Below are 56883 nucleotides of genomic sequence, written 5' to 3'. Positions count from 1 at the left end.
CCCCGATCGCGGCGGGCACGGTGACGCGGGACTCCAGCACCGCGAGCACCCGGGCGGTCAACTCCGCGCGCTGCTCCGCACTGCGGCCGGCCAGGATCTTGATCTCCACCAGTACCACCGCCTCCCCCGTCGTGCCGTCGCCCACCACGTACCGCTCGGCCGGGCGGAAGACGGTCTTGCAGTCCGGCACGGAGGTGTCGATCACCTCGGTGATCGCCCGGTGCACCTCCTCGGCGAGAGCGGCACGGTCGAAGTCGAGACCGGCCGAGTGGTCGACCAGGATCTGCGGCAAGGAAACCTCCGGAGACAGGGCCCGCCGGGACCCGGCGGGCGGTGTCCGCGACGCTACCGCTCCACTCCCGACACCCCTGCGGCGACCACCCCCGGCCGGTGTGACGACGGGTGCCGTCCACCGTCGCGCGGGAATTTCCGCCATCAGCGATCAGCGGACCGCAAGCCCGCCCCGCCCCGCCCCGGGGTGGCAGGGTGTCGGCCATGACTCGGGAATTCAGTGGTGACGTCGCCGGCTACTACGCGAAGTACCGCCGCGGCTACCCGCCGCGGGCCGTCGACGCACTGCAGGAGACCTTCGGACTCGCCACGGACGACGTGGTCCTGGACCTCGGCTGCGGCACCGGCCAGCTCGCCCTGCCCCTGGCCGACAGGGTCCGGTCCGTCATCGGCATGGACCCGGAACCCGACATGCTCCGCCTCGCGGGCGACGCGGCGGCCGAGCAGGGCATCGGCAACGCCACCTGGATACTCGGCGGCGACCGGGACGTCCCCGCCCTCCAGTCCCTGCTCGGCCGGGGCTCGTTGGCGATGGCCGTGATCGGCAACGCGATCCACTGGATGCGGCACGAGGAGCTGTTCGCCGCACTCGTCCCGCTCCTGCGGCCCGGCGGCGGGATCGCCGTCGTGGCCAACGGCACCCCGCTCTGGCTCCAGGAGAACAACTGGTCACCAGCTCTCCGGACAGGTCTGGAACGCTACTTCGGCATCAGCCTGGCGACATCGTGCGGCACCCTGTCCCGGGACCGCGACCAGTACCGGCGGGCCTTGCGCGCGGCCGGTCTCACCGAGGTCCGGGAGACCGCCGTCGACTACACCGACGAACTCACGCTGGAGCAACTCGTCGGCGGCGTCTGCTCCGCCGTCCCCGCCGACCGACTGCCCGCACCCGCGGACCGCCCCGCGTTCACGGAGTACATCCGGCAGTGCCTGCCCGCCGGTCAGGACACGTTCACCGAGGAGGTGCGGGTCGCGATCCTCACCGGCCGCGCCTGACGGGCCGGGCGGCGCACGGCACCGGCCGCCCGGCCCCGGGGAGGGGTCGGGCGGCCGGTGGTGTCCCGGGGCCCGTTCCCCGGCCGCCTGCCGGGGAAAGGGTGGACCCGCGCGGCCCGGGTCACGGGGCCGCCGTCGGGGGGCCGGGGGTCAGTAGCGGGAAGTGACGGTCACTCCGCTGAAGCCCTCCTCCGCGAGGAGGCTGAAGTAGACGTAGCCGGTCGGGGGGTTGGTGATGGTCAGGCTCTCGGTGTTGCCCGCCTTGGCCGAGCGGGTGACGTAGCTGTTCCTGGTCGCCCAGCTGCCCCAGTCGTAGTAGAGGTCGGCGTTGCCGGTGCCGCCGCTGGTGCTGACGGTGATGTTCTGCGTGCCGGCCGGCACGTAGAGGTAGAAGTGGGCGTAGTTCCCGGTGGTCGCGGAGACGTTGCCGCGCGCGCAGTCGCGGCCGAGGACGCGGACGTCGGGGTCGGCGCACTCGCTCGCGGTGGTGATCACCAGGCTGCGGCTCGTGGTGGCCTTGGCACCCTTGTCGTCGACGACGGTCAGGGTGACGGTGTAGGTACCCGGGCTCTGGTAGCTCTTGTAGGGGTTGGCGGCGGTGGAACCGGTGCCGTCGCCGAAGCTCCAGGTCCGGCTCACGACGGTGCCGTCCGGGTCGGTGGACAGGTCGGTCAGGTTGACGCCGCGTCCGTTGACCGAGGCGGTGAAGGCCGCGGTGGGGGCCCGGTTGCCGGGCGGGGTGGTGCCGGCGCAGGCGCCGGCGGCGCAGGCGGTGAGCCAGGTGTCGAAGTCGGCGTCGTAGCGGGTGCCGACGGTGGTCTTGAGGACGGTGCGGGCGCCGTTCCAGTCACCGGTGCGGTACTTGGCGAGCACGGCGTCGACGTCGGTGCGGTGCTGCTCCAGCATGTAGCGCACGGCGAGGTAGCCCCAGCGGTAGGTGCGCTCGGTGTTGGTGTTCTCGTAGGTGGTGTCGAACAGGGTGGAGAGCTTGTAGGTGTGCAGGCCCGCCGCGGTGATCGCCGCGGCGTAGTCGACCTTGCGGTAGGAGTAGGAGACGTACTCGGCGAAGCCCTCGATCCACCAGATGGTGGGGGTGGTCACGCCGGCGTCGAAGTCGCCGTACATGTCGAAGCGGCCGTCGAGGTAGTGGGTGTACTCGTGGTTGAGGTTCCACACCTCGAACGCGGGCTTGGCGCCGGGCGCCTCGTAGGCGAGGAAGCGCGGCTGGTTGCCGGCCGTGCCGGGCTTGCCCTCGAGGTACATGCCGCCGTTGTCGGTGCTGATGCCGTAGATGGAGGCGGCGAACACCTGGTAGTCGAAGGGGCTGTCGAAGACGACGACCTCGATGGTGGTGTTCCGGTCGTCCGCGACCGGGCCGCCGTCCTTGGCGACCGTGTGGAAGTAGGCGTCCTGGGAGGTGAGGCTGCGGCAGGCGGCGTCGAGGTTGTCGGAGGTCGCCTGCTGGGCGATGATCCGGATGCTCGACGAGCAGGTGTACGTGGTGGCCAGGAGGCCGGAGCGCAGGCGCGCGGCCGCGTCGGTGGTTCCGTAGTAGGCGCTGTTCGCGGCGTCGTACTCGGTGGCCATCTCCGCGACGGCGGCCCACTGGTAGGCCGTCCGTCCGCTCGGGGAGCTCTGCTGGGCCAGGCCCTTGAGCAGCGGGCGGACCTTGGGCTGCAGCGCGGTGTACTGGACGAAGCGGCCGAGTTCACGGGCCGCGTTGTAGGGCAGGTAGCCGAAGTCGGTGCCGTAGAGGGAACCGTTGGCGGCGGCGAAGTTGTAGAGGGTGTCGAGCAGCGACGGGTCGGCGGCGACGGCGGCCTGGAAGTTCGCCAGCTGGTGGCCGCGGAACAGCACGCTGAAGACGTTGTTCACCGCTCCGGCCATGCCCTTGACGCCGTTGTGGGTGGCGGGGCTGTAGTCGGCCAGCAGCCGCTTCACCACCGGCAGGTAGCGGCTGTTCTCCTGCGCGCTGTCGATCAGGGTGACCGTCTCGCCGAGGATCGCGGCGTTGGCGGCGGTCAGGTCGCGCGAACGGGCGCTGTTGAAGAAGGAGTCCAGCGCGCCGCGGATCGAGGTCTGCAGGGCGGTGCCGTAGGTGCCGACGTCGGACGCGTGGTACCACTGCACGAAGTAGCCGGCCCGCAGGAAGAGCACCAACTGCGCGACGGAGGTGCTGTTGTCGCCCGGGTAGACGGACGCCGAGGAGCGCAGCGCGTCGGCGACGCTCACCATCTGGGCCTCGCGGAACGCCCAGTGGGCGTCGTTGCCGGTGAGGTTGAACAGCTGGTTGACGCAGTCGCCGGTGGCGGCCTTGACCTGCTGGACCAGGGCGTCACCGGTGCGGGAGGTGAAGTCCGAGACGTTGCAGGCGGCTTCGGCGGCTCCGGTGGTCGAGGGCGCGGCGCTGCCGAGGGACTTCGCGGCGGTCCCGGCGGACGGGGCCCGGCCGGTGGTGCTGGTGTTCAGGCCGAGGGACTGGGCGGAAGCCACCGCGTCCAGCGGAGCGTTGAAGGGTGCCCGGTTCCTGGCCGGGACGGGCGTGCCCCGGTCGGCCTCCCCGGTGTAGGGGGAGGTTCCGGCGGCGGGCTGCGGGGCCTGGGTGCCGGTGCCGACCGGGGCCGTGGGGGTGGCCGACGGGGCGGCGTGGCTGCCGGGGGCGAATACGGCGAGCACGGTGCACAGCGCCAGAACGAGGGTCAAAAGCCTTGCCAGTTGCGGCAGGCCGGGTATGCGGGCGGATCTCAAGTGGGGGCCTCCGAGCTGTACCCGGGCGTCGTGGGGTCACGACCGGGCATGGGTGGGGGACCGTCGAAGGGCAGGCCGCGGGGATCGGCACACCATCGGTGCGGTGAAGTGTGGCATGTACAATTGCATACTTCACATTGCGGTGGAAGGCGTTGAACGGAACCAAGTCCGCGATTTCCGGCGCACCGTGACGCCGGGCCGGGCCCGTCTCCGCGAGCGCCACCGCTGGGCACTCGAAGGCATGTGTACGGCTTTCCCGAGTGCGACCGACGGACCACGAAAAGTACTCGCGCCCCGTCCCGGCCCGTGGACGCTCCCCCGCTGCCAGCCTGTCCGCACCCCACCGCCCGGCGGGCCGACGGGCCGACGGGCCGACGGGAGGAAACGGAACGAGAATGGGGCAAGGCCGCTGATTCCCCGGGAGCGGGAGGCACCCGTGAAGGATCTCGAGTTCACCCAGAAGCGCACCCTGTCGCGGGCCGAGGCCGCCGATCAGCTGGAGGCACTCGCGGCCGCGCTCAGGCGCGGCGGCCAGGCCGAGCTGGAACTCGGACCGGGAAGGCTGACCCTGCGGATCCCCGACGAACTCTCCACCGAGATCGAGGTCGAGCTGGAGGACGGCAAGGTCGAGCTGGAGATCGAACTCGCCTGGCACACCGGATCGCCCGGCCACTGACGAGGAGGCCCGGCCGCAGGGGGCGTTCACCGAGGGGGGTGAGCACCCGGCCCTCGGGGAGAGCGGGGCCGGCCGGAACGACCGGCCCCGCGGGGACGGGCGTCAGTAGACCAGGATGTCCCAGTGGCTGCCCTCGTTGCAGTAGAGGTTGCCGGAGGCGGCCTTCCACTGCGGGTAGCCGTCGCCGCGCAGGCCGATGTAGGTGAAGCTGTTCTGGATGTAGCCGTCGATGCAGGAGTTGCGGGAGATGTCGACCTTGTAGCCGTTGTAGTGGCTGTAGGTACCGGAGGCGTGGCCCACCTCGGTACCGCCGGTGATGTTGATGGCGCAACCGCTGGACTGCTTGAGGGTGATGATCGTGCTCACCGTGCCCGAGTTGATCTGCTCGAACGAGGTGCAGGTGGGGTCGGAGCGGGTGGTGCAGCCGCCACTGGAGCTCCAGGTGATGCCGGCGCTCCGGAACTGACTGGCCGCCGTCGCCTGCGACAGCTTGGTACCGCTGGCGCCGGCCGTGGGCGCCGAGACGGCGAGGCCGGCCAGGGCCAGGGCGACGACGGTGGCTGCGGCGCCTGCCTTGATCGGCTTGAGCGGATTGATCAGCTTGACCGGATCGATCGACTTGATCAGCTTCATCGGCTTCTCCAGGTGAGGATGTGGTGGACCTCGGACTCGCCCGTGAACGCCGCACCAGGATGGCCCACCGTCGGTCTATGCGGGTAGATGTCGGTTTGTGAATTTCGCGTGACGGCCGTACGTCGTACCGGCCCGGCGCGGGTTCCGGACCAGGTCGGCCACCCGGACAGGGGCGGGCCTTGGACGAGGGCGGGCCCCGGACAGGCACGGGCCCCCCGGACAGGCGCGGGACCGGCGGCGCGGATAATGGCCGGGTCGCGGGCCCGCCGGGCCGGCGGCGGCACCGGAACGACGGAAAGGCGGCGGACGGATGACCCTGGAGGAAGGCCGGCGGGTCCGGTTGGCGGCGGACCTCGGGATCGGCGAGGCGTTCGCCGGGGAGCCCGGGGCCGCGGTCGGGTTCCTCGCGCTGGGCGCCGGTATCGAGGGCACCGTCGAGCGGGTGGACGGGGAACTCCCGGAGAGCCACGAAGTCCGCGAGTACCAGCGGCTGAAGGCGCTGTTCGACGACTACGGGCACACCATGCCGACGGGCAGCCGGGAGCGGCTGGAGGCGGAGATCGCCGCGCTGGAACCGGAGTGGACCGCCCACCGCGAGCGGGGGAAGCGGGTGACGGTCCGGGTCCGCTGGGACAACGGCCTCGTCCTCGACGGAGCGCACCAGGAGGTGCTCACGCTCCTGTGAGGCGGTCGGCCGGTGAGCCGGTCGGCCGGTCAGCCCGCGAGGGTCGCCCGCAGCCGCTTCTTGTCCGGCTTGCCCGCGGAGGTGAGCGGGATCTCGGGCACCAGGTGCAGCGCGTCCGGCGCGTAGACACGGCCCTTGCCGGTGGTGACGAAGGCGCGGACGTCCTCCAGTTCCGGTTGCCGCCCGGGCGCGGGGACCACCACGGCGTGGACGTGCTCGGTCTGCTGCGCGTCGCGCACGCCGAGGACGGCGCACTGGGCCACCGCCGGGTGGGTGAGCAGCAGTTCCTCCACCTCGGACGGGTAGACGTGGCCGCCGACCACGATGATCCGGTCCGTGCGCCGGTCGGCCAGGTAGAGGTAGCCGTCCTGGTCGAGGTGGCCGATGTCGCCGGTGTTCAGCCAGCCGTCGCGCAGCACCTCCGCGGTGAGGTCGGGGCGCTTCCAGTACCCCGCCATGAGGGAGTGCGAGCGGACGTGGATCTCGCCCTGCTCCCCGGCCGGGAGCCGGGCGCCGTCGGCGGACCGGATCACCACCTCGACGCCCGGGAGGGGGAGGCCGACGGCGAGCTGTCCGTCGGGCCCGGTCCGGTCGTGGTCGTGCGGGGCGAGGACGGCGATGTTCTGCGCCTCCGACATCCCGTAGCCGCCGGTCAGGATCGGCCCGAACACCTCGATGGCCTCGCGGACGCGGGTCGGGGAGGCGACACAGCCCCCGTAGCTCACGCGGTGCAGGCTGGAGAGGTCGGTGCCGGTGATCGACGGGTGGTCCAGCAGCCGGTGGAGCAGCGGCGGCAGGACCCACAGGTCGGTGATGCGCTCGCGTTCGACGGCGGCCAGCACCTCGCCGGGGTCGAAGGAACGCTGGAGGAACACCGATCCGCCATGATGGAGCGTCAGATCGCTCAGTACGCCCGCGAGATGGGCCAGCGAGGTGGACGCGAGGAAGCGGGGCGCCTTCCCGTCCGGGCCGAAGGGGACGTCGAACGCCCGGCGGTAGGGGCCGTGCAGGCTGAGGATGCCCTTGGGAATGCCGGTGGTGCCGCCGGTGTGGCGGATGCCCAGGTGGTCCTGCGGGCCGATCCGCACGGCCGGGGGCTCGGCCGGACGGTGGGCGGAGGCCGCGATCGCGTCCTCGCCGACCGCGGCGGGGCCCGGGCCCAGGGCGAGCACCGTCGGCACGTCGACCAGGGCGGTCAACTCCGGTGCCTCCGCGTACCGTTCGGCGTCGACGAGGAGGACGACGGTGTCGACACTGGCCACGATTCCGGCGAGCACGGCGGTGCTCATCCCGTCGTAGAGGTTGACCACCCGGGCGCCCGCTACGCCGACGGCGTAGCGGGCGGCGAGCGCCTCGGGGGTGTTCCCGGTGAGCAGGGCGACGGTGTCGCCCCTGGTGACGCCGCGGGCGACGAGCTCGTGGGCGAGGCGGTAGGCGGTGGCGGCGAACTCGCCGGCGGTGAGGGTGGCGCCGTCGGCGGCGGTGACGGCCGGCCGGTCGGGGTCCCGGGCGAGGGACCGCAGGACGAGGGCGGGGGCACTGATGAACTCCGCGTCGCTCATGGCCACTTCTTCCTGGTAGGCAGCAACCATGGGCCCAGGCTAGCCGGGCGCCGGGCGGAACGCCGGAGCGACGCTCGCTCGGTTCCGGTGACCGGGCAGCAGGGCGGGAGGCCGGGGCCGGCCTCGCCCCCCCGGCCCGCGTCAGCCCTTGTCAGCCCTTGTCAGCCCTTGTCAGCCCTTGTCAGCCAGTGTCGGCCGATGCCCCCGCGCCCGGCCGTGCCGTTCCGCTTCCGGGCGGCCCGGCACCGTAAGGTCGGCTCCGAGGAGACCTGGCCGACCGGTCGTCCGGACCGGGGCGCCGGAGGGCGCCGGGCCACGGAAGGAACAACAACACGAAGGGCCGGCACGCCATATGCGACAGCGCAGTCTGCGGGACCTCCAGGTATCGGCCATCGGCCTCGGGTGCATGGGGATGTCCGCCTTCTACGGCACGGCCGACCAGGACGAGGGCGTCGCGACAGTCCGGCGCGCGCTGGACCTCGGCATCACCTTCCTCGACACGGCGCAGGTCTACGGACCGCTCACCAACGAGTCCCTGGTCGGCGAGGCCGTCCGGGGACACCGTGACGAGTACGTGATCGCCACCAAGTTCAACTACCGCATGGACAAGGCCGTTCCGGGCGACATGTCGACCGTGGGCCGCCAGGACGGCTCGGCCGAGCACGTCCGCGCTTCCGTCCACGGTTCACTCGCACGGCTCGGCACCGACCGTATCGACCTGTACTACCAGCACCGGGTCGACCCGACCGTACCCATCGAGGAGACCGTCGGCGCGCTCGGCGAACTGGTCGCCGAGGGGAAGGTGCGGTACATCGGGCTGAGCGAGGCGAGCGGCGAGACCATCCGCCGCGCCCACGCCGTCCACCCGGTCACCGCCGTCCAGAGCGAGTACTCGCTCTGGACGCGGGACGTGGAAGCCGAGGTACTCCCCACGTGCCGGGAGCTCGGAATCGGCTTCGTGCCGTACTCCCCGCTCGGCCGCGGCTTCCTCGCGGGCCGCTTCAGCTCCCCCGACGAGCTCGACAAGGACGACTTCCGCCGCACCAACCCCCGCTTCGCCGAGGCCAATCTGGCCGCCAACCTCCGGCTCGCCGAGAAGGTGAAGGAGATCGCCGCGGAGAAGGACGTCACCCCGGCCCAACTGGCCATCGCCTGGGTCCTGGCCCGCGGCGAGGACCTCGTCCCCATCCCGGGCACCAAGCGCCGCAGCTACCTGGAACAGAACGCGGGCGCGGTCGACGTCGTGCTGACCGCCGCCGACCTGGCCCGCATCGACGCCGAGCTGCCCGAGGTCGAGGGCGAGCGCTACGACGAGGACGGCATGCGCACCGTGAACCGCTGAACGACCGCCACCGACTCGGAACCGCTCAAGAGCCGCGTCCGCCGCGAGGGACGGCAGGCGCACCGCCGGCCTCCGGCCGGGCCGACGCCCACGGTCCGGTCTCCCCCGCGCGGGGGAGACCGGATGATCCGTGGGACGGATGTGATCGGTACCGGTGACCGGAAGTCTTGGTGTGTCGGAAGTCCGGACATACGGGGGTCACGGTGGATGTTCCTGCGCACTCGGGGGCGGGCGGCGTTCCCGGGCCACCGAACGCAAGCCCGGGGCGGATGTCGTGGTGGCGGCGGTGGCCCGTGTGGATGCCCGTGGCCGCCGCGTCGTGGGGCTTGTTGTACGCCGCTGTCGAGGTCGCGTGGGCGGCGGCGGGCACCACCGTGCAGTGGAAGGAGCACGCCTCGTACGCGCCGGCGGTCCAGCTCCTCCTGGCGGCCCTCGCCGTCCTGGCCGGCGGGGCCTGCCTGGCCGGCACCCGAACACTTGCCGGGCCCGGCCGGGCCGTGGTGGCGACGGTGCTGATCGTGACGATCCCGGTGTTCGTCGTGGGGACGAACGGCCTGCCGATCTACTTCGTGACGCTGGTAACGCTCTCGGGGATCGAGAGCGCCACCGGTCTGGCTCAGGTGCTGTTGAACACGGCCGGCGCCGCGCTCCTGATCCTCGTCGGTCTGTCGTACCGCCGACGACTGCGCGGCGACTGCCCGCGATGCGGGCTTCCGCACGCCGGCGCCGACGACGGCTCGCTCGCCCACCCGGCCGCCTCCCGGGCCCCGAGGCGGACCCGCGTCGCGGTGTACCTGCTCATGTGCGGACTCCTGCCGTGGGCAGGAGCCAAAAGCATCTGGACGCTGGGCGGCAACGCACTCGGAGTCTCGGGCGACGACTGGCGGAGGACGACCGGTGCCGGCGCGTCGGGGCCGTCGAAGGCAGCCGCGGCGGCGGGGATCGACGTGACCGTGCTGGCCGCGACGGTCGGGGTCTTCCTGCTGCTGGGGCTGCTGTACGGGTGGGGGCAGGTGTTCCCCCGCTGGACGCTGTTCCTGTCCGGACGACGGGTCCCGCGCCTGCTTCCGTTGATCCCGGCCTGGCTGACCGGTGTCCCGCTGGCGATGTACGGGGTCGTCCTCGTCGTCGTGGCCCCGCTCATCGCCATCGGCGCACTGCCCGGGATCAAGCCGTCCCCGCCGTTCACCACCGGCTCGGGGATCACCTGGTTCGTCGAGTTCGGCGGGCTGGCGTTCGCGGGTCTGGGCCTCGGCCTCCTCGTGGCCGCCCGCTCCTATGCCGCTCGCACCCGCCCCGTCTGTGCCAGTGCCGCGGCAACGATGCGGCCCGGGTGCCCGGGGAAGGCGGAAGCGGTCGTCGTAGTCTGACGGTCGCTCCGACTGCGGGGCCGCGTGCGGCGGGTCCGGAACACCGTCGCGGCCGCACGCGCACCGCCTTCGCCCGTCCAACGAGAGGAACCCCATGACGCAGGACCGGTCGGTCACCGACGCAGCGGCGGACGGGGCGGCGGGCGCCGTGCTGCCCGCGCCCCGGACCCCCTCCCCCCGTGAGGCACCGGCCCTGAACTGGGGGGTGATGGCACCGGGCGGGATCGCGGCCCACTTCACGGAGACCCTGGAGCGGCACACCGGGCAGAAGGTCGTGGCGGTCGGCTCGCGCGACGCCGCGCGGGCCCGCGCCTTCGCCGACCGCTTCGGCATACCCACGGCCCACGGCCGTTACGCCGATCTCGTCGCCAACGACGAGGTGGACATCGTCTACGTCGCGTCGCCGCACTCGGCCCACTTCGAGCACGCGATGCAGGCGATCGAGGCGGGCCGGCACGTCCTGGTGGAGAAGGCGTTCACGCGCAACGCCCGTGAGGCCGAGCAGTTGATCGAAGCGGCCCGCGAGCGCGGGGTGTTCCTCATGGAGGCGATGTGGACGCGCTTCCTGCCGCACATCGACGTGGTCCGCCAGGTGCTCGAGTCCGGGCTGCTCGGCGAGGTGCACACCGTCACGGCCGACCACGGACAGCGGATGGATCCCGACCCGGCGCACCGCCTCTTCGCCCCCGAGCTGGCGGGGGGAGCCCTCCTCGACCTCGGTGTCTACCCGGTCTCCTTCGCCTCGATGGTGCTCGGACCGTTCGCCTCGGTCACGGCGGTGGGCACGAAGGCCCTCACCGGTGTCGACGGGCAGGCCTCGATCATCGTCACCACAAGGTCCGGCGCCCACGGCGTGCTCAACACGACGCTCTTCGCCCGCACGCCGACCTCGGCGTCGATCTCGGGGACGCGCGCCCGCCTGGAGATCGACGGCCCCTTCTACGGAGCCGCCGGGATCCGGCTCGTCGGCCGGGACAACGAACTGCTCGACACCTTCGTCCCGCCGCGGCGCGACGGGGGCTTGAGCTACCAGGCGGCCGAAGCGGCCCGGTGCATCGGCGCCGGCCGGCTGGAGTCCGACCTGATGCCGCTCGCCGAGACGCTGGACATCATGCGCGTCCTGGACGGCGTCCGTCGCGACCTGGAGGTCGTCTTCCCCGGAGAGTGACCCGCCCGTGGCCGGCTCGGGGCGCCGGGGAGCGGCGACGGAGCGCCGGGGAGCGCTGGGGAACGGCGGCGGAGCGCCGTCCGGGTGCCGGGCGCCCGTCCTCGACATAGCGTGGCCGACAGCGCCCGCCCACCCGGGGCGGCGGCGCGAGGCTTCGACGTCGGCTCCCTGGAGGCCCGATCATGCGCGCGGTGACATACGACTCGTACGCCCAGGACAACTCCCGGTTGGAGTACGGCGAGGCGCCCGACCCCAAGGTGGGCCCGGGCCAGGTCCTCGTCCAGGTGCGGGCGGCCTCCGTCAACCCGGTCGACTGGAAGGTCATGGCGGGGGGTCTGGACGGCATGATGGACGCCGTCTTCCCCGTCGTCCCCGGCTGGGACGTGGCCGGCGTGGTCTCGCGGACGGGCCCCGACACGCCGGAGTTCGCGCCCGGGGACGAGGTGATGGCCTACGCCCGCAAGGACGTGGTGCGGCACGGCACCTTCGCCGAGTACGTCGCGGTCGACGCAGCCGCGGTGGCGCGCAAACCGGCGGCGCTCGACTGGGCGCAGGCCGCCGGGCTGCCCTTGGCCGGTCTGACCGCGCTGCGGAGCCTGGAGCGGCTCGGAGTCGGGTCGGCCGACGTGCTGCTGGTGCACGGCGCCGCGGGCGGCGTGGGCAGTCTCGCGGTGCAGCTCGGCCGCGACCGCGGGGCCCGGGTGATCGGCACCGCCTCGGAGCGCAACCACGCCTTCGTCCGCGAGCTGGGCGCCGAGCCGGTGAGCTACGGGGACGGCCTGGGCGACCGGGTCCGTGCGCTGGTCCCCGACGGCGTGTCGGCCGTGGCGGACTTCGTCGGCGGCCAGCTGGAGACGACCCTGGCCGTGCTCGCCGGGGGCGGGCGGCACGTGTCCGTCGCCGACCCGACGGTGGAGCAGCACGGCGGCCACTGGATCTGGGTCCGGCCGGACGGCGCCAAGCTCGCCGAACTGGCGGCGGTGGTCGACCGGGGCGCGCTGACCGTCGAGGTCGCGCAGACCTTCCCGCTGGAGCGGACGGGCGAGGCCTTCGACGCCAGCCGGACCGGCCACACCCGCGGCAAGCTGGTCGTCGTGCCGTGACCCGCCTCCCGCCGCACCGGGAGCGCGCCGCCACCCCGCTCGTGCCCGCCATCCCGCTCGTGCCCGCCATCCCGCCCGTGCCCACCGGCCCCGGTCCGGGCCCGGCCTCGCTCCGGGCCCGGCGTCGGCGGCTCAGCGGGCGAGGGAGACGGCGAAGGGCTTGAAGCCGTCCCGGCGCAGGATGTGGGGCACGACGAGGACCATGGCCTCGGTGGCGCGGGCCGTGGTGATGCCGCCGAGGTCCTCGATCCAGCCGGGTTGCCACCCCAGGTCGCCGAGCAGGCCGGTGACGGTCCGCTTGGCGTCCCGTTCGTCGCCCGAGAGGTACGCGGTCGGCGGGGTGGCCAGGCTTTCGGGGGCGGTCATCACCGTGAACAGCATGGTGTTGAGGGTCTTCACCACGTGGGTGTCGGGGAGGGCGGCCTGGAGCTGCTCGGCGAGGCTGCCGCCGGGGTAGCAGAGGTCGCCGGGCAGGCCGTCCTCGGCGTCGTGGGTGGCGTTGGAGACGTCGACCAGGATCTTCCCGGCGAGTTCGGCGCGCAGGCCGGCCAGTCGCTCCAGCGCGGTGTGGCCCGGCGTCGCGTTGATCACCACCTCCGCCGTGCGGGCGGCGGTGCGGTGGTCGGCGAGGGCGACGTGCGGGGAGGCGGCGTACGGGGAAGCGGCGTGCGGGGAGGCGGCGTGGGCCGGGGTCCCCGTCGGGCTCCGGACGCCGAGGGTGACGCGGTGTCCGGCCGCGGCGAGCTTGCGGGCGAGTCCGGTGCCGACGCGGCCTGCGCCCAGGATGCTGATGGCGGTCATGAGGTGGTGCTCCTTGCGGTATCGGGAGGGGGGAGGAACGCGGACGTCCGGTCAGGCGATCGGCGCGAGGATCCCGAGGGCGGCCGTGTGGATGCCGGGGGCGGAGGCCAGGAAGTCGCGGCTGCCCGTGTGCCAGGGCTCGCCCGCCAGGTCGGTGACGGTGCCGCCGGCCTCGGAGACCAGCAGGGCGCCGGCGACCAGACCGGAGCGGACGTCGGAGAACTGCCAGAACGCGTCCATGCGCCCGGCGGCGACGTGGATCAGCTGCATCGTGGCGGGGACGGACACCCGCACGACGAGTCCGTTGACCAGCATGGCGGTGACCGAGTCGCCGATCCGCCGGAAGGTGCGCCCGTCCTCGCCGGGCCGGGCCTGGCCGGTGCCGACGAGCGCGGCGCCCAGGTCGGCCTTGGCGGACACCTTCAGGGGCCGGTCGTTGAGGCGGGCGCCAGCGCCGGCCACGGCGGTGTAGGTGTCCCCGGTCAGCGGCAGGTGGACGACGGTGAGCACCGGCCGGTTGTCGCGGACCAGGGTGGCGGTCACCGACCAGTCGTCCATGCCGTGCACGTGGTTGATGTTGCCCTCGGCCGGGTCGACGACCCACCACTCCCCGGGCGGGAGCGCACCGCCGGCCAGCTCGTCCTCGGCCCAGTGCGATCCGGGCCGGGCCCGCAGCAGCGGCTCCCGCAGCACGTCGAGCACCGCGTCGTCGTTGGCGTGGATCTCGGCGACGACCTCGTCCAGGCTCACGCCCCGGGCGTGCGGGGTGTGGCGCTCGAGCAGCGTGGCACCGGCGGTCCGCACCGCCGCGGACACCTCGGACAGCAGCGCCTGGTCGGCGGCGGAAGGCGCGGAAGACATGGTGGTGCTCATGGAGGGCTCCCTCGGTTCGGTGTCTGCGGGGCGGTCTCTCGCTCGCCCGCACTTCGAAGGTAGAACCCCGGATCATTAACAACAAGTGCATGCTATGCACTTGTAGAGTGACTGCCATGCAACTGGATCTGAACCTCCTCACCGCCCTGGACGCCCTGCTGGAGGAGGGCAGCGTCGCCGGCGCCGCGGCCCGCCTGCACGTCACCGCCCCCGCGATGAGCCGCTCCCTGGGCCGGATCCGCAAGGCCACCGGCGACCAGATCCTGGTCCGCACCGGCCGCAGCATGGTGCCCACCACCCGCGCACTCGCGATGCGGGCCCAGGTCCACGCCCTCGTGCAGCAGGCCCAGCACCTGCTGTCGGCCCAGCAGGAACTCGACCTCGCCTCGCTGGAGCGGGTGTTCACCGTGCGCTGGCACGACTCCCTGACCGCCGCCTGCGGCAGCGCCCTGATCACGGCCGTCCGCCGCCAGGCACCCGGCCTCCGACTGCGCCTGTCCGCCGAAGCCGGCACGGACGACGCCGAGCTGCGCCGGGGCGAGGTCGACCTCGAATCCGGCTCCGGCGCTCCGACACTCCCCCACGTCCGCCACCGCCTGGTCGGCAGCGACAGGCTGACCGTCGCCGTCCGCCCGGGACACCCCCTCACCGAAGGGCCGCTGGGCATCGAGCGCTATGCCGCCGCCGAGCACCTCACGGTCTCGCGACGCGGGAATCTGCGCGACCCGATCGACGACGCCCTCGCCCACTGCGGCCTCGAGCGACACGTCGTCGCCGCCGGGCCCACCGCCGCCTTCGCCCTGCAACTCGCCCTCGACAGCGACGTGGTGGTCACCGTCCCCGACGCGGTCACCCGTACGGCCCGGGAACGGCTCGGCCTGGTCGCCCTGCCCCTGCCGCTGCCCATGCCCGAAGTCCCGCTGTACCTGCTGTGGCACCAGCGCTACGACGACGACCGCGCCCACACCTGGCTGCGCGACCTGGCCACCGACACCGTCCGGGCACTGTTCGCCGCGCCGGCCGCCGCGCCGGCCGCCTCCTGACGGCCTGCTTTCCGCCTCCCGGCGGCCGGACCGGACCGGACCGGAGCGGGGGACACGGCGCCCGGTGATTCGCCCGATGGAATACTGATCCGACGGAGCGAAGCCGCCGTTCCACCGGGGCGGCGGCGGGAGGGGGAGACGATGCCCGACGTTCAGAGTGCGCTGGATGCGCAGTCGGTGGCGCTGGTCGCGGCCAACTCACTGGCCACCGCCATGGGGACCGGGATCTGGGAGGTGATCCGGACGGGACTGGGGGCGATCTTCCAGCGTCGCGGGTACGACCAGAGTGCGATCGAAGGCCAACTGGAAGGTGACGCGGTCTTGGTGACGGGCGATCAGGCGGACGCGATCCGCGCCGAGCTGGTCGGACCGTGGCGTCGGCGCCTGCAGGCGCTGGTGGACGCGGATCCGACGGTGGTGGCCGAGTTCGCGGCCCTGATCGCCCAGGTCGACGCCCGGCTGCCGCGCGAGTCGGGGAACTGGGTCCAGAACATCAACGCGGAGGGCCACGCCGTCGTCAACACGGTGGTGGGCGGCAACCAGGTCAACAACTACATGGACTCCCGACGCCGCACCGACGGTTCCGGAACCGCCGAACCGGTCGAGGGCGAACTCCTCGGATGAGCGACGGGTCGGCCGACGGGAGGGTCTTCACCCAGAACGTCCTCGCCCGCTCGGTCACGGTCAACACCGTCCACGGTGGCGACCAGTACAACTACATCTACCGCGACACCCCTCCCTACCGGGTGGAGCCGTACCCGCTGAACCCCGGGGGGACGCCGCCCGACGGCCTGGAGCGGCTCCCCAGCCGCCTGCTGACGGCGCGTCACCGGATCGTGCCCTTCTCCCCGCGCCCGGAGCTGGAGACCCTCGAACGCTGGCGGGACGCCGACGCACCCGGGCTGTCCGTACGGCTGCTGTACGCCGAGGGAGGGCAGGGCAAGACACGGCTGGCGGCGGAGTTCGCCGCCCGCTCGGCCCGGGACGGCTGGACCGTCGCCCAGGCCCGGCACCGCAGCGAGCTCGCCGCCGCGGGGGGCGGGGACGAGACGCTGGCGGTGCGGTCGCCCGGTCTGTCCATGGTCGTCGACTACGCGGAGCGCTGGCCGCTGGCGGACCTGATCACACTGATCCGCCAGCACCGCGACGCGGCCCGCGACCGGCTGCGCATCCTCCTGCTCTCCCGCTCGGCGGGGGCGTGGTGGCAGGCGCTGGACCACCAGCTGGGCAAGCTCGACGTGATGGCCACCGACGCGGTCCGCCTGGCCGCCCTCCCGGACGATCCCACTGCGCGCGCGGGGGCCTACACCTCGGCCCGGGACGCCTTCGGCGGCGTTCTCGGCCTGGCCGATCCGACGGCGGTGACCGTCCCGGACGGCCTGGACACACCCCAGTACGGCCTGGTGCTGGCCACGCACATGAAGGCCCTCGTCGACGTGGACGCGGCCGTACGGGGCGTCAGACCCCCGTCGGGCCGGGACCTCGCCGCGCTCTCCTCCTACCTCCTGGACCGGGAGCACGACCACTGGCGCTCGGTCCACGACGCGGGGCGCGGCCCGGTGCCCACCCATGAGGACGTGATGCGCCGCGCGGTGTACGTCGCCACCCTGACCCCGCCGCTGGCCGGGGCGGAGGCGTCGGCGGCGCTGGTGCGCACCGGGGCGGCCGGGCCGGCCGAAGCGGAGCAGGTGGTGCGCGACCACGCGCGCTGCTACCCGCCCGGGACGGCGGACCGGCTCCTCCAGAGCCTGGCCCCCGACCGGCTGGCGGAGGACTTCCTCGCGCTGACGCTGCCCGGCTACGAGGAGCGGCACCGCTACCACGCCACGGACGAGTGGGCGACCACGGCCCCGGCCATGCTGCTTCGGTACACCGAGGGTACCGAGCCTCCCGCGTCCGCCCGGCACTCGCTCACGGTGCTGATCGAGACGGCCCGCCGCTGGCCGCACGTCGTCGACCGCCATCTGATCCCGCTGCTGGCGAGGTGGCCCGGCCTGGCACCGGCTGCCGGAGGAGCGGCCCTGAGCCGGCTCTGCGAGCTGGGCGGACTGCCGGACAGCGTGCTGGAGATGATCGTGCCGCGGATGCCCCGGCACCGGCACGTCGACCTCGACCCCGGGGCGGCGGCGCTGACGCGACGCGTGGTCCGCTACCGGCTCGCCACGGGTGACCTCTCCCCGGCGGAGGAGGCGGACCTGCTGTCCGTGCTGGCCTCGCGGTACGCCGCCGCCGGCCTGCTCGACGCGGCGGAGGCACCGGCCCGGGAGGTCGTCGAGCTGCGCCGGCGGCTCGCCACCGGCGACCAGTCCGCGCCGCCGGCCCTGGCTGCCCCGGCCACACCGCCGGCCCTGGCTGCCCCGGCCACACCGCCCGCCCCGGCCGCCCTGGCCACACCGCCCGCTCTGGCCGCCCTGGCCGCCCTGGCTGCCCTGGCCGACGGGCTGAACAGCCTCGCCTCCCTCCTCGTCACCGCGGGCCTGTTCGAGGAGGCGACGGCTCCGACGCTGGAGGCGGTCGAGATCCGTCGCCGACTGGCGGAGCAGGACGCCGTCGGGCACTCCGCGGATCTGGCCCACGCGTTGAACAACCTGGGCGTCCACCTGCTGCGCACGGGCCGGGCCGCGGCGGCGGTACCGGTGTCGGCGGAGGCGGTCGGCCTGCTCCAGGACCCGCCGGACGGCGACCGCACGGCGCACCTGCCCGCACTCGCGACGGCGCTGACCAATCTGGGCAACGCCATGGCCGGGACCGGGCAGGTGTCACAAGGCGTCGAGCCGGCCCAGGAGGCTCTTCGGATCCACCGCGGGCTGACCGGCGCCGACCGGGAGCAGTACCTGCCCGATCTGGCGATGTCGCTCCTGAACGGCGGCCAGTGGCTGATGGCGAGTGGGGATCCGGTGCGGGCCCTGACGTTCACGGACGAGGCCGTCCGCCTCTACGAGGAGCTCACCGAGGCCGGTCCCGCCGCCTACCGCGCCCACCTGGGCAGCGCCTGGGACAACCGCGGCAACGTCCTCGCCCGGCTGGGCCGGCCCGAAGAGGCACTGGAGGCGACCCGCAAGGGGCTGGAGACCCGGCAGCGCCTGGCGGACGCCGACCCGCTCCGGGCGCCGGCCCTGGCGAAGTCGCTGACCAATCTGAGCATCCGGCTGTCGCAGGCTCCCGCGTCCGAGGACGGCCTCGCCCCCGCGCGTGAAGCCGTCCGGCTGTGGCGGCCCCTCGCGGCCGCCAACCCCGCCCACCTGCCGGACCTCGCGACCGCGCTCCACGCGCTCGACCACTGGCTCACCCGGACCGGCCGGCCCGCGGAGGCCCGGCGGGCGCTCGAGGACCGGATCGTGGTGCTGGCGGAGTCCGCGCGGGCGAGCGAGTCGCAACTGCCGGAGCTGGCCGCCGCGCTGCACACCGCCGGCGCCCGTCGCGCCCACGCCGACCGACCGGACCTCGCTGTCGACCACCTCGCTGAGGCGGTGGCCGTCCGGCTACGGCTGGTCGAGGGCGGGACGGCTGCCGAGGCGGCCGCGCTGCTGGAGTCGTCGGACCTGCTGGGAGCCTGCCTGGTGGACACCGGCAGGGCGTTGGAGGCCGCCCTGATGACCATGCGGTCCGTGGAGGCCGTGAAGAGGAACGCCGCCCCCGACCCGGAGTCCTTCCGACCGTACCTGCTGGACGGGCTGATGCTGGTCGGCCTGCGGCTCGCGGCGGCCGGCCGGACCGGCGAGGCGATCGCGGCTCTGCGGGCCGCGCTGCGGATGCTCGGGAGTCCGGTCGCCGCCGACTCCCGGGCCTGCGCGGAGCGGTCCGCGTTCGCGCTTCGGCACCTCGCCGTGATCCAGGCCGCGGCGGGTGTCAAGGTGGACGAGGCGGTACGGGCCGCCGACGAGGCCGTGGACATCTGTCGGCGACTCGCCGCGGACCTGCCCGCGGGAACACCCTTCCCGGCGCTCCCGGACGCCCTCGACGCCCGGACCACCGTGCTCAAAACGCTCGGACGCGCCTGACCGACCGCCGACCGCCGACCGCCGCCGACCACTGGAGAGCCGGCCGGCCCGGGGCAGCAATGGGCCCCGGGCCGGCCCGCCCGCTTGTCACGAAACCGTCGGCTGCGGGCTCATCGCACGCTCGTACAGCTTCTCCTGCGTCCGCTTGAGCAGTTCGACGGCCTTCTTCCGCGACGCCTCCTCCGCCCTGTCGAGCGCACCCGGGTAGTCCGCGGACATCCCCGAGCCCGCACCGTATTCGACGTCGATCGTCAGGCGCAGATTCCCGTCGCAGATACCCGACTTGAAGCCCAGTTGGTCCACCGGCCCGGGGATGGTGTCGGTGAGCGGGTGCCGGACCGACGACTGGTAGCCCTTCTGGCCGAGCCCCCCGCCGTCGGTCATCTCGAACTTCCGGGTCTCGGTCGCCTCGGGCCCGCCGAGCGGGGACTTGGCGATCTCCGCCTCGACCTCCAGCCAGTGGCAGCCGCGGGCCGCCTCGAAGACCGTCGCGTCGATACTCACCCGCCAGTCCTCCGTCGCCGGACCGGCGGCATAGCTGCAACTGAGCGTCCTGGAAGGGTCGTCCGCGATCCCCGCGCTCGTCACCGGTATGGAACTCCTCAACTGCCCCGGCAGGCCAGGGTCGCCCAGCACCGCGCAGAGGTCGCCGACCGTGCGGTACCAGCCGACTTGCTTCGCCTTGCTGTCACTACTGCTGCCACCGCCACCGCCACCGCAGGCGGTGAGGAGAACGAGGCCGGCGGCCACAAGGGCGACCGCGCCGGTACGGGAAGTTCGGTTTCGACTCGTCACCGCGCCAGGCTAGACCCGCGGCCCACCGTCGGCGTCCCGGATCGCGACTTGTAGCACCGCGAGTGCTGACCTCCCGGTTCCCGCAGCTCCGAACAGTTGGGCCACCCCGCCCCGGCCCGTGCGGCGCCGTGGTGACAGCAGGAGAGTTCATCGTCGCACTGGCGGAGCACGCGCCGAGCACCGGCCGTCGGCGTCAGCGGCCGGTGGAGGCCCGGGAGGCGCTCGCGGCCCGGCCCGGGACGTCACTGGGCGCCGGGTGGTCCGGCCGGCGCCCGGGCCGACGGTGCGGCCGGGTGGGTTCCACGGAACGCGGCGGGCCGGCTAGTCGAGGGTGTACGCCTCGTAGCGGACGGCGTCGGCCGTGCGGGCGGCCGAGGCGACGGCGAGGGTGCGGTTGAGCCACTGGTAGCGCTCGTCGCCGGTCTCGAAGCGGCAGAAGAGGCGGAAGTAGTACTCGGCCGGGTCGACCGCCTCGCCGGCGGCCAGTCTGCGCAGTACCTCGGGCGGGCCGTGGCGGACGCCGTTGGTGCTCAGGCAGAGGTGCGCCCCGTCGTGTGTGCGCAGGGTGGAGCGGGTGTCGATGGTGGCCGTGCCGTCGGGGTGCAGGACCTGCCAGTCCGCGCCGCCGGGCAGGATCCTCCCGCGGAGCCGCGGGCCGTTGAAGTTCCCGCCGATGATGTTGATCACCCGGCGGCGGCCCAGGTGGGAGTCACCGAGGTCGAGTACCGGGTCCAGACTCACCTCGAACGAGGCGAGGTGCGTGAGTTTCATCGCACGCTCCATGAGGCGCGCTCGTTCAGGAGGACGGGGTCGAAGCCGGCGGTGCGCTTGTAGGAGGCCGAGATCTCGGCGCGCTCGGTGAGCGGGACGACCGCCTCGATGTCGTCGAAGCCGCCGGGGGCCCGCTCGTGGGCGAGTTTCATGACGACCTCGGGCCCTTGGCGCCGGTTGGCGAGCTGAAGGGCGGTGGTGGCGGGCCTGCGGATCTCCTCGTAGGCGGCGGTGGAGCCGGTCGTGGCGAGCGAATGGGCCAGCACACGGGCGTCGATGATCGCCTGGGACGCCCCGTTGGAGCCGATGGGGTACATGGCGTGCGCGGCGTCGCCCAGCAGCACGACACCGTCCCCGCTCCAGTACGGCAGCGGTTCGCGGTCCACCATCGGGTACTCGAACGCGGCCTCGGCTCCCGTGATGACGGCCGGCACGTCCAGCCAGTCGAATCGCCAGTCGGCGAAGTGGGCCACGACCGCGGCCAGGTCGGCGGGGCGGTTCCAGTTGCCCCGCTCGGGCGGTTCGCCGTCCAGGGGCCGCTCGGCGATCCAGTTGACCAGGCGGCCGTCCCCGATCGGGTAGGCGACGAACTTCTGCGTGCCGTCTCCCGCCATGATCATGGACCGGCCGGTCAGGAAGGGCGCCGCGTGGGTCGTGCCCCGCCACAGGACCAGCCCGTTCCACGGCGGTGCCCCTTCGTCGGGGAAGAGCGCGGCGCGCACGGCCGAGTGGATCCCGTCGGCGCCGACCAGCAGGTCGGAGTCGTGGCGCAGGCCGGCGATCCGGCTCCCGGTCCGGACCGCGTGCGCGCCGAGGCGCTCGCGGACGGCGTCCAGCAGCAGCATCTGGAGCCGGCCCCGGTGCACCGAGTACTGCGGCCACCGGTATCCGGCGGCGAGCCCGCGCGGTTCGGACCAGACCGCCTGCCCGTAGCGGTTGAAGTAGGCCAGCTCGGCGGTGGGCACGGCGATCGCGGCCAGCCGGTCGGCCAGCCCGAGTTCGGTGAGCTCGCGCACCGCGTGCGGCAGGAGGTTGATGCCCACGCCGAGCGGACGGATCTCCTCGGCCGCCTCGTGGACGACGACCTGGTCGAATCCGGCCGCGTGCAGGCTGAGTGCGGTGGCGAGCCCGCCGATGCCGGCTCCCGCGATGGTGATCTTCAAGGGACCTCCTCACTGAGATTGTTATGGCCGTAACAATCACCCATCGGGCCGCCATGCGCAAGACTCTGTCCCGTGGACCGACCAGATCTCAGATACGCCGCCTACGCCCGCGACCGACTCGCCGACATGCCGTCACCGGCCGACCCGCAGGCCTTCGCGCTCGCCTACCACCTGCTGCACCTGTCCTACCTGGTCGTCGCCGACCTGGAGAGCCACATCCACCGCCCACGCGGCTGGACGCTCCCCGGCTTCCGGCTGATGTTCAAGCTCTGGCTGCTCGGCCCCACCCAGCCCGCCAGACTCGCCGAGATCTCGGCGATGTCCCGCTCCGCGGTCACCAACGCTGTCAACACCCTCGAACGGGACGGCCTGGTCGAACGCCGGCCCCTGCCCGACGACCGGCGCGCGATCGCGGTCGCCCTCACCGCCAAGGGCGAGAACGCCGTCCAGGAGACCTTCGCCGAACAGACCCGCCGCGAACAGCAGTGGTTCGCCACCCTCGACGCCGAGGAGCGGGCCACCCTCACCGACCTCCTCACCCGCGTCCTGGCCGCACGCCCCGAGGACGCCGACCAGGTGCTCTGACACGGAGGCCGGACCACTCGGCTCCGACCCGGCGCCGGCCGGGGCGGACGTGCGGGCGGCGCCCGGGTCTTACCGTTCCCTGACGCCGCCCCGTGTCAGCGGGCCACGGGTCCGATCGGCCGCTAGCGTCGGCGGCATGAGAATCCTCGTCACCGGCGGTGCCGGTTTCATCGGCGTGTCCGTGGTCCGTGCCCTGGTCGCCGCCGGGCACCGGGTGCGGGTCCTGGACGCGCTGCTGCCGGCGGTCCATCCGTCCGGGCGGGCGCCCGTGCTGCCGCCGGGCGTCGACTTCCGGCACGGGGACGTCCGGGACGCGGCGGCCGTCGAGGAGGCGCTCGCCGGGGTGGACGCGGTCTGCCACCAGGCGGCGATGGTGGGCCTGGGACTGGACCTGGACGACGCGCCGCAGTACGTCGGCTGCAACGACCTCGGCACCGCGGTGCTGCTGGCCGCGATGGCGCGGACCGGCGTCCGCCGGCTGGTCCTGGCCGGATCCATGGTGGTCTACGGGGAAGGGCGCTACCGCTGTGCGCAGCACGGCGAGGTGGCACCGGGGCCGAGGCGGCCCGCCGATCTGGACGCCGGGCGGTTCGAGCCGCCCTGCCCGGTCTGCGGCGCTCCGCTGCGGCCGGACCTGGTCGCGGAGAGCGCGCCCGCCGACCCGCGCAACGTCTACGCCGTGACCAAGCTCGCCCAGGAGCACCTGGCCGCGGCCTGGGCGCGTGCCTGCGGCGGAACCGTCCTGACGCTGCGCTACCACAACGTGTACGGCCCCGGGATGCCGCGTGACACCCCGTACGCCGGGGTGGCTTCGCTCTTCCGGTCGGCCCTCGCCCGGGGCGAGGCGCCCCGGGTCTTCGAGGACGGCGGCCAGCGCCGGGACTTCGTCCACGTCGAGGATGTCGCCGCCGCCAACCTCGCGGCGCTGGCGGCCGTGGGCGACCGGCCGCCGGGCAGCGCCCGGGCGTACAACGTGGGCAGCGGCGAGGTGCGCACCGTCGGCGGGATGGCGGCCGCGCTGGCCTCGGCCCACGGCGGCCCGCCACCGGTGGTGACGGGCGAGTACCGGCTCGGCGACGTACGCCACGTCACCGCCGACTCGGCCCGGCTGCGCGCCGAACTGGGCTGGCTGCCGCGGGTGTCCTTCGAACGGGGCATGGCGGAGTTCGCCGCCGCACCGCTGCGGGTCTGAGGTCAGCCGCGGGCGGACGGCAGGGCGATCTCGAAGCAGCAGCCGCCGGCGACGTTGTGGACGCGGGCGCGCCCGGCGTGGGCCTCGACGATGCCGCGGACGATGGCGAGGCCCAGGCCGGCACCGCTGCCGCCGGCCTCGGGCCGTTCGGACCGCTCGCCCGGGTCGGCCGGCCTGGGCGTGCGGGCCGCGGTGCCGCGCCAGCCGGTCTCGAAGACCCGGGTCAGGTCCTGGGCGGGGATGCCCCCGCAGCCGTCGGTGACCGAGAGCACCACCTCGTCCGCCTCCCGCCGGGCGGAGACCGCGACCACACCGTCCTGGGGGGTCGAGCGGATCGCGTTGACCAGCAGGTTGCCGAGCACCCGGGTGATCTCCCGGCTGTCGACCTCGACCGGTTCCGGCTCCACCTGCCGACCCTCGAGGCGCACGCCCCGCTGGCGGGCCAGCGCGTGGGCGCCGGCCAGGGCGTCGTCGACCAGGTCGTAGACGGAGACCCGGGAGAGCGAGAGGGAGAGGGTGCCGGCCTGGATCCGGGAGAGTTCGAACAGGTCGTCCACCATGCCGGTGAGCCGCTCGACCTCGGTCCGGATCCGCCGGAGGTAGCGCTCGGGCTCCTCGGCGACGCCGTCCTCCAGTGCTTCGGCCATGGCCCGCAGCCCGGCCAGCGGAGTGCGCAGGTCGTGCGAGATCCAGGCGACCAGCTCCCGCCGGGACTGTTCCAGGGCCTGTTCCCGCGCCCGGGACTCGGCCAGCCGCGCGCTGGTGGCGGCCAGCTCCCCGCTGAGCTGGGCCAGTTCGCGGCCCAGCGGGTGGGCGGGCGCGGTGAAGCCGGCGTCGCTGCCGACGGTCCTGGCGGCCTCGGTCAGCGCCCGGCTGCCCGCGACCACCTGCCGCCCCAGCAGCGCGGCCGTGCACAGGGACACGACGGCGGCCATGACGAGGACCGTTATGACGACACCGAGGTCGTGGGCGGAGAGGAACATGGCCTGCGCGACGGCGAACGTGCCCGAGGTGACGGCGAGCACGGTGACGACGGCGACGCAGAACAGCGAGAGCGCCATCGAGCGTCTGCGCAGGAGCCGCACGACGGGCCAGCCGAGCAGGCCCGCTCCGCCGGCGCCGAGGGCGGCGAACGCCGCGATCAGCAGCAGGTCCTTCACGAGCGGTCCTCCTCGACGGCGCCGCGCACCGGGTCGTCGCCCTGTGCCGGGTCGTGGCCGGGCGCCTGGTCGTGGCCATGTGTCTGGTCGTCGCCGGGTGCCGAGCCGTCGCCCTGCGCAGGGTCGTAGCGGTAACCGACGCCCCACACCGTGCTGATCATCCGCGGCGCGGCGGGGTCGTCCTCGATCTTCTCGCGCAGGCGCCGCACATGGACGGTGACGGTGGAGAGGTCGCCGAAGTCCCAGCCCCAGACGCGGGCCATCAGCTCCTGCCGGGAGAACACCGTCCCCGGATGCCGCAGGAAGAACGCCAGCAGGTCGAACTCCCGCGCCGTCAGCGACAGTTCCCGCTCGGCCCGGCGGGCGCGCCGGGCCGGCCCGTCGAGGGTGATGTCCCCGGAGCGGACGGGCCCCGCCGGGCTGCCGGGCACCGGTGCCCCCGCCCGCGAGCGCCGCAGCACCGACTGGACCCGCAGGACGAGCTCGCGCGGGCTGAACGGCTTGGTGACGTAGTCGTCGGCGCCCAGTTCCAGGCCGAGGATCCGGTCGGCCTCGTCGCCCCTGGCGGTGAGCATGACGACCGGCAACTGCGCACCGGCGTCCTGGCCGCGCAACCGCCGCAGCACCTCCAGACCGTCGATGCCCGGCAGCATCAGGTCGAGGACCACCAGGTCGGGGCGGTGGGCGCGGGCGAGGGCGAGCCCCTGCGGGCCGTCGGCGGCGTGGTCGACGTGGTGGCCGGCGCGGGCGAGGTAGCCGGCGACGACCTCGGCCACGGTCGGGTCGTCGTCGATCACCAGGACGCGGCCGGCGGCCGGCGGTCCGGCGGTGGAGGAGGGCTCGTTCACCCCGCCGAGGATAGGTGCCCCCGCACCGGTCCGGACGCCACCGCGGTCCGCCGTTCGACCTCCGTAAGATCCGGGGACCGGTCCGCGCGCCCGCGCGGACCGCCGACGGCGCCCGGTGGGCCGTCGGCGCGACGTTCGACTTCCGTAAGGCTGCGGCACCACCGCGCGGGGCCGAACGGCCCCTAGCGTGACCGGCGTGACCTCCGTTACCCCCCTCTCCCCCCGTGTCGATGTCGTCCTGCCCTGCCTCGACGAGGCGGCGGCCCTGCCGTGGGTCCTCGGGCGGATCCCGCCGGGCTGGCGGGCGATCGTCGTGGACAACGGCTCGCGCGACGGCTCGGCCGAACTGGCCCGATCGCTCGGGGCGACCGTGGTCGAGGAGTCCCGTCGCGGGTTCGGCGCCGCCTGCCACGCCGGGCTCCTCGCCGCCACCGCCGAGCTGGTCTGCTTCCTGGACTGCGACGGCTCCCTCGATCCCGCCCAACTGCCCCGGGTCACCGCCCCGGTGGCCGACGGCAGCGCGGACCTCGTCCTCGGCCGCCGCCGCCCTGCGACCGTGAACGCCTGGCCCCTGCACGCCCGGCTCGCCAACACCGTGCTGGCCCACCGCCTGCGGGCCCGCACCGGCGCCCCACTGCACGACCTGGGGCCGATGCGGGCCGCCCGGCGGGAGCGCCTGCTCGCGCTCGGGCTGGGCGACCGCCGCTCCGGGTACCCGCTCGAGATGGTGCTCGCCGCCTCGGCCGCCGGGATGCGCATCACCGAGACCTCGGTCGACTACCTGCCGCGCGCCGGCCGGTCGAAGGTGACCGGCACGCTGCGCGGCACCCGGCAGGCGATCCGCGACATGCGGGCCGTCCTGGCCGCCCCGCCGCCCACCCTGCTGGTCATCGCCAAAGCCCCGGTGCCCGGCCGGGTGAAGACCCGGCTCACCCCGGCCTGCACACCCGAGCAGGCGGCGGCGCTGGCCGAGGCCGCACTCGTGGACACCCTGCGCACCCTGGCGACCGTACCGGCCGGGCGGCGCCTGCTGGTCCTGGACGGCGAACCGGGCCGCTGGCTGCCGCCCGGGTGGCAGGTGATTCCGCAGAGCGGCGGCGGGCTGGACGCGCGACTGGCGGCAGCCTTCGGGCACGCGGCCCGGCTCGCCCCGCACGCGCCCGCGCTGCTGGTGGGCATGGACACCCCGCAGGTGAACGCGGCCACTCTGGCCGAGCCGCTCTCCCCGGTGGGCCGGGCCGGCACCGACGCCTGGTACGGGCCCGCGTCCGACGGCGGCTTCTGGGCCCTCGGCCTGGCCCGGCCGACCGGGGACCTCGCCCGCCGGCTCCTCCTGGGGGTGCCGATGTCGACCCCGGACACCGGGCAGGTGCTCCTCGACCGGCTCGGCGCGGCCGGCCTGGCGGTGCACCGGCTGCCCGAGGCCACCGACGTCGACACCGTCGAGGACGCCCGGCTGGTCGCCTCCCAGGCGCCGGACAGCCGGTTCGCGGCCCGCCTGCGCTCGTTCGAGGCCGCCCCCGAGGTGGCGGGTTGAGCGGCACCGCGACGGCGTGGATCGACGACCCGTTCGCCGACGCCGTCCGCACCGGACGCGGTCCGCTCTGGCTGCGGGGCGACGACGGCCGGCGGATCCCCCTCGACATCGAGCGCTGGTGCGCGCCCGCCGCCGGCGGGGACCACAGCCTGCTGCTGCGCTGCTTCGACCTGTCCGCGCCGGTCGTCGACCTCGGCTGCGGGCCCGGCCGGCTGGTCGCCGCGCTCCTCGCCCTCGGCGTCCCGGCACTCGGCGTCGACGTCACACCGGCGGCCGTCGCCCACACCCTGGGCCTCGGCGGCGCGGCGCTCTGCCGGTCGGTGTTCGACCGGCTCCCGGCCGAGGGCCGCTGGGGTGCGGCCCTGCTGGCGGACGGCAACCTCGGCATCGGCGGGAACCCGCAGGCCCTGCTGCGGCGCGCGGCCGAACTGATCGCCCCGGACGGGCTGCTGCTGGTGGAGGTCGAGCCGCGCGAGGTCGACGAGCGCGTCACCGTCCGCGTCGAGGGCCCGGACGGGCGGCTCGGGCCGCCGTTCGCCTGGGCGCGCCTGGGGACCGAGGCCGCCGTACGCCGCGCCCGCGACGCCGGGCTCGTCGAGGCGGAACGATGGGCCTCCCACGGCCGACGCTTCCTCGCCCTGCGCAGACGCGGGGCGCCGAGCCCGAGCAGTCCGGGCAGCCCGACCGGCCCGAGCAGTCCGAGCACAACGCGGCGGCCGACCGTCGCTCCCCGGCTCTCCTCACCCCGTTCGCCCACGCTGCCGGTCCGACCGGCCGACCGACCGACAGATCGATAGGTCGATAGGTCGATGGGTCGATGGGTCGATAGCCCGACGGCCGGCGTCCGCTCCGCCCGCCGGACTTCCGTCACCTCCGGCCGCCCACCGCCACCACCGCCCGCCCCGCGAGGTGCTGCCGCAGCAGCGGGACGAGGAGGACGACGCACAGCGCCGTCCCGTAGGAGAGTTGCTGCGCGCTCTGCCCTCCGGTCAGGTACAGCGCCTGGCCGGCGGCCGGGACGGCCAGCCACTCCCAGCGGCCGTCGAGGGCGACCAGCGCGACCACCAGCAGCCCGTACCACGGGTAGCCGGGCGCGACCAGCAGCAGCGCCGTGCCCGTCACCAGGAGCGCGCCGCCCCACGGCCGGTCCCGGTCGCCCCGGCGGAGCACCCGGAACACCACGATCGCCAGGACCAGCCCCGCCGCCCACGGCGCGAGGCGGTCCGGCAGCACCAGGCGCAGCAGCCCGAACCGGTCGATGTGCCCCTGCTCGTAGCCCTCCTCCCGCAGGTAGCCCGGCAGGTAGCCCAGGACCGAGGGGCCGGAGACGACGACGTACGGGAGGTAGGAGAGGGCGAACGCGCCCAGCGCGGACCCGAGGAGCAGGACGTCGCCGCGGGTCGGTCGGCGGGCCAGCAGACCGGACAGCGCCCCGGGAAGGGCGAGGGCCGGCAGCAGTTTGGTGGCGACCGCGCCGCCCAGGAGGAGTCCCCCGCGCACCGCCCGGCCCCGGGCCGCGCAACCGAGCCCGGCGACCGTCAGCAGCGCGCCGAGCGTGTCCACGTGCGCGTCGTTGACGGCCCAGACGGTCACGCCGGGGAACCACCCCCACAGCGCGGCCCGTCGGCTCCCGTGTCCCGTCAGCAGCAGGAGCCCGGTGGTCGCCACCGCCAGCAGTGCCCCGGCGGCCTGTACCCCGCGCACCCCGCCCCCGAAGGGGTGCAGCGCGAGGAACCATGCCTGCGCCACCGGCGGGTAGATGGTGTGCACGGCGGGCCGGTTGATGCGGGTGCAGTCCCCGGCCGCTGTCGGCCGCTCGTCCCAGCCGGTGCAGCCGTCGCCCGCCGGGAAGAGCCCGGGATCGCGGAGCCGGGCCAGCGCCGGGTCGTCCGGGGTGTGCGCGTAGGGCGAGATCCCGGCGGCCTGGACGCGCCCGTCCCAGACGTAGCGGTAGGCGTCGTCGCTGGTCCGCGGCGGGGCCAGGAGCCCGACGGCGGCCACCGCGACACTGCCCGCCAGGACCAGTGGCACGGCCTGCCGCCCGGGCACCCGGCGCAGCAGCAGTACCGCGACGGCGAAGAGCGCGACGTCGAGGAGGTACCAGTCGTGGAGCGGGAGGGCGCCGCCCTGGGTGACGGTCAGCGCCAGGGCGGTGGCCAGGGCGGCGAGAGCGAGGAGGCAGGGCAGCGCGGTACGGGAGATCACGTCGGCCACCCTCCCACCGGCGGGGGCCGGCGGGCCGGGCGGCGAGCCCGCCGTTCGGATTCCGTAAGCACGTCGGAGCACCGGAGGAACGCCCCGGGGCGCTTCGATGGACACGTGGAATCCGAACCCGCCGACCCCGGCGCCCCGGCCGCCCGCCGCCGCTACGACCCGCTGCTGCCCGCTCCCCCGTCGTTCCTGCGGCGCGGGCCGTTCCGCGAGGGCGCCTTCACCTCGCCGCTGCACGAGCCGCGCACCGTCGTCGTCGTCGGACGGTGGCTGGGCGCGGCCCTGCTCCTCTGCTTCCTGACCGGCCTCATCAGCCATCTGCTCCAGGACCCGCCCGCCTGGGTCGCCCCCCACCTGCCCGCCCGCCCGGTGAACGGCTACCGCGTCACCCAGGGCCTGCACGTGATCGGCGGGCTGGCCGCGATCCCGCTGGCCGGCGCGAAGCTGTGGGCGGTCTACCCCCGGCTGTTCGAATGGCCGCCGGCGCGCAGTGTGCTGCACGCCCTGGAGCGGCTCGGCATCGCGGTCCTCGTCGTGGCCGTCCTGCTGGAGCTGTTCACCGGCCTGTTGAACACCCTGCAGTGGTACCCGTGGCCGTTCCCGTTCCGGCAGACCCACTTCTGGCTGGGCTGGCTGGCCACCGGCGGGCTGCTGGTCCACCTCGCGGTCAAGGCGCCGCTGATCGCGGCGAACTGGTGGCGCCGGGCGGCGCCGGTCCTGGCCGAGCGCCGCGCGTTCCTCACCTCGGCCTTCGCCGCTGCCGGAGCGGTCACCCTGGTCACGGCCGGGCAGACCGTGCCCTGGCTGCGCACCCTGGACCTGCTGGCGCCGCGCCGCCCGGACATCGGCGCCCAGGGCCTGCCGGTGAACCGCACCGCCGCCCAGGCCGGCACACTCACGGTGCCGGCCGGCTGGCGCCTCGTGGTCGACGGGCCCCGGCCGTACGGACTCACCCTCACCGAACTCGGCGAACTCCCCCAGTACGAGGTGGAGCTGCCCATCGCGTGCGTGGAGGGCTGGAGCGCCACCGCCCGGTGGAGCGGGGTCCGGGTCTCCGACCTGCTGGTGCGTGCCGGAGCCCCGGCCGGCTCCTCCGCACGGGTCACCTCCTTGGAGGCCGAGGGGCCCTACCGGGTGATGGAGATGCCCGCGCAGTACGCCGACGATCCGCTCAGTCTGCTGGCCCTGCGCGTCAACGGTGAGGTGCTGACGGCGGACCACGGGTTCCCGGCGCGGATCATCGCGCCGAACCGGCCCGGTGTCCTGCAGACCAAGTGGGTCACCCGGATCGAGGTGGTCGCATGACCGCCGCGGTCCGCGCTCTGCTGCTGGCGGCCGGCCTCGCCCTGACCGGCTACGGCCTGTACGGGCTGCTCGGCGACCCGTACATCACCGACCCGGTGGACGTCCTGGTCTGGGGGTTCTGGGGGCTGGTGGTCCACGACGGCCTGTGGGTGCCGGTGTTGTGCCTGCTGGGCGCGTTCCTGGTGCGCGGGCCGGTGCCGCGCGGCTGGCTGGTCGTCGCGGCGGCCGTCACCGCCGTCGGCCTGCCGGCCGTCCTGCGGGCCGGCGACGACGGCGGCAACCCGTCCGTGCTGCCGCTGCCCTATCTGCGCAACTGGCTGCTGGTGCTGGCCGCCACCGCCGGACTCGCGCTGCTGGTCGCGCTCGTCGGACGGTGGCGGCGCCGCGACCGGGCCGTCGGGTACCGGAATCGGGCCGTCAGGCGCCGGGACCGTGCCGTCAGGCGCCGGGCACCCCGGGAAGACCGGTCGTGAGGCCGTCCAGGGCGTGCGGGCACGAGCAGTCGCGCACCACCGGGAGGCCCTCCACCGCCTTGAACAGCACTGTGCGCAGCCGGTCGACGTTGCGGGCGAACTCCTTCAGCACCTCGCCGTGGGTGACGCCCGCACCGCTCTCCACGCCCGCGTCGAGGTCGGTCACCAGGGCCACCGAGGTGTAGCAGAGCCCGAGTTCACGGGCGAGGACGGCCTCCGGGTGCCCGGTCATGCCGACCACCGACCAGCCGTTGGCGGTGAACCAGCGGGACTCGGCGCGGGTGGAGAAGCGCGGGCCCTCGATCACCACCAGCGTGCCGCCGTCGACCGGTTCCCAGGCCGCCTCCCGGGCGGCCTCCATCGCCGCCCGCCGCCCGGCCGGGCAGTACGGGTCGGCCATCGACACGTGCACGACCTCCGGCACCGTGCCGTCCGGCAGCGGCAGACCGTCGTAGAAGGTCTGCGGGCGCCCGGAGGTCCGGTCCACGAACTGGTCGGGCACCAGCAGGGTGCCCGGCCCGTACTCCGGCCGCAGCCCGCCGACCGCACAGGGCGCCAGCACCTGGCGCACACCCAGGGTGTGCAGCGCCCACAGGTTCGCGCGGTAGTTGATCCGGTGCGGGGGGAGCCGGTGGCCCCGTCCGTGCCGCGGCAGGAACGCGACCCGGCGGCCGGCCGCCTCGCCCACGAACAGCGCGTCGCTCGGCTCACCGTACGGGGTGTCCACCCGCACCTCGGTCACGTCGTCCAGCAGCTCGTAGAGCCCGGATCCGCCGATCACGCCCACCTCGGCGCTGGGCGGGACGTCCTGGTCGACCGTCATCGCGGTCCACCTCTCTTCTCGGGAACAGCCTCCGGGCCACTGTAGGAACGGGCCGCGCCGGAACCGGGCCGCCGGTCCTTACGAATCGCGAACGTCGCCCACGCAGCGGCCCTCGGTGCCCGGCCCACGACCCGGCGCACTGGCGGTGCTTCGACCGGGAAGGCTCGGTCACGGCACCTGCACGCTCGGAGTCCCCCGGTGCAGCCGCCACTCCGACGCGAGGATCGCCATGTCGTGGTCGTCGACCCATGTCCCGCCGTATCGCAGCGCCTCGCGCCGGGTGCCCTCCAGCACGAAGCCGATCTTCGTGTAGGCGCGCCGGCCGCGCGGATTGTGGTCGAACACCGTGAGCGAGATCCGGTTCAGCCCGAGCCGCTCGAAGCCGTGTCCGACGGTCAGCCGCACTGCCTCGGTGCCCAGGCCGCGATCGCGGCCGGCCGCCGTCAGGGCGATCCGGAAGCTGCAGCTGCGGTTGTCCGGGCTCCACTGGTTGAGCACGACCTCGCCCACACAGCGGCTGCTCGCCCGGTCGACCACGGCCAGGTCCAAGCGGTCCGGCTGCCGCGCCCGGCTGCCGTACCACTCGCGCATCCGGCGCTCCGCCTCCTCGTCCCACGGCGGCGCCGGCGTCGTCCCGGGGTCGCCATCCGTGAAACGCGCGACCTCGGGGTCGGTGAGCCAGTCGCGGATCGCCGACGCGTCCTGCGCCAGGTCGAACGGGCGGAGCACCACCAGCTCGCCGGTCAGTGTGGGTTTGACGGAGAAGTCGGCGTCCTGGTGATCATCCATGCCGAGATTCTCGGCAGGCCCGGCTGTCCGGGCAACGGGTTTTCACCCCGGCCCGGCCGAGGTCGCCGGTCGGAGCGCTACGGGAAGGGGTACTCGTTCTTGATGACGAAGAACGACCCGCGGACGGTCCCGGCGAGCTTGGACTTCTGCCGGGCGAACTTGAACCGCTGGGCGAGTTCCTCCGGGACCTCCATTCCCTCCGAGAGCTTGAATCCGACCGCCCGCTTCTTGGCGTCCTCGACGGTGTACATCACATTGACCGACAGGCCGCTCTCGTAGAAGACGTAGGCCATCCTGATGCCCTCGACCTCGAAGGCCGTGGCTTCCAGGGGCCGGGACGCGATGACGATCTCGCGTTCCGCCAGCAGGATCCGGTGCACCCAGTCGACGGCCTCGGCGGCCTCCTCCGCCGGCTCCACCGTGAAGACGTGGCCGTACTTGTTACGGAAGTACCGGGCCTCGTTCGCCCGCAGCCCGGCGAGCGCTTCCGCGAAGGGGGAGGACTCCAGGCCGACGGTCGACACGGTCTCGAAGTCCACGGTGTAGGTCATGGCGGGTTCCTCCGCATGGGCAATGGCAGGGCACGGACGGGCGGGCACGGGCACGGACGGGCGGGGCACGGGCACGGACGGGCGGGGCACGGGCACGGACGGGCGGGGGCCTTCCGGGCGGTGATCCTATGCCGCGGTGCCGGTGACAGCGGGACCATCGGGCCCGCGAGGACGCGTGTTGCCGTCGCTCGACGTCGTGCCGCCGGCCGCCGCCGACCAGGTGAGAACGCGACCTCACCGGCCCGGACACCCCCGTCGAGGAGCGGGTCGGGAGCGTTCGACCATGATCACGCCAAGCACCTATGCTGGCGCGATGTCCAACAGCACGCCGCCCACCCTGCTCTTCGTCGTCGGACCGGCCGCGGTCGGCAAGATGACGGTGGGCGGATCGATCGCCGAGCGCACGGGTTTTCGGCTCTTCCACAACCATCTGACCATCGAGCCGCTGCTCCGGCTGTTCCCCTACGAGTCACCGCAGTTCCAGCGCCTGAACCACGCCTTCCGCGAGCAGATCCTGGCCGAGGCCGCCGCCTCGGACCTGCCCGGGCTGGTGTTCACCCTGGTCTGGGACTTCGAGGATCCGGAGGACGCCGCACTGGTCGAAAGGTACGCGGCCCCCTTCCGGGAGCGCGGCGCCCGGGTGCTGTTCCTGGAGCTGAGCGCCGACCAGGACGTGCGACTGGAGCGCAACGCGGGCGAGTCGCGGCTCGCGGAGAAGGCGTCCAAGCGCGACCTCGCGTGGTCCAACGCCAACCTCGTCGACATGGACGCCAGGTTCCGGCTCAACTCCGTCGACGACTTCGCGCACATACCCGAGGCGCACCTGCTGGTCGACAACACCGTTCTGGAGCCGGACGCGGTCGCCGAGCTCGCGGTGGCGCACTTCCGGCTCTGAGCGCCCCGGCGGAGCAGGCCGGCCAGGCCAACACAGCCAACGGGCCGTCAGTGGCCCGGGATGCCCCCCGGCACGCGAGGGCGCTCCCGGTCAGGACCCGGTGGCGGCCTCGAGGGAGCGGGAGCGGACGACCTGGCGACCGTCCGAGAGCGCAGTGAGCCCGAACACCACGGCGTCCTTCGTCTACCGGGTGCGGAGTTCCACGCCGTCGACCAGGAGGCGCAGCCCCAGCTCGAAGCCCCGGTCGTCGAGTTCCGTCGCGCCGCTCCCGTCGGCGTAGGCGCCGTCGAGGGCGTCCGCGAGTGCCGGGTACTCGGGCCGGTAGGCGGCCGGTTCGCGGGTGAAGCCGGCGCCGAAGGTCTCCAGGGCGGAGCCGAGGACGAGGAAGTCCAGGGCCGCGGCGACCTCGGCCGCGTCCGCCGGGCCGAGGCCGGCCCGGCCGAGGAGGGCGAGCAGCGCGTCGTATCCGCGCAGGGCGTTGTCCGCCACGACGCGGCGGCGGGCGAGCAGGGAGACCGCGTTCGGGTGCCGGACGAAGACGGCGCGGTAGCCGCGTGCGTACGCGGCGAGGCCGGAGCGCCAGTCGGCGTCGCTCAGCGGTGTGTGGTCGATCTCGCTGTTGACCAGTTCGGAGACGGTGTCGACCAGGGCCTCCTTGCTCGCGATGTGGTTGTAGAGCGAGGCGGCCCTGACCCCGAGCCGTTCCGCCAGTGCCCGCATGGTGAGGCCGTCGGCGCCCTCCTCGTCCACCACCTGGAGCGCCGCGCGCGCGATCCGCTCGCGGGTCAGCAGTGCCTTGCCCGGTCGGCCCACCGAAAGGTCCCCTCTTCCGCGCTTCGTGTTCGGGGGCTATCGTGCCAGATCGACAGCCGGCACTAACAAAGTTAGTTTTATCCAGGGAGCGCGGCCCCGGCCGGGTAGCTCCAGGCCCGTTCCACCGACCCGTCCCCTGCTTGTCCCCCACCCCGTCCCCCGAACCACCTTGGAGACGAACCCCATGACCCACCCGTTCGACGTCGTCGAGACCGGTATCGCCGACCTGCGGGCCGCGCTGGAGACGGGCCGGACCACCGCGGTCGGCCTGCTCGACGCCTACCTCGCGCGGATCGCGGCCTACGACCGGCCCGGCACGGCCACCGCGCTCAACTCGCTCGTCGTGATGAACCCGGACGCCCGCGCCGACGCCGAGGCCGCGGACGCCCGCCGCGCCCGCGGCGAGAGCCTCGGCCCGCTCGACGGCATCCCCTACACCGCCAAGGACAGCTACCTCGCCAAGGGCCTGACCGCCGCCGCCGGCTCCCCGGCGTTCGAGCACCTCGTCGCCCAGCGCGACGCCTTCGCGATCGAGCGGCTGCGCGCCGCCGGCGCCGTGCTCATCGGTCTCACCAACATGCCGCCGATGGCGAACGGCGGCATGCAGCGCGGCGTCTACGGCCGCGCCGAGAGCCCCTACAACGCCGACTGGCTGACCAGCGCCTACGGCTCCGGCTCCTCCAACGGCTCGGGCACCGCCACCGCCGCCTCGTTCGGCGCGTTCGGGCTCGGCGAGGAGACCTGGTCCTCGGGCCGCGCGCCCGCCTCGTACAACGCCCTGTGCGCCTACACCCCCAGCCGGGGCGTGATCTCGGTGCGCGGCAACTGGCCGCTCGTCCCGACCATGGACGTCGTCGTCCCGCACACCCGCACCATGGCCGACCTCCTCGAACTGCTCGACGTCGTCGTCGCGGACGACCCCGACACCCGCGGCGACCTGTGGCGGACCCAGCCCTGGGTGCCGATCCCCGCCCCGTCCCAGGTCCGGCCGGATTCCTACCCGCAGCTCGCCCCCGCCGACCCGGCGGCGGCCCGGGCGGCGCTCGCCGGCAAGCGCGTCGGCGTGCCCAGGATGTACATCAACGCCGACCCGGACGCCGGGACCAATCCCGAGGGCGGCATCGGCGGCCAGACCGGCCGGCGGATCGACACCCGCGCCTCGGTGATCGCCCTGTGGCAGGACGCCCGCCGCGACCTGGAGGGCGCCGGTGCCGAGGTCGTCGAGGTCGACTTCCCCGTGGTGACCAACTACGAGTCCGACCGCCCCGGCGCGCCGTCCCTGAAGACCCGGGGGCTGATCGGCCCCGACTTCCTCGACCGCGAGATCCTCGACCTGTCGGCCTGGGCCTGGGACGACTTCCTGCGCGCCAACGCGGACCCCGCCCTCCCGAGCCTCGCCGAGGTCGACGCCGACCGCATCTGGCCCAAGCACCAGGGCGAACTGCCGGACCGCTACGCCGGCTTCGACGACAGCATCACGGACTACCCGCGCCAGGTGCGCGAGCACCCCTACGCGTCGGTCACCGAGATCCCGCTCCTGGAGCAGGGACTGCGCGGGCTGGAGGAGACCCGCCGGATCGACCTGGAGCAGTGGATGGACGGACTCGGCCTGGACGCCGTGGTCTTCCCCGCCGTCGCCGACGTGGGGCCGGCCGACATGGACGTGAACGAGGCCTCCGCGGACCTCGGCTGGCGCAACGGCGTCTGGGTCGCCAACGGCAACCTCGTACCGCGCCACCTCGGCATCCCGACCGTGACCGTGCCGATGGGCACCATGGCCGACATCGGCATGCCGGTGGGCCTGACCTTCGCAGGCCGCGCCTACGACGACACCGCACTGCTCCGGCTCGCCGCCGCCTTCGAGGCCACCGGCGAGCGCCGCACCACCCCGCCGCGCACCCCGCGCCTCCCGGCGGCCTGACGGGCCGGGGGCGCCGGTCCCGCCGGGCCGTTCGCGGCCGGGCGGGACCGCCTCGCGGCGCGTTCGCGCCCCGGTGGCAGCCGAGTTCGCGAAAACGCTGACCGGCGGGCGCGGTCCGACGATGATGTCCTGGCGGGAGTGCACTCGGCTGGGGGCGGGCGGGATGTCGGACCAGGAGGACGGCGGGCTCGACGACGGGCTCGACGGCGGGCGCCCGGACGGGCACCGGGACGAACGCCGGGACGAACGCCGGGACCAGCACCACGTCACCCACAGCACGGTGCGGGACAGCGAGGTGCACGGCCACGTCTTCCAGGCCGACCGGATCACCGTCCACATGTCCGCGGCGCCGGCGAGTGAGCCCGGGAGCGGGCCCGGGGGTGAGCCCGGGGGTGAGCCCGGGGGTGGGCCCGGGGGTGAGCCCGGGAGCGGACACCCGACGGGGGAGGCCCATTTCCACGTCCACGGCGCCGACACCACCGCTCGGCGCGGACCCTCGTGGCCGCTGGTCGGCTGCCTGCTCGCCCTGGCCCTGGCCGCCGTCCTCGCGCTGGTCCTGACCCGGGGCGGCCTGTCGTGGGCGCCCGCTGCCCGGGTCGGGGTCGCGGGCTTCGCCGTCGCCGCCTCGGTCGCCGCCTGGCTGGAGCTCCGCGCGGCACGGGCGCGGCGACGGCGGGCCGCAGTGCCCCCGGAACGCCTGCGCGCCGCCGCCGAGACGCTGGCCCGGACACTCGGCGAGCAGTACGAACGCGAGGAACACGCCCTCCGGCTCGACGATCCGCTGCCCATCCAGGTCGGCTGGTCCGAGGGCGATCCACGGGTCGTCGACCAGTGGGTGCACGTCCGCGACGACGCGAAGCGGCCGCTCGACCTGACCGGCCGCTTCGACGACGTGGCCGAGCTGTTCGGGAGGCTGCCCACCGGACGGCTGGTGGTCCTGGGCGGGCCGGGCGCGGGCAAATCGGCGCTCGTCCTGCGGCTGGCCGGGCGCCTCCTCGCCGACCGGGCACCCGACGCGGCCGTGCCGGTGCTGTTCCCGCTCGCCTCCTGGGACCCGCGGCGCCAGCAGGGCCTGTGGCACTGGGCCGCCGCCCGGATCGCCGCCGAGCACACCGACCTCGGCCCCTCCACCGCCGAACGGCAGACGATCGCCCTGGAGTTGATCCGCACCGGCCGGATCCTGCCGGTGCTCGACGGCTTCGACGAACTGCCCCGCCCGGCCCAGCCCGAGGCGCTGGCCCGGCTGCGGGCGAGCCTCGGCGGGCCGGCCAGGTTCGTGCTGACCAGCCGGATCACCCAGTACGTGGCCGCCGTCGAACTCGGCGGCGCCGTCCTGGACGGCGCCGCGGTCGTGCGCATCCGGCCGCTGTCCGTCGCGGAGGTCAGCGCCTACCTGCCCCGCACCACCCGCCTGGTGCGCGGCGACGACGGCTACGCCACCAAGTGGGACCCGGTCCTGGAGCGGCTGCGGGACACCTCCGGGGACCCGCCGGCGCGCCGGTTGCGCTCCGTCCTCAGCACCCCGCTGATGGTGGCGATGGCCCGCGCCGCGTACAGCGGCACCCGGGCCGACCCGGCCGAACTGCTCGACCCCGGCCGCTTCCCCGACCGCGCCTCCGTCGAGGAGCACCTCTTCGACCGGTTCGTCCCCTCCGTCTACGCCGTCCCCCTCGAAGGTCCCGGCCACGCCGGCGCGGCGCCCGGACCTGACGAGGCGCAGGTCCGTCGCTGGGCCGGCTGGCTCGCCGCCCACCTGCGCGACTCGCAGTCCCAGGAGCTGTCCTGGTGGCGGCTGGACGAGGCGGTGCCGCGACCGGTCCGGGCTCTCGGTACCGCCGCCGCGGCGGCGGTCGCCGCCGTCACCGTGACGGCCCTGGGCGTCGGGGAGCTGCCGTACGTCCACCTGCGGGTGGGCCTCGCGTTCGCCCTGTTCGCCGCCCTCGCCGTGGTGTCGGATTGGGTCCTCGTCGCCCCGGAGGGCCTTCCCGAGCCGCACCGGCTCCCGACCGGGCGGGAGTACCGGCAGCTGCTGCGCGAGCGTGTGGCGCGGAGCGTCTCGCCGTACCGCTACGGGTGGCTGCTGCTGGCGGCGGCCGGCACCGCGGCCGCCCTCCGCTGGCACTGGCTCACCCCCTGGATCCTGTCGGCCGTCGGGGCCGTCGTCACCGGGGCGACCGTCATGGGCGCCCTGCACTCCGCCCGCCGACCCGCCGACCCGGCCGCGGCGGCCGACCCGCCGGCCCTGGTGCGCGCCGACCGGGGCGCCGCGTTCGTCACCGGCGTGCTCACCGCGCTCAGCGGCCACGACCGCCAGGCCGCGGTGCGTACCGTGCTCAAGGTGCCGCCCCTCCTGCTCGTCTGCTGGGCGATGTCGGGCGGTGGAGGGTCCGTGGACCTCCGGGACCTGGTGCGCACGCTGGCCGGGACGGTGCTGGCGGCGGCGGTGTACGGCGTCGCGGTCTCCGCCTGGGGCCGGTACACCGTCGCCCGGTGCTGGCTGGCCGTCACCGGGAAGCTGCCGTTCCGGCTGATGCCGTTCCTCCAGGAGGCCCACCGGCACGGTCTGCTCCGCCGGAGCGGAGGCAGCTACCGCTTCCGGCACATCGAACTGCGCAACCGGCTGGCGGGTCCGCGGCCCACCCCGGCGGCCCGGCCGGCCGGGCGACGCCGCGGCCTTCTCGGCCGGGTGTGGGCCGCCTCCCGCTCGGCGCCCGCCGCGGCGGCCACGGCGGGCCTGCTGTTCGTCGTGCAGATCGGCACCATGAACGCCCTCGGCGCGCCGGGGCCCTACCTCGCCCTCCCGGACGCCTGCGCCCTGCTCTCCGCGGAGGTGCTCAAGCCGGTCATGACCGCGCCCGTGGTCTGGCAGACCGCGCCCGACACCTGCCACGCGATCGACGACGCGCCCTTCGCGCCCGCGACCCGGGTGTCCCTGACGACCCACGTCGAGGGGCCCGGACGCGGTGACAGCGCCCTCGGGAAGGCCCGCACCGGCTACGGCGGCTGGCTGCGAACGACGCGCGCCCTCGCTCAGCCCATCGACCGGCAGCCGTACCGGAGACGCGGCCCCGACACCGAGGTGTCCTGGGCCGGCGCCGTGGTCGGCAACGTCTACCTGCGTCTGTACTACGAGGAGGAGTTCGGCGGCGACGACCGGACGCCGGCCGCGGCCGAGGCCCTGCTGGGCGAAGTCCGGCGCCGGGCCTCGCTCGGTCCCGCCCCCGCATCGGGAAGGCCCTCTCTCGACGCCCTGCCCGCCCGGAAGCCGCCGGCCGGCAGCCGCTTCACCGCCTACCACGACGTCGCCCCGCAGGCCGTCGCCGGGGCGACCTGGTCCCCGGCGGACCCGTCCTACCTCTGGGCCTTCGAGGCCCTGCCGTTCGTGATGCGCGCACCGTCCGCCATGGACTGCTTCTACGAGTGGCGCACCGGGCCCGAAGTTGTCCGGTTCCGGTGCGGGTACGACCGGCGAGGGGGATCCGGTTCGCACTTCGCCCTGGTCGTCGAACTGCGGTGGTGCGCGACGAAGTGCACCCGCCGGGATCTGGCGGCCCTGGCCGCCACCCCGGCCTGGTCCGGGCTCGGCCCGTGGGCCTGGCACGACGCCTGGGCGCTGCGCTCGGAGGCGGCCACCGGGCCGGTCTACCGGCTGAACCTGCTGCGTGCCTTCACCAACGGCGGCACGGACTACTTCCTGGGTGTGCGCGGCACGGTCTCACCCGGGCGCGCCGCTACGCTCCAGAAGGTCGTCAACGACATCTACACCCAGACCGGCGGCCGTCCGCCGAGCTGAGACCCGCCCTACGGCCAGTCACCGCGGGCCGCGACGGCCAGGACCAGGGCGGCGATGTTCCAGGCGTCGTCGTCACCCCGGTGGTGGCGGCCCTCCAGGGGGAGGCCGGCCACGGTGAGGGCCTCGGCCATGCCCGGTCGTCGGCGCAGGCCGTAGGAGGAGGTGAAGGCCACCTTCGCGTTGGTGTGGCGGTGGCCGAAGGGGTACTCCGCGCCGGTGCGGCGGCACTGCCGGGTGAACTGGTTCCGGTCGTAGTCGCCCCAGCTGGCCCAGGGCGTCCCACCGGTCCGGTGCAGGGCCGCCAGCGTCCGGCACGCCTCGGCGAAGGAGAGGCCGCCGGCCACCTCGGCCGGGGTCAGCCCCGTCAGCGCGGTGCAGAACGGGCTCACCTCCGACCGGGCCGGGCGCACCAGCAGGCGGTGCTTGGCGAGGCGCTCGCCCGCCCGCAGGTCGACCACGGTGAGGCCGATCTCGATGATCTCGCTCACCTGGCCGGGCGGTGGCTGCCCCTCCCAGCAGGTCGCCTCGACATCGACCACGTTCAACAGGCGCACGTTGACATCCATGGGACCGACCGTAGGGACTGCCGCGGCCTGCGGTCATCCGGTTTTCCGGGCCCGGCAGGCGGGCTCGTGCCAGACGGTGCGGACGACCCTCGCGTCCCGGGTGAGGTGTTCGCTGGACCACGTCCCGCAGCAACCGCCTGTCCGGCGCGGCCGGGCCGGGACCGGGGGTCGCGCGGCGCGGGCCGGCAGCACGGGGGTGGGCACGGCGGCGGGGGCGGCCGGCCGACGGCGTCGTCGTCGACGGTTGTCCTGAGGTGTCGTCATGCCCGGGGCTCTGCCCACGCCCGACGGGTACCGAACCCGACCTTCACCCGAACGGCGCAGCGGCGCCGACGGCGGCAACCGGGTCCGGCGGCTCGCCGTCCGACCCGCGGGGCCCTCGGTACCCCGTGCTCCGCGGGGTACCGAGGGCCTTCACCGTGGCTCGCCGGAGCTTGCCCGGGGCGCTCAGCCGGTGGCGGCGGCTGCCGGTGGCGCCTTGGTGCCGGTGGCCGAGATCTCGGCCGCGCTGGTCCAGGGCCCCCGGCCGCCGGCCTCGCCGAGCGCCCGCAGCCTGAGGTAGCGGCCGGACGCGGCGGTGAAGGACACCTGTTGGGCGGCGGCCGTGTCGGCGAAGGAGCCGGTGGCCACCGGGCTGCCCCAGGCGGTGGTGCTGTCGGAGACGTACACCTCGTACCGGCCGATCCGGCCGTTGACGCCGCCGTCCTGCCGGGGCAGGTAGCCGAGGCCGTCGACGGCGTAGCGGGCGCCGAGGTCGATCCGGATCTCGTGCGGCAGCGGGGCTGCGCCTCCCGACCACTGGGTGTGCCAGATCGTCGCGGGGTCGCCGTCGACGGCGTTGGCGGCGGCGCCGTTCTCGCCGGCGGTCTCCTGGCTGTCGGCGGCGAGGACCTTCCACCCGGTCCGCGGGATCGGCGCGGACCTCGTGCCGACCGGGGTGCCGGGCGGCGCGGTGATCCCGGCGGCGGTCACGGTGAACGCCTCGGACCGGCTGCCGGCCTTGATCCACAGGACTCCGGCGCGGTCGGCCGGGTCGTAGTACCAGCCGCTGCTCGCGCTGTCGTAGGCGGCCTTGCCGCCGAGGGCCGGGAGCGGCGCCCCGCCGACCGACACCGAGGCGGGCGCGCTCGCGCTGTGCACGGTGAACTCGTAGCCGCGCGTGGCGGCCTTCCCGGTGTAGCTGCCGTCGGCCGCGCCGACACTGATCACGGCGTCACCCCGGCCGGCGGCCGGCGCGTGGACGTCGACCCGCTGCCGGGCGTAGGCGCCGTCCTGGTACGCGCGGGTCAGCCCGTCGTCCTCGTAGAGGCTGAAGGTGGAGTCGCCGCGCGGGTAGACGTCGTAGGTCAGGGTGGAGACGGCCTTCTCGCCGGTGTAGTTCATCTGCGGCCACATCGGGACGATCGCGCCCTGGCGGACGAACAGCGGCAGGGTGTCGAGCGGGGCGGCGTAGCCGTCGAGCCAGCCGGGGCCCTGGTAGACCTCGCCGCTCCAGTAGTCGGTCCAACTGCCGGCCGGCAGGTAGATCCCGTTGCGGACGGCGGTGTCGCTGACGACCGGTGCGACCAGGAAGGAGTCACCGGCCATGAACTCGCCGGAGGTGGCGTTGCCCCGGGCGACCGGGTCGTCCGGGTACTCCAGCACCAGGGCCCGGGTGGAGGGCACGCCGGTCTCGTTGGCGGTCCGGCCCATGGTGTAGAGGTACGGCATCAGCCGCATCTTGAGCTGCAGGTACTTGCGGTTGATCGACGCGTAGGGCTCGGCGAACCGCCAGGGCTGCTTGTCCTGGTACCCGGCCGAGGGATTGGTGGCGCCCCAGCCGGACATGGTCATGAAGGCCGGGGTGAAGGCCTTCCACTGGAGGTCGCGGACGTAGGTCTGCGGGCTCCCGCCGAAGATCCCGTCGATGTCGCCGGAGGCGTAGTTGAGGCCGGACAGGCCCGCGCCGGCGATCGAGGGGACGTGCCAGCGCATGGCGTCCCAGGTGCCGCTGGTGTCGCCGGTCCAGACGACGGCGTTGCGCTGGGTGCCGGCCCAGCCGTCGACGGTCCAGACGAACCGGCGGGCGTCGGAGTTGTCCTCGATGCCCGCGACGGCCTGCTTCACCCCGTCGAAGGCGTACTTGTAGCCGCTGCCGATCCAGGCGACGTCGGTCTTGACGGCCCGGGAGCCGGCCGTGCCGACCTCGTGCTCGATGCCGGAGAGGCCGGTGGAGGTCCACAGGCCGGTCCGGAAGCCCTTCTCGTTCAGGGCGGCGACGGTGGACGGCAGGTCGGTGTAGCCGCAGCCGTAGCCGTCGTTGGGCAGGATCCAGCCCGAGGGCATGTCGGCGGCGCGGGCGTCGGCGGCGTAGCCGACCACGTCGGGTGTGGTCCGGTGGCGGGCGCGGTCGTGGTCGCCCTGGTAGTCGGGGTTGGAGGCGTTGAAGCAGTCGGCGTTGCCGAGTTCCAGGCCCCAGGCCGGTGCGAGGAAGGGCTTGCCGGTGACGTCGGTGTAGCCGTCGAGCACGTCCTTGAGCGAGCTTCCGGCGAAGTACCAGGCGTCGAAGCGCTTCTCGTCGTGGCTGAGCGCGGTCGGGGCGCGGAAGTCGTACGAGCCGGGCGCCCAGGTGTTGCGCATGACGCCGTAGCCGTTGGTGGACATGTAGAACGGCGCCGGGCTGGCGTTGGTGCCCTCGGTCCACTTATTGGAGACCGCGACCGGGACGGTCCGGTCGCGCAGGGCCCACTCGCCGAGGTGCAGGCCGGTGCCGTAGAACTGCTCGTCCGCGGCGCGGCCGAGGTACTGGGTGGTCCGGCCGGCGCTCCAACTGGTCGGCCGGTCCTCGGCCCACACCAGGGTGGTGTCGTCGGCCCGGTAGAGCGCGAAGGTCAGCGGCTTCTTGTTGATCCGCAGGCTGATGGCGGGGGTGCCGATCCGCCAGTACGCGCCGGCGTCGGTGAGGGTGGCGCCGACCGTGCCGAAGGAGGTGGTGGTGGCGAGGTCGGAGCCGGCCGGGTCGTCGGTGAAGGAGCCGTCCGGGGAGAGCCAGATCCGGAACACGTCGGCGCGGGCGACGACGATCCGGACGGCGGCGGCGCTGGACGTCCGGACCGTGAAGGTGTCACCGGCGCGGGTGACGGAGGCGGCGTTCCCGGCGGTCGCGGCCCGGGCGGGAAGGGCCGGGCCGAGCGCGGTCAGCAGGGCCCCGAGCAGGGTCAGGATCAGGGCGGCGGCCGTCCGGCGGTGGCGGACGGCCCGTGTTCGGCGGGTGGGTGGAGCGGCGGCAGCGCTCACGCTGTCCTCCTGGGGAGGGAGTGAGGGAGGCCCGCGCGGCGGTGGGCCGCAGGCCGGGGAGGGCGGTGCCCCGCCATGACAGCAAGGGTCATGACATGTCGTCAAGTGCTTGAACTGAGGCTTGTTTGAGCATTATTGAGCAGTGATTTGCAAGTCGCGAGCAGGAGCGGCGGCGGCGGAACGACCGGCGGCCCCCGGCGGACCGCGACGGTCCGACGGGGGCTGGGGGTCCGGTCGGTGGGCCGGCGGCCGCTACCGTGTCACTCGGTCGCCTTCCGGTCCCGAAACCGGGCGAGCCGTCAGTATTCCGAGCAGTCGGGTGACTTCGGCCGCCACGGCGGCCCGGCCCGCGCCGAGGTAGACCCGCGTGTCGACGAGCGCCGCGTCGGCCCCGAGGGCCGCGCGCACCGCGCCGGTGAACGCCTTGTTGAGGTGGGTGGCGATATTGATCTTCGTCATGCCCCGCGCGACCGAGGCGGCGAGGTGCTCGTCGTCCACCCCGGAGGAGCCGTGCAGGACGAGCGGCACGGGGACGGCCGCGCGCAGTTCGGCGATCAGCGCCAGGTCCGGGCGGGCGTCGCGGGTCAGCATCGCGTGCGAGGTGCCGACGGCCACCGCGAGGGCGTCGACCGAGGTCGCCCGGACGAAGGCCGCCGCCTCCCCCGGATCGGTGCGGGCGCCGGGGGCGTGGACGCCGTCCTTGCCGCCGACCTCGCCCAGCTCGGCCTCCACCGCGACTCCCGCCGCGTGGCACCGGGCGGCGACCTCGGCGGTGGCGCGCACGTTCTCCGCGTACGGCAGCGCCGAGGCGTCGAACATCACCGAGCCGAAGCCGAGCCGGACCGCCTCCTCCACCAGGTCCACCCGGGTGGCGTGGTCGAGGTGGACGGCGACCGGCACGGCCGCCGCCCGGGCCACGGCCACGGTGGCCGCGCCGACCGGGCCGAGGCCGCCGTGGTAGCGCACGGCGTTCTCGCTGATCTGGAGCACGACGGCGGTGCCGGCGGCCTCGGCGCCGGCCACGATCGCCTCCGCGTGCTCCAGTTGGATGACGTTGAACGCGCCGACGCCGTGGCCGTGTCGGACCGCGTGGGCGAGGATCTCGCCGGTTCCGGTGAGGGGCATGGTGGTGGCGGTGGCCTTTCTCACGAATCCCACGAATCTCATGGGACTGAGGAATCTCATGGATCTGACGGAGCGAAGCGGGGTTCAGGGGTGAGTCCGGCGGCGCCTCAGCCCGCCAGTGCTTCAGCGCAACAGTGCTTCAGGGCGCCAGGGCCTCGACCTCCACCAGCCCGAGGAGGCGCGCGCGGGCCGCCGGGTCGAACCGGCCGGCCAGCGCCGCCGCCACGGTGGCGGCGGACAACGCCGCCGCCTGGCGCAGCCGTTCGGGCCACGGCGTGCCGTCGACCAGCCCGGCGGCGAGGGCGGCGACGGCGGAGTCCCCCGCACCGGTCGGATTGCCGGACAGCCGCTCGGGCAGCCGGGCCCGCCAGCGCCCCTCGGGCGCGCAGGCGAGCAGTCCGTCGGGGCCGAGCGAGGCCACCACCGCCCGGGCGCCGGCCGCCCGCAGCGCCTGCGCGCCGGCGAGCGGGTCGTCGGTGCCGGTGGCGGCCGCGAGTTCGGCCGCGTTCGGCTTCACCAGCGCGGGACCGGCGCCGAGCGCGGCGAGCAGTGCGGGCCCGGCCGTGTCGAGCACGGCGGGGACGCCGTGCCGGTGCGCCGTCAGGACCAGTCGGCGGTAGGTGTCCTCCGGCAGCGTGGGCGGCAGGCTCCCGGAGAGCACGACCGCCTCGGCCCCGGCCAGCAGGCGTTCGTAGCGGACGGCGAACTCCTGCCACTCCCCCGCGGTGACGGCGGGTCCCGGTTCGAGGTAGACGGTGGTGTCGCCGTGGCGGCTCTCGACCACCGCCACCGTGCGTCGGCCCTCCCCGGCCAGCGGGACGAGGTCCTCGGCGATCCCGGCGGCCGCCAGCTCCGCGCGCACCGCCCGGCCGGTGCTCCCGCCGGCCAGTCCGGTCACCAGCGCGGGGCGGCCCAGCGCGGTGAGCACCCGGGCGACGTTGACGCCCTTGCCGCCGGCCTGCTGGGTGACGGTGACCCGGTTGCTGCCGTGGCGGACGACCTCGGGCAGCCCGTAGGTGATGTCCAGGGCGGTGTTGAGCGTGACGGTGAGGATCATCGGGGCCCGCTCTCCGTGCGGCCCGCCCCCGGGCCGGGCACGTATCGGGCCCCGGATCCGGGCCCGAAGCCCGGCACGGCTCCGTACACGGCTCCGGCCGCGGCTCCGGACACGAGGTCCTCGGCGAGCAGCCCCGCGCCCAGGCAGCCCGCGTACGGGCCCAGTTCGGCGGCGACCAGTTCGGGGGCGGGACGGAAGGTCAGCCGGTCGGCGAGGCCCTCGCGCAGCGGCTCCAGGAGGGAGTCCCCCGCCTCGGCCAGCCCGCCGCCGATCACCAGCCGTTCCAGGTCCAGGAGGGTGGTGAGGGCGGCGAGGGCGTCGGCGAGGGCTTCGGTCGCCTCGGTCCAGATCCGCAGGGCGGCCGGATCCCCGGCCACCGCCATGGCCCGGACCCTCGCGGCCGTGACGCCCCGGGCCCCGGTGGCCTCGGCGTACCGGCGGCTGACGGCGGCGGCCGAGGCGAGGGTCTCCAGACAGCCCCGGTTGCCGCAGCCGCAGGGGTCGCCGCCGGGCCGGACGACCTGGTGGCCGAGCTCCCCGGCGAAGCCGCGGGCCCCGGCGTGCGGCCGGCCGCCGATGACCAGGGCGGCGGCGATCCCGGTCCCGACCGCGACGAAGGCGAGGTCGCGGCAGCCCCGCCCGGCGCCGAGCCGGCTCTCGGCCAGGCCGCCGGCCCGCACGTCGTGGCCGAACGCGACCGGAAGGCCGAGGAGTTCGGACATCCGGCGGCGGACCGGCAGGTCGCGCCAGCCCAGGTTGACGGCGAGGGCGCAGACGCCGGCCTCCTCGTCGACCAGCCCGGGGACGACCAGGCCGGCCGAGGCGACCGGCAGCCCCCGCCCGGCCGCGTCGGCGCGCAGTTCCTCCGCGCAGGCCAGGACGGTGTCCACGACGGCGTCCGGGCCCAGTTCGGCGCCGGTGGGCCACCGCCGGGTCGTCAGCAGCCGGCCGTCCTCGACCAGTCCGCCCTTGACGTGGGTGCCGCCGACGTCGAGCGCGATGACGGTCATGGGCCGGCCGCCCCGCCGCGTCGCCCGCCGGGGAGCGGGGCGGTCACGGCCGGTCCAGGATGATCGAGCGGGTCAGGTTGCGCGGCCGGTCCGGGTCGAGGCCGCGGGAGACGGCCACCTCGACGGCCAGCCGCTGGGCCCGCACCAGGTCGGCGAGCGGGTCCAGCGGGGAGACCGAGACGGTGGCGCCCAGGGCCCGGACCTCGTCCTCCAGTCCGGCGGGCGGGGCGCCGAAGAACCAGACGGCGCTGGTGGGGGCGGTGACGCTGACCGGCCCGTGGCGGTACTCCATCGCCGGGTAGGACTCGGTCCAGGAGGAGGATGCCTCGCGCACCTTGAGCGCCGCCTCGTGGGCGAGGCCGCAGGTCCACCCGGTTCCGAGGAAGGTGAACTGCTGTGCGGTGGAAGCCCCTTCGGGCAGCGGCTCGGCCAGCGCCAGTTCGGCCTGGCCCGGCAGGTCCGCGGGGGCGAGCCCGAGGCCGGCGCGCAGCAGGACCAGCGCGGTGGTGGCGAACCGGGTCTGCACGACGGACCGCTCGTCGGCGAAGTCCAGTACCACCAGGGAGCGGGCGGCCCCTGCGACCGGGGTCGCGCCGTCGGCGGTGACGGCGACGGTCTCGCCCGAGGTCACCCGGCCGAGCGCCTCGACCACCTCGGTGGTGGTGCCGGAGCGGGTGATCGCCAACACCCGGTCGTAGCGCCGCCGGTGGGGGAACTCCGAGGCCGCGAAGGCGTCGGTCTCGCCCTGTCCGGCGCCCTCCCGCAGGGCGGCGTAGGCCTGCGCCATGTACAGCGAGGTGCCGCAGCCGATCACCGCCACCCGCTCGCCCGGTTCCGGCAGTCCCCGGGGTGTCAGATCGAGTGCGCGCCGCCAGCAGTCGGGCTGGCTGGCGATCTCCACGTCCACATGGCTCATGACTGTCCTCCAAGCGGTGCTGCTCAAATATGCTTGATTTATAGACCTTCGAGCCAGCTTTGCGCAATATCGATCACCAGTGTGCAGCCCTGGGCGCCGTCGGGACCGCTCGTTCCGCGCGGTGGGGGTCAGAGCGTCAGGCGGTCGTGATCAGGGGGTGGTGATCGGGGTGAAGCGGTCGCCGCCGGTGATCCACTCGCCGCGGCGCATGACGGCGACCAGGTCGTGGCCGGTGGAGTCGACGACGACGAGGTCGGCGAGCTTGCCGGTCTCCAGGGTGCCGATCCGGTCGGCGAGGCCGAGCAGCCGGGCCGGGACGGTGGAGAGCGACTCCACGGCCTGGTTCAGGCTGAGGCCGTTGACCGTCACGGAGCGCTTGAAGGCGACGTCCAGGGTGAGGGTCGACCCGGCGATGGAGCTGCCGTCGGTGAGCATCGCGACACCGTTCCTGACCTCGACCTGGAGTGGGCCGAGGGGGTAGAGGCCGTCGCCCATGCCGGCCGCGCCCATGGCGTCGGTGATCAGGGCGACCCGGGAGGCGCCGGCGGTGCCGTAGGCGAGGTCGAGCACGGAGGGGTGGAGGTGGACGCCGTCGTTGATCAGTTCGACGGTGACCCGCTCGTCCTCCAGCAGGGCCACGATCGGGCCGGGCGCGCGGTGGGCGATGCCGGGCATGGCGTTGAACAGGTGGGTGGCGACGGTGGCGCCGGCGCCGATCGCCTCCAGGGTCCTGGCGTAGTCGGAGTCGGTGTGGCCGACGGCGGCGATGACGCCCAGGTCGGCGAGCATCCGGACCGAGTCGAGGCCGCCGGGCAGTTCGGGGGCGAGGGTGACCATCCTGGCGTGGCCGCGGGCGGCGTCGACGAGTTTGCGGACCAGGGCCGGGTCGGGGTCGCGCAGCAGGTCGGGGCGGTGGGCGCCGCAGCGGTTGCGGGAGATGAACGGGCCCTCGAAGTGGACGCCGGCCACGATGCCGTCCTCGGCCAGTTCGGACAGGACGGCGGCCTGGCGGGCCAGGTCGTCGATCTCGCCGGTGACGGTGGAGGCGACCGTGGTGGTGGTGCCGTGCTCGAGGTGGGTGCGGGCGGCCCGCAGGGCCTCCTCGGCGATACCGGAGGCGTAGGAGGCGCCACCGCCGCCGTGGACGTGCAGATCGACGAAGCCGGGCACCACGGTGTACCCGGTCAGGTCGAGATCGCCCGGCGTGGCGGTACCACCGAGGCCGGCGATGATCGTCCCCCCGATCGAGAGCCGGCCGTTCTCCACGACGCCGCCGGGCAGGACCAGCCGGGCGCCGGACAGTGCGAGTCGGTCCGCGGTCACGCGGTCACCTCCGGAAGAGGACGCGGGCCGCCACCCTCCCGCCCCGCCGGTCGGATCATGGGCAGCGGGCGGTGGTCGGCAGCGCGTCGATCGAAACTGTTCGCTGTTCGGGGTACTTTAATCAGTTCCGAGCAACTTGGCCCCAGGGTCGACTTGTCGCATACCTGCCGCCCCGCCAGCGCCGAAGCGCCGTTCCCCGGTTTCCGAAGCCGCCGCTGCGGTACGGACCAAGCCTCGTCTAGACTCCCCGACATGCTCAAAGCTGACCGGACCGCCAAGATCCTCGCTCATGTCACCGAAGCGGGGAGCGCCGACGTGCACGCGCTGGCGGAGCTGCTGGGCGTCTCCACCGCGACGGTCCGCCGCGACCTCCAGGAGCTCCACGACCAGGGTCTGCTGCACCGCACCCGCGGCGGCGCGGTGACCGGCACCGTCAATCTGGAGCTGCCGCTGCGCCACCGGCACGGCAAGCGGCAGGCCGAGAAGCGCCGGATCGCCCTGGCCGCCGAACGCCTGGTGCCGGAGGGCGCCGTGGTCGGCCTGACCGGGGGCACCACGACCAGCGAGCTCGCCCGGGTGCTCGCCGAGCGCGGCGGGGTCACCATCGTGACCAACGCGGTCAACATCGCCGCCGACCTGATCGTGCGGCCGGAGATCCGCCTGGTGGTGGTCGGCGGCATCGCGCGCTCGGCCAGCTACGAGCTGGTGGGCCCGGCGGCCGAGCGGATGCTCTCGCAGTACCACCTGGACGTCGCGTTCATCGGCGTCGACGGCCTCACCGCCAGCGAGGGCTGCACCACGCACGACGAGATGGAGGCCCACACCGACCGGGCCTTCCTGCGCAGCGCCGCGCGCTCCGTCGTCCTGGCGGACAGCAGCAAGGTCGGGCTGGTGACCTTCGCCGCGATCTGCCCGCTGACGGACATCCACGACCTCGTCACGGACGACGGACTGACCGGCGCACAGGAGAAGGCCGTCACCGGCTGCGGCGTGCGCGTGCTGCGCGCCTGAGCCGCCCGCCCGATCCCGCCGCCCGACCCCGCCCGACCCGCCCGCCTCCGTTCCGTTGACCCCGGCCCGTTGGCCCCCGGCCCGGACCCGCGACCGCCCGCGGCCCGCCGCCGGGGGCTTCGGCGTGCGCGCACCCGAGGCGGGAGTGCCCAGGTGCACACTCCGTGCTTTTGCACCCCTTGCAAACAAATTTGAGCAGAGCGCCGCGGCCTGCCTCGCCACCCGTTCCGGCTCCGCCGCCTGCCGGCCGACGCGGGTTCCCGTCGGCCGCCGCCGCGGCAGTTCGGACCAGTCCGACGCCTCAGACCTGGGCCGACACCCGATCTGACGGTCCGTCGGAGCTTCCCGCCGGGAGCGATCGAGCCGTCCGGCAGGCGGCGCGTCCGCAACGGTCCGGTAACAGCAACTAGACCGCCCGGCGCCCCTCGTGAATACTTCCGTGCACAACGGGCACTTCGCATTTGCGCGAAACTGGCCATCTTCAAGCACAATCAAGCAGCCATGGCCGGTTGCCCGCCCGTTGGACAGCCGACAGGTGCACGGAGCGGCGGCCTCCCCCAGCCCCCGCGACGCACCGGTGCGGTGCTCGGCTTCTGCACTCCCAGGAACGAACCCGCTCCCTCGCACGGGTTCGCAGGACGAAGGCGGTACACGGCCATGAACAAGCGACTCCTCGGCATCCCCCTGCTGTGCGCCACCGCGGCACTGACGCTCACCGCGTGCGGCAGCGGCGGATCCAGCGGCTCCGGCGGCGGGAGCGTCACCCTCAAGCTGGTCGCGGCCGACTACGGCGACAAGGCGTCCAACAGCTCCAAGGGCTACTGGGACAGCGTCGCTGCCGCCTTCACCTCGGCCCACCCCGACATCAAGGTCGACGTCCAGGTCATCAACTGGAACGACATCGACAAGCAGGTCAAGACCATGATCCAGAGCGGGAACGTCCCCGATGTGCTGCAGACCGGCGGCTACGCCGACAAGGTCGCGGACGACCTCCTCTACAAGGCCGAGGACGTGCTCTCCACCGCGACCCGGGCCAATCTGATCGCCACCTTCGCCGACGCCGGCAAGGTCAAGGACACCCAGTACGGAATCCCGTTCGTCTCCTCGGCCCGTGCCTTCTTCTACAACAAGGCCGTCTTCCAGCAGGCCGGCATCGCCCAGCCCCCCACCACCTGGGACGAACTCAAGGCCGACGCCGAGAAGATCAAGGCGAAGGTGCCGGGCGTCGTCCCCTACGCCCTGCCGCTGGGCCCGGAGGAGGCCCAGGGCGAGAGCATGATCTGGGAGCTCGGCAACGGCGGCGGCCACACCGACCGCAGCGGCGCCTACACCGTCGACAGCCAGGCCAACGTCGACACCTTCAGCTGGCTGAAGGCCAACCTGGTGCAGCCGGGCCTCACTTACGCCAATCCCGCCTCCACCGACCGCAAGACCGCCTTCGCCGACTTCGCCGCCGGCAAGACCGCCATGCTCAACGGCCACCCCTCGCTCATCTCCATGTCCACCGAGGGCAAGGTCGACTACGGCGTGGCCCCCGTCCCCGGCAAGGCCGGGCCCCTCAAGTCCACCCTGGGCGTGGCGGACTGGACGATGGCGTTCAAGAAGAACGGCCACGCGGCGCAGATCAGGACCTTCCTCGACTTCGCGTACGCCAAGGAGAACACCCTCAAGTTCGTCGAGACCTACAACCTGATGCCCGTCACCCAGGACACCCTGAAGGAGATGAGCACCGGCGGCAAGCACAAGGACCTCGAACCCTTCTTCGCCCTGCTGCCCGGCGCCGCCTTCTACCCCCTGGGCGACACCGCCTGGGACGCGGTCTCCGCCGAACTCAAGAAGGGCATCGGCTCCGCGGTCGCCGACGACCCCGCCAAGGTCCTGGGCGATCTGCAGAAGAAGGCCCAGGCCGCGGTCGCCGGGAAGTAGCCCGCCCGCGCCCCCGGTTCCACGGCACCGCACCCGCTGTTCCCGCCGCCCGGCCGGCGGAGCCCCAGACGCCCGGAAGGCACCCTCGTGTCCCTCAAGTCACCTTCCCCACAAGCCCGGAGGGCCGGCCGACGCCCGCCCGCCCGCTCCCGCACCGCCCGGCTCGGCCCGCTGCCGTGGATCGGCCCGGCCGTCCTGCTGATCGTCCTGGTGGTCCTGTGGCCGGTCTACGAGATGATCCGCACCTCCTTCCTGCGGATCAGCACCAGCGGCTTCGTCCGCGGCTCGGCCGGCCTCGACAAGTACCGCAAGCTCTTCGACGAGCCCGACCTCGGCCGGGTGCTCGTGCACACCGTGGTCTGGACGCTGGCCGTGGTCGGGCTGACGATGCTGCTCTCCCTGGCCCTGGCCCAGCTCTTCGACCAGCGCTTCCCCGGGCGCCGCTTCACCCGCTGGGCGCTGATCGCGCCCTGGGCGGCGTCGGTGCTGATGACCTCCATCGGCTTCAAGTGGATGCTCAACCAGACCTCCGGGGTGCTCAACACGCTGCTCGCCGACCTGGGGCTGACCGACGGGCCCCGGGACTGGCTCGGCGACCCGGGCACCGCCTGGCCCTGGATGATGCTGGTGGCGGTCTTCGTCTCGCTGCCCTTCACCACCTACACCCTGCTCGCCGGCCTCCAGACCGTTCCCGCCGAACTGCACGAGGCGGCGCGGGTGGACGGCGCCGGCGCGTTCCAGAGCTATCTGCGGATCACCCTGCCGCTGCTGCGGCCGGCCTTCCTGGTCGGCCTGGTGATCAACCTGATCAACGTCTTCAACTCCTTCCCCGTGATCTGGGGCATGACCCAGGGCGGGCCCAACAGCGACACCGCCACCACGACGGTGTTCATGTACCAGTTGAAGAACACCGACATCGCCGAGTCGGCCGCCATGTCCGTCGTCAACTTCGCCCTGGTCGTCCTGATGGTCCTCCTCTTCCTCAGGGTCAGCCGGTGGAACCAGGAGGAGAACTGATGTCGCATCAGGTCCTGCTCAGGGCGCGGCGCGAGCCGATCCGCCCCCGCACCCTCGTCGTCACCGCCGTCGCCTGGGGACTGGCCGCGCTGTTCCTGCTGCCGTACCTGGAGATGGTCGTCACCGCCGTCCGGCCGGCCGACGAACTACGGGACGCCACCTATCTGCCCAGCCACTTCGCCTGGTCCAACCTCATCGACGTCTGGCGGGACTCCACCCTCGGCGCCAACCTCCGGGTCACCCTGCTGGTCGCCGGCGGCTCCACCCTGCTGGCCCTCGCGGTGGCCCTGCCGGCCGCCTACTGCACCGCCCGCACCCGCTTCCGCGGCCGCAAGCTCTTCCTGCTGCTCGTCCTGGTCACCCAGATGTTCCAGCCGACGGCGCTGCTGGTCGGGCTCTACCGCGAGTTCCACCAGCTCGACATGCTCAACTCGGTGTGGACGCTGATCCTCTGCAACGCCGCGTTCAACCTCGCCTTCACCATCTGGATCCTCACCGCCTACATCGGCTCCATCCCGGTGGCGCTGGAGGAGGCCGCGATGCTCGACGGGCTCGGCCGGTTCGGCACCCTGCGGAAGGTGGTGCTCCCGCTGGCGATGCCCGGCATCGTCACCGCGGTCATCTTCACCTTCATCTCCGCCTGGAACGAGTTCGTGATGGGCCTCACGCTCTCCACCCAGCCCGGCAGCCAGCCCCTGACCGTCGGCATCAACGGCTTCGTCGGCAACTACACCGTCCAGTGGAACTTCCTCTTCGCCGGCTCCGTGATCGCCATCCTGCCGGTGGTGGTGCTGTTCGCCGTCATCGAGCGCCACGTCGTGTCCGGCCTCACCGCCGGTTCGGTCAAGTAACCGGGTGCGCTGCTCGCGCCGAGGTGCCGAGGACCGCGGCCCGAGTCGGCGCTACGCTGCGACCTGCGGCCGCAGTACGATCCTCAGTCGGCGCACACCGATGATCAACGGTGGTTCGCACCCGTCTCCACGGCGCGTCGGGGCCGCGCGGCGTCCGCCGGCCGCCCCCTGTCAGGAGGACATGTGCAACGTGGCGAAGTCTGGTGGGTCGAGTTCGACGAGCGGCGGCCGGTCGTGCTGCTGTCGGGAGGCGACGCGTCCGGGATCCGGGTGATGCAGGTCGTCGCTCCGGCGGGCGTCGACATCAGCGGTCTGGGCCTCGAAGTGGCGATAGGCGCCGTCGAAGGGCTGCCCTTCGACGGCGTGCTGCGGTTCGCGTTCCCCCGTCCAGGCTTCACCCCTTGCACGTGGCTGACCACCGTGTCCCGGGACGATCTGATCGAGCGGGCGGGTGCCCTGTCCTCCGCGAAGCTCAGCGAGATCGAGGATGCCCTCCGCCTCGGTGGACTCGGGTAGGCCGAGAAGGAACGGACGCCCCCGATGACGTGGTCGATCCCGTCCAGATGATCACCCCGGCATCGCCCGAGGAGCCCGGGGCTCGGCGGCTCGCGCCCCAGCCGGTCCCAGCCGTTCGCCCCGCGCCGTTACCGCGCCGTTCCTGCGGGCGACCTCCCCCGGTCGCCCGCCTCGGCCGTCCAGTGGAGCGGGCCGACCGGCGGCGTTGCCCGAAAGGGCCACGACCGGTCGGCCCGGCTGGTCCCACGGGTCGTCAGGTGGTCGAATCTCTTCGCACGTCCGGGCCGACCGCCCGGACGGCGTCCGATTCCGATGACTCGTCCGTCCAGGAGAGACATGCCTTCTTCGGCCCACCACCACCGGACCACCGCCGGCATCGTGGCGCTCAGCGCGCTCGCGATCACCTGCGGCACCGCCGTCGCGGGCAGCTCCGCCACCGCGGCGGCCACCGTCCTGTGGACCCCGAGCACCAGCAAGGGCCCTTCCTCCTTCGCCGGTGTGCAGTGCGCGGAGGGGAAGTTCGGCGTCGTGAAGGACCCGGCCAAGGGCAGTGTCTGGCGGGCCTTCCAGGCCGCGGGCGAGGAGCGCTGCGAGACGCTCGGCCCGGACCTGAAGGAAGGTGCGACCTTCTACCTCGGCTGGTCCTCCAAGCTGAACATCAAGGACTCCAACAGCCGCTACGTCTTCCAGCTCAAGTGCTCGCCGAGCACCAACACGGCGAACCACCCGATCGAGATCGACGCGACGACCGGGCGCATCCGCCTCCAGGAGTGGGACACCGACCACGTGGCGCACACCCTGTGGACGGCGCCGACCAGCAACAACCAGTGGCACTCCTATGCCCTCAAGATCCGGCTCGGCCGCACCAACGGCACCATCGACTTCTGGTTCGACGGTGTGAAGCAGACCTTCAACAACGGCTCCGGCACCTTCAAGGGCACCACCTGGGACGGTGACCGCAACTACCTCAAGTGGGGCTCCTACCACCCGTCCCCGGGGAACGCGACGAACACCTTCACCAGCCCGATCATGGCGACCACCCTCCAGGCGGCCACCGCCGGCTCCTGACGGGAGACGCGCCCCCGGGGCGTCCTCCTCTCCCCCGCCCGCCCGTCCGGCCCCCGGAACGCAGTTGGACCTGCGCTCTTCCGGGGGCCGTTCGCGTACAGCGGGTGACGGCGTGGGGCGCGGCGGGTGAGGGCTGTGGCCCGGACCACCCGGCGCCGCCGCCGGACCCCGCCCGGCACCCCGATTCCGGCACCCCCCGCACCCGGGCCGCCACGCCCCGTCGACCGTGTGCCCGGCCTCACAGGCCCCCCGACGTGGCCCGGGCCACTTCCACCCTCCGTTCGATCTTGAAAATCGGGACATT

General features: G+C 74.0%; 48 protein-coding genes and 1 pseudogene (1 of these 49 only partly in view). 26 read left to right on the top strand and 23 right to left on the bottom strand.

Features of this window, described 5'->3' with window-relative positions; translation table 11 throughout:
- Positions 1–292, bottom strand: the 5' portion of a protein-coding gene (locus SM793_RS17100; protein WP_320439047.1) for an isomerase. Its footprint begins 53 nt before the window's first position; 292 of the gene's 345 nt are visible here — the first part of the coding sequence; it begins with the start codon at positions 290–292; the stop codon falls past the left edge of the window.
- A 203-nt stretch (positions 293–495) separates the two neighbouring features.
- On the opposite strand from SM793_RS17100, the gene SM793_RS17095 reads away from it, so the two are divergent.
- The gene (locus SM793_RS17095; RefSeq protein WP_320439046.1) at positions 496–1287 is read left to right on the top strand and encodes a class I SAM-dependent methyltransferase; all 792 of its coding nucleotides are present in this window, start codon (positions 496–498) and stop codon (positions 1285–1287) included.
- A 150-nt stretch (positions 1288–1437) separates the two neighbouring features.
- On the opposite strand, the gene SM793_RS17090 is transcribed toward SM793_RS17095, so the two are convergent.
- Positions 1438–3990 (bottom strand): collagenase, encoded by a 2553-nt coding sequence (locus SM793_RS17090; RefSeq protein WP_320439045.1) that lies wholly within the window; start codon positions 3988–3990, stop codon positions 1438–1440.
- Positions 3991–4471: 481 nt separating this feature from the next.
- On the opposite strand from SM793_RS17090, the gene SM793_RS17085 reads away from it, so the two are divergent.
- Positions 4472–4711 (top strand): amphi-Trp domain-containing protein, encoded by a 240-nt coding sequence (locus SM793_RS17085; protein ID WP_320439044.1) that lies wholly within the window; start codon positions 4472–4474, stop codon positions 4709–4711.
- Between the two features lie 102 nt (positions 4712–4813).
- On the opposite strand, the gene SM793_RS17080 is transcribed toward SM793_RS17085, so the two are convergent.
- A complete protein-coding gene (locus SM793_RS17080) occupies positions 4814–5344 on the bottom strand; it encodes a hypothetical protein (RefSeq protein WP_320439043.1) in 531 nt (176 codons plus the stop codon).
- A gap of 310 nt (positions 5345–5654) precedes the next feature.
- Here SM793_RS17080 and SM793_RS17075 point away from each other — a divergent pair, with 310 nt between their 5' ends.
- Positions 5655–6029: a hypothetical protein gene (locus SM793_RS17075; RefSeq protein ID WP_320439042.1), complete on the top strand. Its 375-nt coding sequence runs from the start codon at positions 5655–5657 to the stop codon at positions 6027–6029.
- Between the two features lie 29 nt (positions 6030–6058).
- On the opposite strand, the gene SM793_RS17070 is transcribed toward SM793_RS17075, so the two are convergent.
- Positions 6059–7621, bottom strand: coding sequence for an AMP-binding protein (locus tag SM793_RS17070; protein ID WP_320439041.1), 1563 nt, complete (start codon positions 7619–7621; stop codon positions 6059–6061).
- Positions 7622–7943: 322 nt separating this feature from the next.
- On the opposite strand from SM793_RS17070, the gene SM793_RS17065 reads away from it, so the two are divergent.
- From SM793_RS17065 to SM793_RS17050, 4 genes are all read left to right on the top strand, one after another.
- A complete protein-coding gene (locus tag SM793_RS17065; RefSeq protein ID WP_320439040.1) occupies positions 7944–8933 on the top strand; it encodes an aldo/keto reductase in 990 nt (329 codons plus the stop codon).
- 299 nt (positions 8934–9232) lie between these two features.
- The gene (locus SM793_RS17060) at positions 9233–10303 is read left to right on the top strand and encodes a hypothetical protein (RefSeq protein ID WP_413815976.1); all 1071 of its coding nucleotides are present in this window, start codon (positions 9233–9235) and stop codon (positions 10301–10303) included.
- A 94-nt stretch (positions 10304–10397) separates the two neighbouring features.
- Positions 10398–11471, top strand: a complete 1074-nt coding sequence (locus SM793_RS17055) for a Gfo/Idh/MocA family oxidoreductase (RefSeq protein ID WP_320439038.1) — start codon at positions 10398–10400, stop codon at positions 11469–11471.
- Between the two features lie 182 nt (positions 11472–11653).
- Positions 11654–12574 (top strand): NADP-dependent oxidoreductase, encoded by a 921-nt coding sequence (locus tag SM793_RS17050; protein ID WP_320439037.1) that lies wholly within the window; start codon positions 11654–11656, stop codon positions 12572–12574.
- A gap of 132 nt (positions 12575–12706) precedes the next feature.
- Here the strand turns inward: SM793_RS17050 and SM793_RS17045 are convergent, their stop codons facing one another.
- The gene (locus SM793_RS17045; RefSeq protein ID WP_320439036.1) at positions 12707–13375 is read right to left on the bottom strand and encodes an NADPH-dependent F420 reductase; all 669 of its coding nucleotides are present in this window, start codon (positions 13373–13375) and stop codon (positions 12707–12709) included.
- Positions 13376–13426: 51 nt separating this feature from the next.
- Positions 13427–14248, bottom strand: coding sequence for an inositol monophosphatase family protein (locus SM793_RS17040; protein ID WP_320439035.1), 822 nt, complete (start codon positions 14246–14248; stop codon positions 13427–13429).
- Positions 14249–14364: 116 nt separating this feature from the next.
- Between SM793_RS17040 and SM793_RS17035 the strand changes: the two genes are divergently transcribed.
- The 3 genes from SM793_RS17035 (at position 14365) to SM793_RS17025 (ending at position 19292) form a co-directional block, all read left to right on the top strand.
- Positions 14365–15291, top strand: a complete 927-nt coding sequence (locus SM793_RS17035; RefSeq protein ID WP_320439034.1) for a LysR family transcriptional regulator — start codon at positions 14365–14367, stop codon at positions 15289–15291.
- 141 nt (positions 15292–15432) lie between these two features.
- On the top strand, positions 15433–15915 hold the full coding sequence (locus SM793_RS17030) for a hypothetical protein (RefSeq protein WP_320439033.1): 483 nt from the start codon (positions 15433–15435) through the stop codon (positions 15913–15915).
- Entirely contained in the window at positions 15912–19292 is a 3381-nt protein-coding gene (locus SM793_RS17025) for a tetratricopeptide repeat protein (RefSeq protein WP_320439032.1), read from the top strand. Before SM793_RS17030 ends, SM793_RS17025 begins: the two co-directional genes overlap by 4 nt.
- Positions 19293–19379: 87 nt before the next feature.
- On the opposite strand, the gene SM793_RS17020 is transcribed toward SM793_RS17025, so the two are convergent.
- The 3 genes from SM793_RS17020 to SM793_RS17010 form a co-directional block, all read right to left on the bottom strand.
- Positions 19380–20087 carry a hypothetical protein gene (locus SM793_RS17020; protein ID WP_320439031.1) on the bottom strand — a complete coding sequence of 236 codons (708 nt, stop codon included), beginning with the start codon at positions 20085–20087 and terminating at the stop codon, positions 19380–19382.
- Positions 20088–20408: 321 nt separating this feature from the next.
- Positions 20409–20858: a DUF3237 domain-containing protein gene (locus SM793_RS17015; protein WP_320439030.1), complete on the bottom strand. Its 450-nt coding sequence runs from the start codon at positions 20856–20858 to the stop codon at positions 20409–20411.
- On the bottom strand, positions 20855–22021 hold the full coding sequence (locus tag SM793_RS17010) for a flavin-dependent oxidoreductase (RefSeq protein WP_320439029.1): 1167 nt from the start codon (positions 22019–22021) through the stop codon (positions 20855–20857). The genes SM793_RS17015 and SM793_RS17010 overlap by 4 nt, the downstream gene beginning before the upstream one ends.
- A gap of 126 nt (positions 22022–22147) precedes the next feature.
- On the opposite strand from SM793_RS17010, the gene SM793_RS17005 reads away from it, so the two are divergent.
- Together SM793_RS17005 and SM793_RS17000 are read left to right on the top strand one after the other, a co-directional pair.
- Positions 22148–22606: a MarR family transcriptional regulator gene (locus SM793_RS17005; protein ID WP_320439028.1), complete on the top strand. Its 459-nt coding sequence runs from the start codon at positions 22148–22150 to the stop codon at positions 22604–22606.
- A gap of 136 nt (positions 22607–22742) precedes the next feature.
- Positions 22743–23798: an NAD-dependent epimerase/dehydratase family protein gene (locus tag SM793_RS17000; RefSeq protein ID WP_320439027.1), complete on the top strand. Its 1056-nt coding sequence runs from the start codon at positions 22743–22745 to the stop codon at positions 23796–23798.
- Between the two features lie 2 nt (positions 23799–23800).
- Here the strand turns inward: SM793_RS17000 and SM793_RS16995 are convergent, their stop codons facing one another.
- Both SM793_RS16995 and SM793_RS16990 read right to left on the bottom strand, forming a co-directional pair.
- Entirely contained in the window at positions 23801–24958 is a 1158-nt protein-coding gene (locus SM793_RS16995; RefSeq protein WP_320439026.1) for a HAMP domain-containing sensor histidine kinase, read from the bottom strand.
- The gene (locus SM793_RS16990) at positions 24955–25806 is read right to left on the bottom strand and encodes a response regulator transcription factor (RefSeq protein ID WP_320439025.1); all 852 of its coding nucleotides are present in this window, start codon (positions 25804–25806) and stop codon (positions 24955–24957) included. Before SM793_RS16990 ends, SM793_RS16995 begins: the two co-directional genes overlap by 4 nt.
- A 187-nt stretch (positions 25807–25993) precedes the next feature.
- Between SM793_RS16990 and SM793_RS16985 the strand changes: the two are divergent.
- The 3 genes and pseudogenes from SM793_RS16985 to SM793_RS16975 all read left to right on the top strand — a co-directional run.
- Positions 25994–26716, top strand: a pseudogene (locus SM793_RS16985) (glycosyltransferase family 2 protein); the annotation flags it as partial.
- Positions 26711–27343 (top strand): TIGR04282 family arsenosugar biosynthesis glycosyltransferase, encoded by a 633-nt coding sequence (locus SM793_RS16980; protein ID WP_413815978.1) that lies wholly within the window; start codon positions 26711–26713, stop codon positions 27341–27343. The pseudogene SM793_RS16985 and the gene SM793_RS16980, both read left to right, overlap by 6 nt.
- Positions 27340–28140, top strand: coding sequence for an SAM-dependent methyltransferase (locus SM793_RS16975; RefSeq protein WP_320439024.1), 801 nt, complete (start codon positions 27340–27342; stop codon positions 28138–28140). Before SM793_RS16980 ends, SM793_RS16975 begins: the two co-directional genes overlap by 4 nt.
- A gap of 70 nt (positions 28141–28210) precedes the next feature.
- Here SM793_RS16975 and SM793_RS16970 read toward each other — a convergent pair whose 3' ends face one another.
- Positions 28211–29548 (bottom strand): glycosyltransferase family 87 protein, encoded by a 1338-nt coding sequence (locus SM793_RS16970; RefSeq protein WP_320439023.1) that lies wholly within the window; start codon positions 29546–29548, stop codon positions 28211–28213.
- Positions 29549–29722: 174 nt separating this feature from the next.
- On the opposite strand from SM793_RS16970, the gene SM793_RS16965 reads away from it, so the two are divergent.
- The gene (locus tag SM793_RS16965) at positions 29723–30859 is read left to right on the top strand and encodes a molybdopterin-dependent oxidoreductase (protein WP_413815977.1); all 1137 of its coding nucleotides are present in this window, start codon (positions 29723–29725) and stop codon (positions 30857–30859) included.
- Positions 30856–31332, top strand: a complete 477-nt coding sequence (locus SM793_RS16960) for a hypothetical protein (RefSeq protein WP_320439022.1) — start codon at positions 30856–30858, stop codon at positions 31330–31332. The genes SM793_RS16965 and SM793_RS16960 overlap by 4 nt, the downstream gene beginning before the upstream one ends.
- Here the strand turns inward: SM793_RS16960 and SM793_RS16955 are convergent.
- The 3 genes from SM793_RS16955 to SM793_RS16945 all read right to left on the bottom strand — a co-directional run bounded on the left by SM793_RS16955 (position 31298) and on the right by SM793_RS16945 (position 33495).
- Positions 31298–32155, bottom strand: a complete 858-nt coding sequence (locus SM793_RS16955) for an S-methyl-5'-thioadenosine phosphorylase (protein ID WP_320439021.1) — start codon at positions 32153–32155, stop codon at positions 31298–31300. The two genes, SM793_RS16960 and SM793_RS16955, sit on opposite strands and share 35 nt — an antisense overlap.
- Before the next feature lie 168 nt (positions 32156–32323).
- Positions 32324–32944 carry a GNAT family protein gene (locus SM793_RS16950; RefSeq protein ID WP_320439020.1) on the bottom strand — a complete coding sequence of 207 codons (621 nt, stop codon included), beginning with the start codon at positions 32942–32944 and terminating at the stop codon, positions 32324–32326.
- Positions 32945–33021: 77 nt separating this feature from the next.
- Positions 33022–33495, bottom strand: coding sequence for a phage tail protein (locus SM793_RS16945; RefSeq protein WP_320439019.1), 474 nt, complete (start codon positions 33493–33495; stop codon positions 33022–33024).
- 313 nt (positions 33496–33808) lie between these two features.
- Between SM793_RS16945 and SM793_RS16940 the strand changes: the two genes are divergently transcribed.
- Positions 33809–34390: an AAA family ATPase gene (locus SM793_RS16940; protein ID WP_320439018.1), complete on the top strand. Its 582-nt coding sequence runs from the start codon at positions 33809–33811 to the stop codon at positions 34388–34390.
- 183 nt (positions 34391–34573) lie between these two features.
- Here SM793_RS16940 and SM793_RS16935 read toward each other — a convergent pair whose 3' ends face one another.
- Positions 34574–35203 carry a TetR/AcrR family transcriptional regulator gene (locus SM793_RS16935; protein WP_320439017.1) on the bottom strand — a complete coding sequence of 210 codons (630 nt, stop codon included), beginning with the start codon at positions 35201–35203 and terminating at the stop codon, positions 34574–34576.
- 184 nt (positions 35204–35387) lie between these two features.
- Here SM793_RS16935 and SM793_RS16930 point away from each other — a divergent pair, with 184 nt between their 5' ends.
- Complete coding sequence (locus SM793_RS16930) at positions 35388–37124, top strand: amidase (protein ID WP_320439016.1); 1737 nt, start codon at positions 35388–35390, stop codon at positions 37122–37124.
- A 163-nt stretch (positions 37125–37287) separates the two neighbouring features.
- The gene (locus SM793_RS16925) at positions 37288–40917 is read left to right on the top strand and encodes an NACHT domain-containing protein (RefSeq protein ID WP_320439015.1); all 3630 of its coding nucleotides are present in this window, start codon (positions 37288–37290) and stop codon (positions 40915–40917) included.
- Between the two features lie 8 nt (positions 40918–40925).
- Here SM793_RS16925 and SM793_RS16920 read toward each other — a convergent pair whose 3' ends face one another.
- From SM793_RS16920 to nagA, 7 genes are all read right to left on the bottom strand, one after another.
- On the bottom strand, positions 40926–41483 hold the full coding sequence (locus tag SM793_RS16920; RefSeq protein ID WP_320439014.1) for a 3'-5' exonuclease: 558 nt from the start codon (positions 41481–41483) through the stop codon (positions 40926–40928).
- 447 nt (positions 41484–41930) lie between these two features.
- The gene (locus SM793_RS16915; RefSeq protein WP_320439013.1) at positions 41931–44759 is read right to left on the bottom strand and encodes a TIM-barrel domain-containing protein; all 2829 of its coding nucleotides are present in this window, start codon (positions 44757–44759) and stop codon (positions 41931–41933) included.
- 252 nt (positions 44760–45011) lie between these two features.
- Positions 45012–45884 carry a class II fructose-bisphosphate aldolase gene (locus SM793_RS16910; protein ID WP_320439077.1) on the bottom strand — a complete coding sequence of 291 codons (873 nt, stop codon included), beginning with the start codon at positions 45882–45884 and terminating at the stop codon, positions 45012–45014.
- 139 nt (positions 45885–46023) lie between these two features.
- Positions 46024–46941: a hexose kinase gene (locus SM793_RS16905; protein WP_320439012.1), complete on the bottom strand. Its 918-nt coding sequence runs from the start codon at positions 46939–46941 to the stop codon at positions 46024–46026.
- The gene (locus SM793_RS16900) at positions 46938–47951 is read right to left on the bottom strand and encodes an ROK family protein (RefSeq protein ID WP_320439011.1); all 1014 of its coding nucleotides are present in this window, start codon (positions 47949–47951) and stop codon (positions 46938–46940) included. Before SM793_RS16900 ends, SM793_RS16905 begins: the two co-directional genes overlap by 4 nt.
- A 43-nt stretch (positions 47952–47994) precedes the next feature.
- A complete protein-coding gene (locus SM793_RS16895; RefSeq protein WP_320439010.1) occupies positions 47995–48867 on the bottom strand; it encodes a sugar isomerase in 873 nt (290 codons plus the stop codon).
- Positions 48868–49017: 150 nt separating this feature from the next.
- Positions 49018–50190 (bottom strand): N-acetylglucosamine-6-phosphate deacetylase, encoded by a 1173-nt coding sequence (gene nagA, locus SM793_RS16890; RefSeq protein ID WP_320439009.1) that lies wholly within the window; start codon positions 50188–50190, stop codon positions 49018–49020.
- A 252-nt stretch (positions 50191–50442) separates the two neighbouring features.
- On the opposite strand from nagA, the gene SM793_RS16885 reads away from it, so the two are divergent.
- From SM793_RS16885 to SM793_RS16860, 6 genes are all read left to right on the top strand, one after another.
- Positions 50443–51201, top strand: a complete 759-nt coding sequence (locus SM793_RS16885; protein ID WP_320439008.1) for a DeoR/GlpR family DNA-binding transcription regulator — start codon at positions 50443–50445, stop codon at positions 51199–51201.
- A 657-nt stretch (positions 51202–51858) separates the two neighbouring features.
- On the top strand, positions 51859–53127 hold the full coding sequence (locus SM793_RS16880) for an extracellular solute-binding protein (protein WP_320439007.1): 1269 nt from the start codon (positions 51859–51861) through the stop codon (positions 53125–53127).
- A gap of 87 nt (positions 53128–53214) precedes the next feature.
- Positions 53215–54144, top strand: a complete 930-nt coding sequence (locus SM793_RS16875) for a sugar ABC transporter permease (RefSeq protein WP_320439006.1) — start codon at positions 53215–53217, stop codon at positions 54142–54144.
- Positions 54144–54995, top strand: a complete 852-nt coding sequence (locus tag SM793_RS16870; RefSeq protein WP_320439005.1) for a carbohydrate ABC transporter permease — start codon at positions 54144–54146, stop codon at positions 54993–54995. Before SM793_RS16875 ends, SM793_RS16870 begins: the two co-directional genes overlap by 1 nt.
- A 183-nt stretch (positions 54996–55178) precedes the next feature.
- On the top strand, positions 55179–55511 hold the full coding sequence (locus tag SM793_RS16865; RefSeq protein WP_320439004.1) for a type II toxin-antitoxin system PemK/MazF family toxin: 333 nt from the start codon (positions 55179–55181) through the stop codon (positions 55509–55511).
- Between the two features lie 336 nt (positions 55512–55847).
- Positions 55848–56579, top strand: coding sequence for a heparin lyase I family protein (locus SM793_RS16860; RefSeq protein ID WP_320439003.1), 732 nt, complete (start codon positions 55848–55850; stop codon positions 56577–56579).
- Positions 56580–56883: the final 304 nt, after the last annotated feature.

Source organism: Kitasatospora purpeofusca, assembly GCF_034043715.1.
Taxonomy (GTDB): domain Bacteria; phylum Actinomycetota; class Actinomycetes; order Streptomycetales; family Streptomycetaceae; genus Kitasatospora; species Kitasatospora purpeofusca_A.
Note: the sequence above shows the minus strand (reverse complement) of the source record. Positions and strands in the feature narration are given on the sequence as shown.

Coding starts and splice junctions, on each gene's coding strand:
- SM793_RS17095 (WP_320439046.1), top strand. CDS start 496: ATGACTCGGGAATTCAGTGGTGACGTCGCCGGCTACTACGCGAAGTAC.
- SM793_RS17080 (WP_320439043.1), bottom strand. CDS start 5,344: ATGAAGCTGATCAAGTCGATCGATCCGGTCAAGCTGATCAATCCGCTC.
- SM793_RS17075 (WP_320439042.1), top strand. CDS start 5,655: ATGACCCTGGAGGAAGGCCGGCGGGTCCGGTTGGCGGCGGACCTCGGG.
- SM793_RS17070 (WP_320439041.1), bottom strand. CDS start 7,621: ATGGTTGCTGCCTACCAGGAAGAAGTGGCCATGAGCGACGCGGAGTTC.
- SM793_RS17065 (WP_320439040.1), top strand. CDS start 7,944: ATGCGACAGCGCAGTCTGCGGGACCTCCAGGTATCGGCCATCGGCCTC.
- SM793_RS17060 (WP_413815976.1), top strand. CDS start 9,233: ATGCCCGTGGCCGCCGCGTCGTGGGGCTTGTTGTACGCCGCTGTCGAG.
- SM793_RS17055 (WP_320439038.1), top strand. CDS start 10,398: ATGACGCAGGACCGGTCGGTCACCGACGCAGCGGCGGACGGGGCGGCG.
- SM793_RS17050 (WP_320439037.1), top strand. CDS start 11,654: ATGCGCGCGGTGACATACGACTCGTACGCCCAGGACAACTCCCGGTTG.
- SM793_RS17045 (WP_320439036.1), bottom strand. CDS start 13,375: ATGACCGCCATCAGCATCCTGGGCGCAGGCCGCGTCGGCACCGGACTC.
- SM793_RS17040 (WP_320439035.1), bottom strand. CDS start 14,248: ATGAGCACCACCATGTCTTCCGCGCCTTCCGCCGCCGACCAGGCGCTG.
- SM793_RS17035 (WP_320439034.1), top strand. CDS start 14,365: ATGCAACTGGATCTGAACCTCCTCACCGCCCTGGACGCCCTGCTGGAG.
- SM793_RS17030 (WP_320439033.1), top strand. CDS start 15,433: ATGCCCGACGTTCAGAGTGCGCTGGATGCGCAGTCGGTGGCGCTGGTC.
- SM793_RS17025 (WP_320439032.1), top strand. CDS start 15,912: ATGAGCGACGGGTCGGCCGACGGGAGGGTCTTCACCCAGAACGTCCTC.
- SM793_RS17015 (WP_320439030.1), bottom strand. CDS start 20,858: ATGAAACTCACGCACCTCGCCTCGTTCGAGGTGAGTCTGGACCCGGTA.
- SM793_RS17005 (WP_320439028.1), top strand. CDS start 22,148: ATGCCGTCACCGGCCGACCCGCAGGCCTTCGCGCTCGCCTACCACCTG.
- SM793_RS17000 (WP_320439027.1), top strand. CDS start 22,743: ATGAGAATCCTCGTCACCGGCGGTGCCGGTTTCATCGGCGTGTCCGTG.
- SM793_RS16960 (WP_320439022.1), top strand. CDS start 30,856: ATGACCGCCGCGGTCCGCGCTCTGCTGCTGGCGGCCGGCCTCGCCCTG.
- SM793_RS16955 (WP_320439021.1), bottom strand. CDS start 32,155: ATGACGGTCGACCAGGACGTCCCGCCCAGCGCCGAGGTGGGCGTGATC.
- SM793_RS16950 (WP_320439020.1), bottom strand. CDS start 32,944: ATGGATGATCACCAGGACGCCGACTTCTCCGTCAAACCCACACTGACC.
- SM793_RS16945 (WP_320439019.1), bottom strand. CDS start 33,495: ATGACCTACACCGTGGACTTCGAGACCGTGTCGACCGTCGGCCTGGAG.
- SM793_RS16940 (WP_320439018.1), top strand. CDS start 33,809: ATGTCCAACAGCACGCCGCCCACCCTGCTCTTCGTCGTCGGACCGGCC.
- SM793_RS16930 (WP_320439016.1), top strand. CDS start 35,388: ATGACCCACCCGTTCGACGTCGTCGAGACCGGTATCGCCGACCTGCGG.
- SM793_RS16925 (WP_320439015.1), top strand. CDS start 37,288: ATGTCGGACCAGGAGGACGGCGGGCTCGACGACGGGCTCGACGGCGGG.
- SM793_RS16920 (WP_320439014.1), bottom strand. CDS start 41,483: ATGGATGTCAACGTGCGCCTGTTGAACGTGGTCGATGTCGAGGCGACC.
- SM793_RS16910 (WP_320439077.1), bottom strand. CDS start 45,884: ATGCCCCTCACCGGAACCGGCGAGATCCTCGCCCACGCGGTCCGACAC.
- SM793_RS16905 (WP_320439012.1), bottom strand. CDS start 46,941: ATGATCCTCACCGTCACGCTCAACACCGCCCTGGACATCACCTACGGG.
- SM793_RS16900 (WP_320439011.1), bottom strand. CDS start 47,951: ATGACCGTCATCGCGCTCGACGTCGGCGGCACCCACGTCAAGGGCGGA.
- SM793_RS16895 (WP_320439010.1), bottom strand. CDS start 48,867: ATGAGCCATGTGGACGTGGAGATCGCCAGCCAGCCCGACTGCTGGCGG.
- SM793_RS16885 (WP_320439008.1), top strand. CDS start 50,443: ATGCTCAAAGCTGACCGGACCGCCAAGATCCTCGCTCATGTCACCGAA.
- SM793_RS16880 (WP_320439007.1), top strand. CDS start 51,859: ATGAACAAGCGACTCCTCGGCATCCCCCTGCTGTGCGCCACCGCGGCA.
- SM793_RS16870 (WP_320439005.1), top strand. CDS start 54,144: ATGTCGCATCAGGTCCTGCTCAGGGCGCGGCGCGAGCCGATCCGCCCC.
- SM793_RS16860 (WP_320439003.1), top strand. CDS start 55,848: ATGCCTTCTTCGGCCCACCACCACCGGACCACCGCCGGCATCGTGGCG.